Here is a 53,717-nt window from a genome sequence, read left to right on the forward strand (position 1 = left end):
CCGCCCCGGCCGCCCCCTACCTGTCGGGGCTGCGCGGCGCCGTCCGCGCGGTCGCCTTCAGCCCCGACGGCCGCAAACTCGCCACCGGCAGCGACGGCGACGGCCTGGTCTGGTGGGACGCCGACCGCCACACCCGCCTGTCCGACGCCACGGGCCCCGGCCAGATCACCGCCCTCGCCTTCAGCCCCGACGGCTCCCGCCTCGCGGTGAGCGGCACCGACAAGACCGTCTGGCTGTTCGACACCGCCTCAGGCCAGAAGACCGCGACCCTCGCCAAGCACTCCGGCGCCGTCCGCTCGGTGGCCTTCAACCGCGACGGCACCCTCCTGGCCAGCGGCGGCTCCGACGACACCATCTGGCTCTGGGACCCCGCCACCGGCAAGGAGATCGCCCCCCTGAAGGGCCACACCGACGACGTCGCCGCCCTAGCCTTCCACCCCGACGGCAAGACCCTGGCCAGCGGCTCCTCCGACCGTTCCGTCCGCCTGTGGGACACCGCCGCCCGCAAGGAGACCTACGCGTTCCGCGAGCACCGCGCCGCCGTCCTGGCCGTCGCGGTCAGCATCGACGGCAAGACCCTGGCCAGCGGGGGAGAGGACCAGACCGTCCGCTTCTGGGACCACGACGCCCGCAAGATCCTCTCCAGCCATGACGACCACTCCGACCTGGTCACGGCCCTGGCCTTCAGCCCTGACGGCGCCACCCTGGCCTCCGCCGGCTACGACGACGTCACCCGTCTGTGGGACTACAAGGCGGGCAAGGTCACCTCCGCGCTCCGCGACCAGAACGACTACGTCCTGTCCCTCGCCTACGCCAAAACGGGCACTCTCGCCACCGGCAGCGCCGACCGCACCGCCCCCGTCCGCTTCTACTAAGCCTTGTCGAGCAGCCCCGTGACGAGTTCGCCGGACGAGGTGTGGGTGCTGTAGCGGAGGGCGGAGCCGCGCAGGGCGATCCGGCCGGAGGAGGGGGTGCAGTCCTTGCCGGCTTTGGCCTTCTCGGTCACCTGGACGGAGTTGCGGTCGACGGACTCCAGTTTCAGTTCGAACACGCAGCCGCTGCCGGGCACGGAGGATTCGCCTACGACCTCGCCGACCGCTCCGTCCTGCAGGGTCAGGGCGACGGGCAGCCGCCCGGCGGGTCCGACGGCGTTTCCCGACCAGCTTCCGACGAGCGCGGCCGGCACGCGGGTGCCCTGCGCGGTGGCGCTGGTGGCGGCGGACGGGGGGACGTCGACCGTGACGAGCTCCACGCCGGGCTTGGTCGCGTACCAGGAAAGGGTCGCCACAAATGCGCAGGTCAGCAGCACAATGGGCCACTTCAGGGCGGACATGTGCACTCCCAAACGCAGCCGAGAGGCCGCAAACGGACAGGAAAAGCTCCGACGAACGGTGCGATCATCCCATGAACGCTACTATTCGGGGGCAATGCTAGATATGTACGGGGAGTGACTGGATGCCACGCATCGCCACCGTCGTGCTCACCACCGGTTCCCTCATTCTCGGCATGGGGGTATTCGCCCCCGCGGTTCAGGCGCGGGTGCCGTCTGCTCCGATCGAGAAGCCGGTCGAGCGCGCCGCGAAGAAGCCGTCGAACAAGGCCAAGGGCGGTTTCACGACCGCCAACGGCAAGTCGAAGCTGTTCAAGGAGATCAAGGTCACCGGTAGTTACTCGGTGGGCCTGGACAAGATCACCGTCAAGTACAAGGTGACGGACTACAAGAAGGACGGCTGGACGCCCGGCGTCCAGTTCGCCACGATCGAAGCGTGGGACGTCGACGACTCCGGCGTCTACTTCGTGAACCGCAAGAAGAAGGTCAAGAAGAACGGCCGTGGAATTCCGCCCGGCAGTGGTTCCGCGGGGAGTATCGCGGGCCCGCCGATCGCGAGCGACGTCAACCACGACCAGGGCACCACGAAGAAGTGCTACACCTGCAAGACCAAGCGCAATCCGCGCAAGAAGGTGTACACCAATCCGCTGCTCGACGGAAAATACACTTACAAATTCTCGAAGGCGTTCACCTCGAAGTACACCGAGGGCCTGTTCGTCCGGGAAGTGCTCGTCAAGAAGAAGCGCAAGGGCAAGGGCTACGAGATCAAGAAGGGCCCGCTGACCTTCGTCTATTCGGCCCCGGTCGGCCCTGTGGTCGGCGCCGGGAACGACGCCCGCGCCCAGGCCGTCAAGGTGCCGGTCACCAAGGCCGAGCGCGCCGCGATCGTCCGTCAGCTCCGCAAGGAGCCGCCGACGAAGTTCTACCCGTACTCCTCGGCGACCTTCGCCGACCAGCCGGCGGGCGTCACCGACTGGGGCATCGTCGGCGGGGTCAGGCAGGGCGACTACATCGCGCCGACGACCCTCGTCCGGGTCCGCGACGACCGCAAGGACAGGCGGGTCGCCGCCGCGCGGATCTTCTACGTCCAGAACCCGGACGACCCCGAGAACACCCCGATCGACGGGTGGGTGTTCTACTTGAAGAAGGACAACAGCGGCCGATGGGGCAGCTGGGTCTCTACTTCCAAGATCAATAACCATATGTTCTTCCAGAGCTGCGTCGGCACGGTGAGCGGTGGCAAGTTCACCGGCACCCTGTGCGGAAAGCTCCTGATCGGTTACTGATGGGCTTCTGACATCACGCTTAGCCTGGTGGGCATAGAGTGACCTGATCGCCGAGCGGCCGCCGTCAACCTTCGGTGGGCGGCGGCCGTCTCACAGATCGGGACCGACGAGCGGGGAGTGACGCTCGTCTCAGGCTAAGGACGGGCACCAGATGCGGGAGTACCTGCTCGTGATCCTCACGGGGATCGCGACCACGTATCTGCTCGTGTCCCCGGTGAAGAGTTTCGCGATCAGCATCGGCGCCCAGTCGAAGGTCCGCGACCGCGACGTCCACACCATCCCCACCCCGCGGGTCGGGGGGCTGGCGATGTACGGCGGGCTGATCGGCGCCCTGATCATGGCGAACGCCATGCCCCATCTGCACGGTGTCATCGCCGAGACCCGCACCGCCAGGGCCATGCTGCTGGCGGGCTGCCTGATCGTGCTGATCGGCATCGCGGACGATCTCTGGGAGATCGATCCGCTCACCAAGTTCGCGGGCCAGGTGGCCGCAGCCGGTCTGCTGATCATGAACGGTGTGCAGCTCTACTCGCTGCCGACCCCGTTCGGCGGCTCCTACTCCCTCGGCCAGTCCTACGGGATCCCGATCACGGTGCTGCTGGTCGTCGCGACGATCAACGCCGTCAACTTCATCGACGGGCTGGACGGCCTGGCCGCCGGCGTGGTCGGCATCGCGGCCTGCGCCCTGTTCATCCTCGGCTACCACATCGCCGACGCCCTGGAGTACCGCACCCTGGTGGGCCCGTCGCTGATCGCCGCGGTGCTGGTCGCGATGTGCGCGGGGTTCCTGCTGCACAACTTCCATCCCGCCCGGATCTTCATGGGCGACACCGGATCCATGCTGATCGGCCTGCTCATCGCGGCCTCCACGATCCAGATGACGTCGCTCCTGCCGCCGGAGCTGGGCAAGAAGTACGACCTGTTCCCGCTCTGGCTGCCGCTGATCCTGCTGCCGATGGTGGTCATCGTCCCCTATGTGGACATGCTGCTGGCCGTCTGGCGCCGCACCAACCAGGGACTGTCGCCTTTCTCACCCGACAAGCAGCATCTGCACCACCGGCTGCTGCGGCTGGGCCACTCCCACCGCCAGTCCGTGCTCATCATGTACGGCTGGGTCAGCCTCGTGGGCGCCTGCATGGTCGCCATCTCGTTCGTGCCGCCGGGGTCGCCGCGCTGGCAGGCCGGTGTCGTGACCATCACCATCCTGGCCGGACTGGCCGGAGCTGCCTTCATGGTCGTCTACCCTCGACTGCGCGCACGCCGTGCTCTCGCCGCAGATCTGAAGTCGGCTGCGGAGAGCGACGATTCCCTGAACCGGCAGCCGGTTTAACCAGGTCTTCGCTCCGCCGTTACCCAGTAGGTAATTGCGGGGGCCATCGGCGCTTGTGATAGCTTTCACGAAGTACCAAAGAACACGTAACGTCACCACTCGGAGCCCCTCATGGACTCGTCAGGCACACGGATCATCAGCGGTGCCGCCCTCCCCGCAACCCTTGTCGGAGTAGGCGCGACCGCGGTCAGCGCGGTTCTCGCCGGCACCAAGGGTGCGCTCGGCGCGGTGTTCGCGACCGTCGTGGTCGTCGCGTTCTTCACGGCGACCGCCTATGTCATGACGTGGGCTTCGAAGATCTCCCCCCAGACGATGATGCTCGCGGGCATCACCTCCTACATCGTCAAGATCGTCGCTCTGATGGTGATCATCTCGGTCGCCAAGAATGTCACGATCTGGAATCAGATCGCCTTCGGCTGGACCGTCGTCGCACTGGCTCTGACTTGGATCTTTGCCGAGTTCAGAATCGGTATGCAGGTGCGAAAGCCTTATATTGACGAACCTGCCGCGCCCCCGGCGCAGACAGGACCAAGCCGATATGACCGGCAGTAGGGCGGCCTGCTATGGTCCGGAGTGCGATGAGCGAGCACGTGCCACCCACTGAACGGCCAGGCCCGGGCTTTGCGGACGCCATGTGGTCGGTTCCCAGCTACCTCCTTTCAGGAATGGCGATCTGGGGCGGTGCGGGCTGGTTGATGAGCCAGTGGACCGGATGGCTTCTGTTCAAGCCGGTCGGCCTCATCATCGGGGCAGGGCTCTCCATCTACCTGGTCTTCGTCAAATTCGGCCGCTGACCATCCCGGTCAACGGAGCCGAACGAACAGTTCTTGATCCAACCCATAGTTTGAAGGGAACGCCACAGTGCGCGAGTGCAGCGAGCGGACCACCATGCCCACTGAGGTGAAGCAGTGATGGCATCGGCTGTCCTCGCTTCCGGCTCCGGCGAGGAGTTCACCCCCCCGGGCGTCGGACTGTTCAACTTCCCGCCGTTGTTCGCCGGTGGACCCGAATGGCTGACGAAGCCGGTGCTCGTCGCGCTGCTCGGTGTCCTGGTGACCATCGCGGTTTCGTGGGCGGCCTTCGCCAAGCCGAAGCTCGTGCCCAAGGGCGCCCAGAACGTCGGAGAGCTCGGTTACCTCTTCGTGCGTGACCAGGTGGCCCGGCCCTTCCTGGGCAAGGACGCCGAAACCTGGATGCCGCTGCTCTTCTCGATGTTCACCCTGATCTGGGTCTGGAACATCTCGGGCGTCATCCCGTTCGTGCAGTTCCCGGTGGCCTCGCACATCGCCTTCCCGGCGGTCCTGGCCCTCAGCGTGTACTTCCTCAAGATCTACCTGGGGATGAAGCACCAGGGACCGGTCAAGTACTTCACCAACCTGATCCCGAGCGGCCTGCCCAAGCCGATCTACGTGCTGCTGGTGCCGATCGAGTTTCTCTCGACGTTCATCCTGGCACCTTTCACGCACGCGGTCCGGCTCTTCGCGAACATGTTCGCCGGCCACCTGATCCTCGCGTTCTTCAGCCTCGTCGGCTACTGGTTCCTCATCGAGCACGCGACGCCGCTGGGCGCTCCGCTCGGTGTCCTGGGTGTCGTCATGACGATCGCGATGACCGCGTTCGAAATGTTCATCCAGTTCCTGCAGGCCTTCCTCTTCACCATGCTCGCCGCGATGTACATCGGCAGCGGGCTCCACGCGGACCACTAAGTTCCGCCCCGATAAATCACGACCTACCGGTGGAAAGTCCACCGGGCTACTAAAGGAGTAGAGCACATGAGCGTTCTCGCTCAGTCCCTCGCCGAGGTCCAGGGCAACGTCGGCGCCATCGGTTACGGCCTCGCGGCCATCGGCCCGGGTGTGGGCGTCGGCCTGATCTTCGGTCAGGGCGTGCAGGCCATGGCCCGCCAGCCCGAGATGACCGGTGTCATCCGCCAGAACATGATGCTGGGCTTCGTTCTCACCGAGGCGCTCGCCCTGATCGGTCTGGTCGCACCCTTCATCTACCCCTCCTAAACGTCCCAGACACCCTGACGGAGGGCTGCAAACATCATGATTACCGCAGCTTCATTGCTCGCCTCGGGGGAGCAGTCGAACCCGCTTATCCCGGACACCGCTGAGCTCGTCGTCGGATCGTTCGCTTTCTTTGTCGTCGTCTTCGTCGTCGGACGCCTTCTGGTGCCCCGGATTCAGAAGACCCTGGCGGAGCGCACCGAGCAGATCGAAGGCGGACTCAAGCGCGCCGAGGATGCTCAGGCCGAAGCCAAGGACGTGCTCGTCTCCTACAAGGCGCAGCTCGCCGAGGCTCGCCAGGAGGCCGCCCGTCTGCGGGAGGAAGCTCGTGAGCAGGGCGCTCAGATCATCGCTGAGATGAAGGAGCAGGCCCAGGTCGAGGCGCGTGGCATCGTCGAGAACGCGCGCACCCAGATCGAGGCGGAGCGGGCTCAGGCCATGGCTTCGCTGCGTAACGAGGTCGGCGCGCTGAGTGTCGATCTGGCCGGCAAGGTCGTCGGCGAGTCCCTGGAGGACGAGGCCCGCCAGCGTCGCGTGGTGGACCGCTTCCTTGAGGAGCTCGAAGCCGCCAACGCGAGCAAGGCCCTCTGATGGCCGGTGCTGTCAGCAGGGCCTCGCTGGCCGACGTCACGGAGAACCTCGCGGGTCTCGCGGGCTCTTCCGACGCGACCGTGCTGGGCGCCGAGCTGCTGGAGATCCTGCACCTGCTGGACCGCGAGCACGGCCTGCGCCGTGCCCTGTCCGACCCGGCCAAGCCCGCCGAAGAGAAGGCCGCCATCGCAGGCGCCCTGCTCGAAGGCAAGGTGAGCGCTCCGGCGCTGGCCGTTCTGCAGGACGTGGTCCGGCACCGTTGGAGCCGTCCGTCCGAGCTGACCGACGCGTTCGAGCAGCTCGCGGTGGCGTCCTACGTCACCGGAGCCGAGCGCGCAGGCCAGATCGACGAGCTGGAAGACGACATCTTCCGGTTCGCACGGGTGCTCGAAGGTGAGCCGGAACTGCGCAACGCGCTGGCCGGTCAGCACCTTCCCGCGGGCAAGAAGGCCGAGCTCGTCTCGTCCCTTCTCGCCGACAAGGTCTCGGGACCCAGCCTCGCGCTGATCACCGAGGTCGTGACGAACCCGCGGGGACGTAGCCTGGAGAAGGGTCTCGCCGAGCTCGGCAAGATCGTCGCTGCCCGGCGTAACCGCCTGGTCGCGACGGTTCGCACGGCTGTCTCGCTCACCCCGGAACAGCAGTCCCGGCTGGCGGCCGCGCTCGGCGCGTCCTACGGCCGCGACGTACATCTCAACATCGAGATCGACCCCACCATCATCGGCGGTATCGCCGTGCAGCTGGGGGACGACGCAATTGACGGCACGATCGCTGGACGCCTTGACGGCGTACGCCGGCGTATCGCGAGCTGAAGGCAAGAGAGGAATCATGGCGGAGCTGACGATCCGTCCGGATGAGATCCGGAACGCGCTGGAGCGTTTCGTCCAGTCGTACGAGCCCGACGCGGCCGCGCGCGAGGAGGTCGGCACTGTCACCGAGTCCGGCGACGGTATCGCTCGCGTCTCGGGACTCCCCTCGGCGATGGCGAACGAACTCCTTGAGTTCGAAGACGGCACCCGTGGCCTGGCGCTGAACCTTGACGTCCGTGAGATCGGCGCTGTGGTCCTTGGTGACTTCAGCAAGATCGAAGAGGGCCAGCCGGTGCGTCGCACCGGTGAAGTCCTCTCCGTGCCGGTGGGCGACAACTTCCTGGGCCGCGTCGTTGACGCCCTGGGCAACCCGATCGACGGCAAGGGCCCCGTGGAGTCCTCCGAGCGCCGTGCGCTGGAGCTCCAGGCCCCCACCGTCGTCCAGCGGCAGTCCGTCAAGGAGCCGCTGCAGACGGGTATCAAGGCCATCGACGCGATGACCCCGATCGGCCGTGGACAGCGCCAGCTGATCATCGGTGACCGCCAGACCGGTAAGACCACGGTCTGTGTGGACACGATCATCAACCAGCGCGAGAACTGGCTGTCCGGCGACCCCGACAAGCAGGTGCGCTGCATCTACGTCGCGGTCGGCCAGAAGGGCTCCACCATCGCTGCCGTCCGCGGCACGCTGGAGGAGGCCGGCGCCCTGGAGTACACCACGATCGTGGCTGCTCCGGCGTCCGACCCCGCGGGCTACAAGTACATCGCCCCCTACACCGGTTCGGCCATCGGCCAGCACTGGATGTACGAGGGCAAGCACGTCCTCATCGTCTTCGACGACCTGTCGAAGCAGGCCGAGGCCTACCGCGCCGTCTCCCTGCTGCTGCGCCGCCCGCCGGGCCGCGAGGCTTACCCGGGTGACGTCTTCTACCTGCACTCGCGTCTGCTCGAGCGCTGCGCGAAGCTGTCGGACGAGATGGGCAAGGGCTCGATGACCGGTCTTCCGATCATCGAGACCAAGGGCAACGACGTGTCGGCGTTCATCCCGACCAACGTCATCTCGATCACCGACGGTCAGTGCTTCCTTGAGACCGACCTGTTCAACCAGGGTGTGCGGCCGGCCATCAACGTCGGTGTCTCCGTCTCCCGAGTCGGTGGCTCCGCGCAGATCAAGGCCATGCGCAAGGTCGCCGGTACCCTCCGTCTGGCGCTGTCCCAGTACCGTGACCTGGAGGCCTTCGCGGCCTTCGCCTCGGACCTGGACGCGGCGTCGAAGGCTCAGCTGGAGCGCGGTGCGCGGCTGGTCGAGCTGCTCAAGCAGCCCCAGTACTCGCCGTTCCCGGTCGAGAAGCAGGTCGTCTCGGTGTGGGCCGGTACCTCCGGTGAGCTGGACGACGTGCCGGTCGAGGACATCAAGCGCTTCGAGGCCGACTTCCTGGACTACGTCGAGCACAACGCCAAGGGCGTTCTGCCGGGTATCCGGGAGACCAAGGACCTGTCTGACGACGCCCTGACCACGCTGAAGAGCGCGATCACGGAGTTCAAGCAGGGCTTCACCACCTCCGCGGGCACCCTGCTGGGCGCCGACGAGGAGGTCGAGCCGCTGAACGCCGAGGACGTCGAGCAGGAGACCATTCCGCGCGTCAAGAAGGCTTGATCCGATGGGTGCGCAGCTTCGTATGCTCCGGCGCAAGATCAAGTCGGTCAAGTCGACCGCCAAGATCACGCGCGCTCAGGAGCTGATCGCCACCTCGCGGATCGCCAAGGCGCAGGAACGCGTCGCGGCGTCCAAGCCCTATGCCGAGCAGATCACCGTCGCACTGTCGGCGCTGATCAGCCACCGGCCCGGGGTCGACCACCCGCTGCTCAACGAGCAGCCGGAGGACAAGCGCTCGGCCGTTCTGATCGTCACCTCCGACCGCGGCTTCTGCGGCGGCTACAACGCCAACGTGATCCGTGAGGCCGAGGCCCTGGCCGCGCGCCTGCGCGAGCAGGGACGCGAGCCGATCGCCTACGTCGTGGGCAACAAGGGCATCACCTGGCACAAGTTCCGCGACCGGGTCGTGGGCGGGGAGTGGCACGGTTTCAGTGACCGCCCCTCGTTCGTCGACGCCGAGCGGATCGGCCGCAAACTGGTCGAGGACTTCCTGAAGACCGACGCGGAGGGCGGTGTCGGTGAGATCCACGTGGTCTACACCGAGTTCGTCTCGATGCTGACCCAGGAGACCCACGTCAAACGGCTGCTCCCGCTGGTTGTCGAGGAGACGCGGGAGGACAAGGGCCACGCCCTTCCCTCCTACGACTTCGAGCCGACCGCGCAGGACACGCTGGACCTGCTGCTGCCGAACTACATCGAGAGCCGCATCTTCCACATGCTGCTCCAGGGTGCCGCTTCGGAGCACGCCGCCCGGCGCCGCGCCATGAAGTCCGCGACGGACAACGCCAACGACCTGATCTCCGTGTACTCGCGCCAGGCCAACCAGGCGCGCCAGGCCGAGATCACCCAGGAAATCAGCGAGATCGTCGGCGGCGCGAACGCGCTGGCCGACGCTAGCGCGGGGAGTGAATAGGAACATGTCTGCAACTGCGGTAGCGATCGGCACCGGCCGTGTCGTCCGGGTCATCGGCCCGGTCGTCGACGTCGAATTCCCCGCCGACGCGATGCCTGTGATCAACAACTCCTGCCATGTCGAGGTCACCCTCGGCGAGGAGAAGAAGACGCTGACCCTCGAGGTCGCCCAGCACCTGGGTGACAACGTGGTCCGCGCCATCTCCATGCAGCCCACCGACGGCCTCACCCGCGGCGCCTCGGTCACCGACTCCGGCGAGCCCATCTCGGTGCCCGTCGGCGACGTGACCAAGGGCCACGTGTGGAACGCCCTGGGCCAGTGCCTGGACGCCCCCGGCCTCGTGGTCAACGAGCGCTGGGGCATCCACCGCTCGGCTCCGCCGTTCGACCAGCTCGAGTCGAAGACCGAGATGCTCGAGACCGGCATCAAGGTCATCGACCTGCTGACCCCGTACGTCAAGGGCGGCAAGATCGGTCTGTTCGGTGGCGCCGGTGTCGGCAAGACCGTTCTGATCCAGGAAATGATCACCCGTGTCGCCCGTAACTTCGGTGGCACCTCGGTGTTCGCCGGCGTCGGCGAGCGCACCCGTGAGGGCAACGACCTCTGGGTGGAAATGGAAGAGGCGAACGTCCTCAAGGACACCGCCCTCGTGTTCGGCCAGATGGACGAGCCCCCGGGCACCCGTCTGCGGGTGGCGCTTTCCGCTCTGACGATGGCGGAGTACTTCCGCGACGTCCAGAAGCAGGACGTGCTGCTGTTCATCGACAACATCTTCCGCTTCACCCAGGCCGGTTCCGAGGTCTCGACCCTGCTGGGCCGGATGCCGTCCGCGGTGGGTTACCAGCCCACCCTGGCCGACGAGATGGGCCAGCTCCAGGAGCGGATCACCTCGACCCGTGGACACTCGATCACCTCGATGCAGGCGATCTACGTCCCCGCGGACGACATCACCGACCCGGCGCCCCACACCACCTTCGCCCACCTCGACGCGACCACGGTTCTGTCCCGTGCGATCACGGAGAAGGGCATCTACCCGGCCGTCGACCCGCTGGACTCGTCCTCGCGGATCATGGACCCTGCCATCATCGGCAAGGACCACTACGACGTCGCGCAGGAAGTCATCCGGATCCTCCAGAAGTACAAGGAGCTCCAGGACATCATCGCGATCCTCGGTATCGACGAACTGTCGGAAGAGGACAAGGTCACCGTTCAGCGCGCCCGTCGCATCGAGCGGTTCCTGTCCCACCCGATGTACGTCGCGGAGGCGTTCACCGGCCAGCCCGGTGTCACCGTCTCCCGCGAGGAGACCGTCGCCTCCTTCAAGGCGCTGTGCGAGGGTAAGTACGACCACATCCCCGAGCAGGCGTTCTTCATGTGCGGTGGCATCGAAGACGTCGAAAAGAAAGCCAAGGAACTGGCGCGCTAAGAACCGACGCTGTGGCAGCGGACCCCGGTCCGCTGCCACGCTGCGGGACTTTTCTTAGGAGGAGCACGTGGCGATCAAGGTCGCGCTTGTCTCTCCCGAACGCGAAGTGTGGTCGGGAGAAGCAGAAATGGTGGTCGCGCAGACCATCGAGGGTGAGATCGGTATCCGTACCGGTCACGCTCCCGTCCTCGGCGTGCTCGTCGACGGCAGCCTGGTGAAGATTCACCCGGCCTCCGGCGACGTGATCGTCGCGGCGGTCGGCAGCGGGTTCTTCTCGGTGGCCGACAACGAGATCTCCGTCCTCGCCGAGCAGGCGGAACTGGGCTCCGAGGTCAACGTCTCCGCCGCCAGGGACGCGCTCGCCGCGGCCCAGGCCGGCAGCGGCGACGACCTTGAGCCGCAGCCCGTCGCCGAGCGGCGCGCCCGTGCGCGTCTGCGCGCGGCCGGGGTAGAGGCGTAACAAGACAGTGGGCGAGCACCTGGCTACGGACATCGGCTGGGTGCTCGCCGCCGTCGTCGTGGCGGCGATCCTCCTTTTCGGCCTGATGTCCCTGCGCCGCTGGCTCCTGGAGCTGGGCGGCGGCACCGTCGAGTGCTCGCTCCGCGAACTCGACTCCACCGGTGTCTGGCGTCTGGGCATCGGCCGCTATGTCGGCGACGAACTCCAGTGGCACCGCATCTTCGGTTACGGCCGCGCCCCGCGCGCCGTCGTCCACCGCCGCGGCCTGATCGTCACCAACCGCCGCACCCCCGCCGGCGAAGAGACCGCCGCCCTCACCCCCGACGCCCAGATCATCGAAGTCAAAGACGGCGACCACTCGGTAGAACTAGCCATGTCCACAGCCGCCCTAACCGGCTTCCTGGCCTGGCTGGAATCCTCCCCCCCAGGCTGGCCCATAGACCTCCAATCCAGCCTCTGACGAGAGGCGTCAGTGGGCCGACGGGGCCGTCGGCGGCGCGTCGGCGCCGTGGTTTGCCGGATGGGATTTGCGGCTGCTTTCTGCCGACAGGGGCGGTGGTGGGTCGTAGCCTTGGACGGTGATGGTGGAGAAGGTGCTGGGGGCGCTGACGGTCGAGCAGTTGGCGCGGGTGATCGATGAGCGGTCGCTGGCGGTGGTGGGGCGGGTGCCCGGTTCGCTGGCGGAGCTGGCTCGGTTGCTGGAGCAGCCGCGGCATCAGGTGGCGGCGCTGACTTCGGTGAACAGCGCTGAGCTGCGGGTGCTGGAGAAGATCGTTGAGCTGGGCGGTGGGCGGCTGAACCGGGCGTGGGGCGGGCTGCCCGACCAGGAGGCCGCCCAGGATGCCGTGGTCGAGGCGTTCGGTGCGGCGCACCGCGATGAGGTCGGTGCGGTGCTCGCCGAGCTGGTGAACCGGGTGATCGTGCTTCCGGTCGGGCGTGGACAGGTACGGCTGCCCGGCGCGGTCGCTGGGGCGTTGAGCACGCGGGAGTACCAGCCCGCACCCGCGGTGCACCTGCTGGACGACGCCTTCAACAAGCCTGAGCTGCTGCGGATCGCCGGGGCGCTCGGGCTGCCGGTGACGGGGCAGCGGGCACAGCTACTGGAACGGTTGCACGAGTTCTTCTCCGACGCCGACCGCGTCCATGCGCTGGTCGTGAGCGCCCCGCCGGGCGCGGCCGAGATCCTCGCGAGCATCGTCGCGCGGCAGGGCCTCCTGGCCACTCATCGGTTCGTCGGATGGTCGAAGTACACCTTCGCACCTCTGGGGTCGGGGGATCCGGGCACCGACTGGCTGGCGGATCGTGCGCTGGTGATCCCGGTCGCGCCGGAGCTCGCCGAAGCCCCGCTCGAGGTGCACGAGGCGCTGCGCGAGCGGCACGGCGGAGGGTTCGTGCCCGCCCCCAAGCCGCTTCTCACCGTGGAAGCCCCCGCCGAACGCACGATCGGTGAGGGACGCGCGGCCGTGACCACCGCCGTGTCCCGGCTCGAAGGGCTCTGCCGGTCGTTGTCGTCCGCACCGGCGAACGTCCGCAAGGTCGGCGGGCTGGCCGTCCGCGACACCCGCCGTCTCGCCAAGGAGATCGGCGCTCCGGACGAGGAGACCCGGCTGTGGATCGATCTGTCGGTCGCCGCCGGGATCCTCGACGTCGAAACCGAAACCCCGCCGGCCCGAGGCCGGCGCCGGCCGGAGCCGTCACCTCCACGCAGACTGATGCCCTCCCGCGGCCACGACGACTGGCTGGCGGGTTCGCCTGCCGAACGTCTCGCGCCCGTCGTCGCGGCCTGGGCGCACCACGGCAACATCGTCACCTGGTGGCCTGAGGAATCCGACGAAACCCCCGTCGCGCTCGTCAGTCCGGACGACGGCACCGCCCCGCAGGTTCGTCTGGCGGTGCTCAGCGCGCTCGCGGCGCTTCCCGAAGGGCAGGGGGCGGACGACCGTTCGGCGCAGGGCCTCAACACGTTCGTCGAGGCCGTCACCTGGCACCGTCCGCTGGCCGTGGGCGACGAGCACGAAGCGCGGATCCTCGCCACCCTGACCGAGGCCCGGCTGCTGGGCGTCGTCGCCCACGGAGCCCTCACCCCGCTGGGACACGCCGTCCGCACCGTCCTCAATCGGCGGCTCCACCACGACGGACCGCCCACCGCGGACACCGTCGCCGTCATCACCGCCGCGCTCGAGGACCTGCTCCCGGCACCGGTCGCCTACGCCCGGTTCCAAGCCGATCTGACGGCCGTCGTCCCCGGCCTTCCCGCGCCCGGTGTCGCCACGCTGCTCAACGACGCCGCCGACCGCGAATCCGAAGGCCATGCCGTCGTCTGGCGGTTCAGCCCGGCCTCCGTCCGGCGCGCTCTCGACGGCGGCCTCGACCCCGACGACCTCCTCGCACGCCTCACGGACCTGGCGCTCGACCCGCTGCCGCAACCCCTCGAATACCTGATCAAGGACGTGGCGCGCCGCCACGGCCAGATCAAGGTCGTCCACTCGGCCTGCTGTCTGCGCTCCGACGACGAGGCGCTGGTTCACGAACTCGCCAACCACCGGGCACTGCGCAAGATCGGCCTCCGCCGGATCGCCCCCACCGTCCTGGTCAGCGCCCAACCGCCCGCCGAGACCCTCCAGGCTCTGCGCGCCGCCGGCTACACCCCCACCCTCGAAGCACAGACCGGCACCGCCATCGTCGAACGCACCCCCACCAGCCGCACCACCAGAACCCGAACCCCCCGCACCAAGTCCCTCACCAGCACCGAACTGGCCGAAAAACTCCTCGCCACCCGCTGACCTCCGACGTGAAGCGCGGTGGCCATGCTCGCCTTCGTCCTGGTGGGGTGGGGCGGTGGGGTTTCGTGGAACTTCATCTCGCTTCGGTGACTTTCGGTACGCCTCGGGGTGGTGGGGTTACGCTCGGCGATAGAGCTGGCTGTTCGTTGCTCGTCCGTTTCGAGCCTCATGACGCCCCGGAGGCAGTGATGTCGCGTGTGTCGTCCCGACCCGATCCTGATTCGCTCATGACCCATCTCGGCACCGAACTTCTTCGGCTGCGGGCGCGGGCGGGGCTGTCGCAGATGCAGCTCGCCGAAGCACTCGGATGCACGAACCAGTGGATCGGGCAGTTGGAGGGAGCCGTCAAGTCGATCTCCCTCGCGACCGCTCAGGACCTGGACGTCTACTTCAAGACCGAAGGCTGGGACAGTGGCGACGGCGGCCATTTCACGCGCCTCCACCGCGCCATCAAGAAGGCGAACCTCTCCCGCGTCCTCCTTCCCGGCTTCGAGGCATACCTGGAACGTGAGTCGTCGGCCATCACGATCTGCTGTTATGCCACGCACGGTATGCCCGGTCTCCTTCAGACGGAGGAGTACGCCCGCGGCACGATGAGCGACGACGAACTCCCCGAGACGCTGGACGCGCGAGTCGCCGGACGGATGGAACGTCGAGAAATCCTGAATCGCGGTAGGCCGCCGCACTCCTTCTTCGTCATTGACGAGGCGGTCTTCCACCGGCCGGTCGGGGGCCCGACGGTCATGGCCGGTCAGCTTGATCATCTGATCGGTTTCGCCGATTCGCCGCGCGTGCAGATCCATGTCCTGCCTTACGCGCCGGTGGTGCCCACGGCGCTGGAGGGCGGCTACATGCTGCTGAGCTTCGAGGACGAGAACGACCTGGCATATGTGGAGACAGCGAGCGTCGGCCAGCTGATCGAGAAGCGCGATGTGGTCGCGAACCGGCGGGTAAGCTTCAGCACGCTGATGGGTGGTGCTCTCTCGCGAGCCGAGTCCGTCACCTGGATGAAGCGCCTGCGGAAGGAGCATCCGTGACTCAGGAAATCGTCGCCCCTGTGTGGCGTAAGAGCAGCTACAGCGCGGGTAACGGCGGCGAGTGCGTGGAACTGGCCGCTCATCGGGGCCGTCTTCTGATCCGCGATTCCAAGCACCCCGCTGAGCCTTCGCTGAACCTGCCGGGTGTCAGCGCTCGCACGCTTTTCGCCGCTCTGCGGAGGGCTCGGGGCTGAGCTTGGCATGGGCAGGGCTGGTGGGCCCTGCCCATTTCGGGAGAGGTGGCGGTCAGTAGGTGTAGCCGCCGTCGCCGTAGTCGTCGTTCTGGTCGCCGGCGGAGTCGTCGGTGCTGGGCTGGGTCTGGGTGGCTTGGGCCTTTTTGCCTTCGGGGGTGGTGGCCCACCAGACTCCGCCGACGCCGTGGCCGTTGGTGTCGCCGGGCTGGGTGTCCTTGGCGTAGCGGTACAGGGGCCAGCCGTTCAAGGTGACCTGGCAGATGCCGTCGGCGCGCATGATGTTGCCGATCAGGTTCTTCGAGACGCCCGTCAGCTTCAGCTTGCCCTGGAACTTCACCGGCGGCCACGCCTTCGCGCAGTCACCGTTGCAGTTCGACTTCTTGGAGTTCTGGACGTCCTTGTCGAACCGGTACAGGGTCCAGCCCTTGCCGTCGACGACGATCCAGTTGAGCTTCGCGTCCTTGACGGCCTTCAGGACCGTCCAGCCCTTCCAGTTGTTCTGGCCGCCGCCGTTGTTCTGCTGCGGGGGAGTGGTGGTGCTGGGCTTCGGCGGCGCCGGCTCCTGCGGGGCGGGCGGGGTGTCGGCCGCGGCCTTGGCCTTCTTGCCGGCCGGGTTCGACGCGAACCAGGCGCCGCCGACGCCCTGGCCGTTGGTGTCGCCGGGCTGGGTGTCCTTGGCGTAGCGGTACAGCGGCCAGCCGCCGAGCGTCACCTGCTCGGAGCCGTCCGCGCGGGTCGTGGTGCCGACCAGGCTCTTGCTGACGCCCTTGAGCTGGACGTCGTCGGACGACTTCACCGGCGGCCACGCCTTCGCGCAGTCGTCCTCGCAGTTCGACACCGACGGCTCGGCGGTGTCCTTGTCGAACCGGTACAAGGTCCAGCCCTTGCCGTCCACGACGATCTTGCCGAGCGACGGGTCGTTCTGCACGCTGAGCGCGACCGGTTTGGCCGCGCCCTGCGGCTCCGGCGCCTCGCCGTCGCCGCCCTCGTCGCCGGTGTCCTGGTTCGTCAGCTCGAACGCCGACGGCTTGTTCTCGTCCTTGGTGCTTCCGGTGACCGCGTTGGCGGTGAAGAGGATCCCCGTGGTGGCGACGGCGGCCAGGGGGAACGCCCAGATCGGTCGAATCCGCATGGTGGTACCTCTCGAACGGAAGGGTTGTCGAGAGGCTTTACGCGACGGAAGGCGACCAGGGTTCAGGTGCGGACGGGGAAGGTGAGCAGGACCGTGCCGTTGTCCGACCTGACCTCGAGCCGGTCGAGCTCGCCGAGCTGGTCGGCCACCCCGCCCTCGACGCGCAGATGCTCCGGATCGGCGGGGACGGCCCAGCCGCTCGCGACCCGCTCGTCGCCGTTCTTGGCGATGACGACGAGTTCGCAGTCGAACGGCCCGCCCCGCACCCCGTCCATGTCGAGCGCGATCCAGGTGCCCCAGCTCCGGCGGTCCAGGACGGCCGTGCCCCGCACCCCGGTCGCGGTGTCGGCGGCCGTGAACTGGACGCCCTTGGACATGTCGATGCCGGGGACCCGGTCGTTTGCCGACAGCGCGACCCCGCCCGTCACCCCGCCGAGGATCAGCACGAAACCGGCGGCCACGGAGGTCAGCCAGTTGCGGGCGACGCCCTTGCGGCGGCTCTGCCGCGCCGGGATCGAGGCGATGGTGCTGGCGGGCGGCGGTTCGACTCCGGTGAGGAGCCGCCCCATCCCGCCGAGGTCGGCCAGTTCCATCGTGCAGAACCGGCAGCCCGACAGATGCGCCTCGAAAACGCGGCGGTCCTGCTCGTTCAGCACGCCGAGAGCGTAGGCGGCGACGTCGGTGTGCTCGATCTCGTAGCTCACGTGTCCACCCCCATCTCCTCCAGCGCGACCCGCAGGGCCTTCAACCCGTAGTAGACCCGTGACTTCACGGTACCGACCGGAATCCCGAGCACCACCGCGGCTTCGTTAACGGTTCGGCCACGCAGGACCGTCTCGGTGAGCGCTTCGCGGTGGGCGGCGGAGAGCGTCATCAACGCCTCGGAGACCACGACCGTACGCAGCAGGTCCTCCATCCCGTCGGGAACGGGCACGTTCTCCAGCGGGCCGTCCCCCGTCTCACGGGGACGTGAGTCGCGGCGCCGCCGGTCGTCGATCACGATACGGCGCGCGACGGTCGCGAGCCAAGGCATCAGCGACTCGACGTCGGGGTCGAGCCGGTTGACGTTGCGCCAGGCGCGGATCATCGTCTCCTGGACGACGTCTTCGGCCCAGTACCGGTCGCCGCCGGTCAGTCCCATGACGAACGCGTGCAGCGGTCGCTGGTAGCCGGCGAACAGTTCGGCGAAGACCTGTTCCCGGTCGCCTGACCGCACCCCGCGCAGCCAGGCGAACCGGCGTGGGCTCGGGAACATCGAGGCTCCAGGGTCGAGTCCGGGGACGCTTTGGACTGTCGGGACTCTAGGCCCCGAATCAGCCGGAGCGTGGGTGTTCTGAACCATCGGCAGGAATCCTCCATCCCGGGTGATCCGAACGCCGGGATCCAGCCGTACGTACGGGGTGACGGGACGGTTCATCGGGTGCTTCAAGTCCGTTTTGTGGCGCCCGAGCTAGAAGGAAAGCCGCGATTCAATGGATACCGGAGAGTCACTTTGTTACGAACGAGCCCATGGGACGTAGAAGGCTCGTCAATCCGCGCACGGTGGCGATCGCCGCGGACCGTGTGTCGGCGGCGGGCGTCGCCGTCGCTCTGGCCGTCACGGTCGTCATGGCGGCGATCGTGGAACGCCGTGTGCTCGACGGCCCGGACGGTCCGCCGCCGCCTCAGCCGCTGCGGCCGGTGGCGACCGAACCGAGCGGCTCGGCCTCGCGGCCGCAGCGGCTGGAGAACCGCGTGGCCGACCTCATGGTCGCCGAGCGGGGAAGGGTGGCCCGCATGGTGTACGACGCGCAGGGCGGCAGCCCGGTCGTCGCGGTCTCGCGCCAGACCGACGACAGGATCTGGTCGTTCGGCGTGGTCGCGTTGCCCGTCCCCACCTCCAGCCCGGCGATGCCGCAGGTCGCGCTGTTCCTGGCGCGCTGGGAAGGTCGCCGCTGGCGGGCGGGCCTGTCGGGGACCGAGGCGTTCCGCGCGCTGCTGCGCGTGGTCCCGACCCGGCTGCTGCCCGCGACGGAGATCCGCACGCTGGCGCGGTTCAGCGTCGGCCCCGTCACCCAGCCGCAGCTCATGCTCCCCTGGCAGGTCGGCGAGAGCCGCCGGGTCGCCGCCCTGCCGGGGAACCTCGCCTTCGACGGCGCCGGCCAGGTGCTGGCCGCCACCGACGGCATCCTCTACCGCTTCTGCGCGGACTCCGCCGGAAACGGGCTGGTCATGATCGTCAACGATACGGGGCTCGCCACCCGCTACTACCGGCTGTCCGACGTCACGGGCGTCGCGGACGGCACGGTGGTGCGGCAGGGCGACTACCTCGGCCGGCCGGGCGGCCCCGGAGGGTGCGGCGGCGCTTCGGTGCCGACCGTGCTGTTCGGGCTCGGCCAGGGCGACGGCGATCTGCCGCTGTCCGGCCGGACCCTCGGCGGCTGGAAGTTCCGTGAGGGCTGGGCCCGGCGCGGCGACCAGCAGATCATGCCCGGCCAGGAGCTAGCCAACTTCGGACCCTGACAGGAGTCACTATGGCCGAAACCCCCCGATGGACACTGCCTGCACTGTTCGTCGTCGCACCTTTGACGCTCGGCCTGGCCGCCACCCGGCCGGGCGCCGCTTTCGCCGCGCGCGCCCAGGACTTCCTGCTCACCTATGCGGGTGTCTTCGCGCTGGTGGCGTTCAGCCTGACCGTGATGATCGGGCTGATGGCGACCGACCGGAGCCTGTTGTCGATCCGGTACCGGGTGCTCGCGCAGGCCGGGCACCGCACCACCTCGACGGTCGGGATGACCTTCCTGGTGGCCCATTTGATGGTGAAGATCCTCGCCGGGCGGGCTTCGGCGGCCGACGCCGTCGTGTTCGGCGTCGGGCCGATCGGGCTCGGCGCGCTCGCCTTCGACCTGTTCATGATCGTCCTGCTGAGCGGGGTGACCAGGTTCTGGTTCGCCGCGGGCACCAGGCCGGGGCTCTGGCGGGGGCTGCACGCCCTGTCGTACGTGGCCTGGCCGGTAGCGATCATGCACGGGCTGACCGCGGGACGCGCCGCCGCGGGCTGGGTGGTCTGGTCGTACGTGCTCTGCCTGGTCTTCGTCGGGCTCGCGCTGCTCAACCGGGTGGTGCTGGTCGTCCGGCCGGTCGATCCGGTCCGTGAGGGTGAGCCGGAACCGGCGCCCGCCCCGGCCAGGGCACGGAGCAGGGAACAGGCCCGCGAGGGCGAGCAGACCCGGAGCAAGGCGAAGGCGGAGCAGCGATGAGCCTGACGTTCACGGCGATCGACGCCCCCAGGATCGGCGCCGGTTTCGACCGGTTCGACCGGCTGAATCTGGCGCAGCACCGGGCGATGCACGGGCGCATCCCCGAACTGGGCCTCGGTTCACTGATCGAGCTGGTCGAACGGGTCGATCTGCGCGGCAGGGGCGGGGCGGCGTTTCCGTTCGGCCGCAAGCTCGCCGCCGTCAGCAAGGCGGGGCCCGGCGGGATCGTGCTGGTCAACGCCGCCGAAGGCGAGCCGGGCAGCAGCAAGGACGCCCTGCTGCTGACCCGCGCCCCCCACCTCGTCCTGGACGGGGCGGAGCTCGCCGCCGAAGCGCTGCGCGCCGAGGAGATCGTCATCGGGGTCGAGGGCAGCGCGGGGGAGAAGTCGCTGCGCGAGGCCGTCGACGAGCGGCGGTTCCGCTGCCCGGTCCGGATCGTGCCGCTGCTGGAGCGGTTCATCTCCGGTGAGGGCGGGGCGCTGGTGCGCGCCGCCAACGGCGAGAACCCGATCCCGCCGGGACGCAAGGTGCGCGCCGCCGTCTCGGGCGTCGACGGGCAGCCGACCCTGCTGTCCAACGCCGAGACCTACGCGCAGCTCGCCGTCCTGGCCTCGCTGGGCGCCGAACTGTACGCCTCGACCGGAACCGAGGACGAACCCGGGACGGTCCTGCTGACCATCGCGGGCGAGCACATCGTCGAAGTGCCGACGGGCACCTCGCTGCGGACCGTCTTCTCCCAGGTGGGGGTCGGTTTCGGGCAGGGCGTGCTGACTGGCGGCTACCACGGCGCCTGGCTGAGCCCCGACGCCGCCGCGGCCGCGAAGGTGTCGCGGGCCGGGATGCGGGCCGTCGGCGGTTCGCTCGGCGCTGGCATCATGCTGCCGCTGGCGGCGGGGGTCTGCCCGCTGGAGGAGGCGCTGCGGGTGGCGTCGTATCTGGCCGCCCAGTCGGCCGGGCAGTGCGGTCCGTGCCGGCTCGGGCTGCCGGAGATCGTCCGGACCCTGTCGGAGCTGAAGGACGGCTACGGCAACCCCCTGTCGGTGCGGCGCGCCGTCGGGATCGGCCGGGGGCGCGGCGCGTGCAAGCATCCCGACGGGACGGCCACGTTCGTCCTGTCGGCGATGACGGCGTTCGCCGAGGACATCGCGGTGCACGCCGAGGCGGGGACCTGCGGTCGTCCCGTGCGGGGGCTGCTGCACGTGCCGGGCGACGACGGCGGCCGGCTGGAGGTCGACTGGTCGCGCTGCGAGGGCCACGGCGTCTGCGCCTACGTGGTGCCCGAGGTGATCAGGCTGGACCGCAACGGGTTCCCCGTCATCTCCGACGGGCCGCTGCCGGCGTGGCTGGAGCGTGACGTCCGCAAGGCCGTCGCGATGTGTCCCGCGCTCGCGCTCCGCCGCCAAGAAAAGAACTGACAAGAGAAGAGCCGACGGCCGAAATCAATCCGTTATCGGGTGAACCACCCGCGACCGGATCGCGTACCGCCTCCCATCGGGACACCTACCGGAAGGAGGCGGAATGAGTACCGTGCGGAGGTTCGCGTCGAGGCGGGGGGTCCGTTCCGTCATACGCCGCCGCTTCAGCGACGAACAGATCCGCATGGCGGCGGTCCTGGTCTCCTGCCTCCTTCTGGCCGGGACCGCGCTCTACATCCTGGTCAGGCCGCCGGCGAGCCAGGCGCTGGGTTCGTCGGCGGCCGTGATGCAGACCAACTGGGGGCCGCTGTCGGACGCCGACATGCAGCTACTGGCCAAAGTGAAGCAGGCCGGGCTCTGGGAGATGCCCACCGGAGAGCAGGCGCAGAGCAAGGCTTCGCGGACGAGCGTCAAAGAGGCGGGACGCAAGATCAACGCTGAGCACGGCGTGCTCGACCAGGACGTCGAGGCCGTGGCGGGCCGGCTCGGCGTGACGCTCCCGACCAGTCCCAGTTCCCAGCAGCAGGGCTGGATGAACGAGCTCGCCGGGCTGTCCGGCGACACCTACGACCGGGCTTTCGTCAACCGGCTGCGGGCCGCGCACGGCAAGGTCTTCTCCTTCGTCGCGACCGTCCGCGCCGACACCGGCAACAGCCTCATCAGGGAGTTCGCCGCCCGGACGATGGTCTTCGTCCAGCGGCACATGGGCTACCTGGAGAGCACCGGCCTGGTCGATTACACGCAGCGTGCCTGACGGCCCTGCCCAGAGCTTCGAGAGAGGTCCACATGCGACGAGCAATCGTCTACGCGGCGCTGTTCGGGCTGCCCGCGCTGACGCTCACCCCGGTCCAGGCGCAGGCCTGGCCCAAGCCGAGACCCTCGGCCACCCAGAACTGGAACGGCGGGAACCAGGGTTGGGTTCCCAACCAGGATCAGATCTGGGCTCCGCCGACCACGGCGCCGCCCGCCGATCCGAACGCGACGGCCGCCCCGACCCAGCCCGCCGACCCCAACGCGCCAGTGGATCCGAACGCACCGATCGACCCGAGCGCACCGGTGGACCCCAACGCGACCGCGGATCCCAATGCGCCGGTCGACCCCAACGCGCCGGTCGATCCGAACGCGACGGCGGCGCCGCCCGTCGATCCCAACGCCACCGCAGCTCCTGGCGCGCCCGCGCCGCCCGCGGCCGTCGCGCCCATCCCCGATTCGGCGTTCGTCGACATCAGGGCGGTGCGCCCCAACCGGGTGGAGCCGAGGACGCGCAGGGGTGGTTCGTCCGGGTCGTTCGTGTCGCGGTGCGGCACCAACCGCAACGGCCACCACAACCCCGACAACTTCATCGTCGCGCCGGGCGTCCGCAACGGCGCCCACCACACCCACGACTATGTGGGGAACCTGTCGACCGATGGCTTCTCCACCGACCAGAGTCTGGCCGCGGCCGGCACGACCTGCCGTGAGGACGACCGCTCCACCTACTTCTGGCCGGTGCTGCGGGTGCGCAACGGCGTCAACGACGTCGGTGAGGACGGCAACGTCGGGACGATCCTGCGCCCGACCTCCGCGACGCTCCGTTTTCGCGGCAACCCGCAGGCCAAGGTGACGGCCATGCCGCGTTTCCTGCGCGTCATCACGGGCAACGCGAAGGCCGTCAGCCAGGCCGGCGCGAACGCCGCCGCCCAGTGGACCTGCAGCGGCTTCCAGAACCGGATCACCCAGAAGTACCCGATCTGTCCGCGCGGCAGCCAGGTGATGCGGATCCTCGACTTCCCGAGCTGCTGGGACGGCCAGAACGTCGACAGCGCCAACCACCGCACCCATGTGCTGTTCCCCGACAAGGCCAGCGGCGCCTGCCCGCAGGGCACCCGGCCGATCCCGCAGCTCCACATGGTGCTGACCTACAACGTGCCGCGCGCCATGGCCAAGGCGATCGCGCTGGACTCCTTCCCCGAGGAGCAGCATGATCCGGTCACGGACCACGCGGACTTCGAGCAGGTCATGCCGGAGCGGCTCACGCAGCGGATCGTCGGCTGCGTGAACAGCGGCCGGAACTGCTAGGCGCCCCAGATGACCGCGACGGCCGACTGGATGTGCTGTAGCGATCTCACGCTGACCGCCGCACTCGACGCCCCGTACTGGGCGCGGCGCAGCACCGAGAACATGCTGGGCGCCTGGCGGATCAGCGACAGGGACGGCGCGATCCTGCTGATGGTGTCGGAGCTGGTGACGAACGCCGTCGCGGCGAGCGGTCCGGCCGATCCGGTCCGGTTGCGGCTGACCCGGCTGACCGATCGGCTCCGCATCACCGTCTGGGACCGCAGTTCGCTCCCTCCGCTGGTCGAGCACGCCGACCCGGAGTCCGACGGCGGCCGCGGCCTGTGGCTGGTGGAGCATCTCAGCATCGCCTGGGGCTGGATGCTGGAGTCGACGGGCGGCAAGTTCGTCTGGTGCGAATACCCGGACGAGTGCACCAACGGCCTGGCCCAGACCGGGTGAACCGCCGCCGGGGACCCCTTCTCGCGGAGGCGTCCCCGGCGGCCCGCCGTCCGCCGAGCCAGCTCAGGGCGACAACGTCCGCGCCCAGGCCGTCGTCCTGGTCTCCTTCACCCTGACATCGATCTCATGAAACCCGTCCCGGTCGGGCAGATGCCGGGCGACGGTCTCGTGCAGTTCGGTCGAGACCACCACCCCGACGCAGACCCCTTCGATCATCTCGGCCTTGAACTCGGGCGCGTCGAGAAGGCGCGCGGTGAGGTTGATCTGTTCTCCGACGACTCCCCAGGGGTCTTCGATCACCGGCCCGATCCCCACCGCGAGCCGCACGGCCAGCCGCCTGCCGGGCGAGGCCCCGGCGTTGTGCGAGGCGAGCGCCTCGGCGAGCTCCTCGGGAAGCCGTTCCAGGAGCGCGCCGGGGATGGTGTCCGCGGTGGCGATGAGCAGGGCCCCATCTCCGCGATCTTCGACATGGCACTCCCCCCAGGGGACGCCGGCGGCGATCAGCACATGCTTCAGTTCGGAATAGAGCACCTGCCTGATGGCGATCCGGTCGAGGTTGGTGCGTTCAGGGTCGTTGAATGAGGAGATGTCGGCCATGAGGATGGGCCGGTACTGCCCCCGGAGCGGGTAGGTCTCCGCGGGACGCTGCTCGGTCATCCGCCGGTACAGGCCGCCCTCGATCTTCTTGACGACCTGAGGGAACAGCTCCAGGAACGCCGTGAACGCGCCCGTCTCGATGACCAGCGCCGTCACCGGCCCGACGGCCACCATCGTCGCCGATCGCGCCGCGGGCTCGAACGCCGCCCGTTCGCCGACCAGGTGCCCGGTCGCGCGCCTGGCGATCGTGCGGATGCCGTCACCGTCGTCGTGGCGGATCTCGATGACTCCACCCCGGTTCACGTACACCCGGTCACCATGGTCGCCCTGGCGGCAGATCATGACCCCGTCGTCGAAGCGCTCGGTCGTGCCCGACCTGGTCAGCGCGTCCTGCTCCGCCGCCGTCAGCCGAGCTCAGAACGGCTCACTCTCCGCGAACTGTTCTTCCGTCCGAGGGCGCTGCTCGAGGACGGGAAGGGTGCTGGCCGTTTCCGGCCATGCCTGCGGCTGGCTTCCCCCGCGAAGAAGGGAAAGCGGCTTGAGATAGGCGTCCGCGACCACGGCGATCAGCCGCAGGGAATCGTCCGCCCTGGTGAGCGTGGGACGAATGTGCTCGATGAGAAGGGGGAGCTCGCTGGTGAGACCGATGACGGGCACCGCGACGATCCCGAAGAGGCCACCGACGAAGAGACCGATGACCCCGCCGAACCATCCACCGGTTCCCCCACTGCCCAGGAACACGATGACCAGAACAGCGGTCCGGCGCGCGGGCCGGTGACCCTTTCCGGCCTCCGCGGACTGCGTCGGAACGGCTGTAACAGGGTTGAAACGGCTTGGCTCTGTTCCACTATGTTGGGCCGCGCCTACAATGGAACCAGCTGAAGAGGGTGTTTGCCCAGCTCGGGGCTCTGGCTCTGAGTGCATGAAAACACCTGCTTTGGTGCTGTGTGGGTGAATCGCCCCTCTTGCTTTGGTCTCAGTTTGCCGACGGAATCCAAAGCCCAAGGTGGGGCGATTTGCTTTTTATCGACATTTCCCGGGAGTGGTCGGTTCCCCTCCCTCGGTGCGTTCTCGCCTGCTCGGTGAGTCCACTTTCGCGATCTCCTGCCACTGCGCGGAGTCACCTCTGCTGGGGTGTAGAGTTGGCCCACTACACTCCGTCACATTCTGCCAGCCAACTGCTTGCCAGGTAGCAAATAGGAACCAGGATGCACGCGGCAGCCTCGAAGCCATGAGGCGTAGGACCACCCAACCGACGCGAACCCCGCACGGCTCGCGTTTACCCCCCCACAAGCCGCGCTGGTTTTCATGTTCCGGTCAAGGTACCGTCCAGTATGCTCTGATACATGGCAAACTGCCGGGTAGCAACATATAGCCCGGCAGACACCGCCAGTCGACGACGGAGGATGGAAAGCGTCCAGTGGGCAAGGTCCCATCGTGGAGAGCGCGCTACTCAGGGAAGAGCTGGTACGCGCGCGTAAGGACGCGGGATTCACTCAGGAGCAGGTGGCGGACGCTCTTGATTGGAGCGCCTCGAAACTGCTGAGGGTGGAAGGCGGAAAGAGTGGAATCACTCGTACCGACCTCACCGCGCTGCTGAACCACTACGGAGTGGTATCGGAGTCGCGCCACGAGCGGCTCCAAGAGCTGGCCCGGTCAGCCCGGGAACGCCCCTGGTGGGCCGACTACCGGGAGTTCGTGAGGGACGCCTATCTGACGTTCGTCGGCTATGAAGCGGGCGCATCCATCCTGCGTCACTACCACGGCGGCGTTTTTCCCGGTCTCCTCCAGCTCCGCGAGTACGCCGAGGTGCTGTCCTGGCCGACGTCGGACAATGCTCGTCCCAGCGGCAACCTTCCGAGCGTCGACCTGCGCATGGAGCGGCAGCGGAGGCTCGCCGGCCGCGAGGACGCGCCTCGGATGCAGTATCTGCTCGATGAGTCGGTGCTCAGGAGGCAGATCGGTGTTCGGCGGGACCCCGGCGTCCAGCAGCGGCAGATTCGCCACGCGGCCGAACTGGCCGCGAACAATCCGCGGATCGATATCCAGGTCGTTCCGTTCGACGCGGGCTTCCACAGTGGGCTCTTCGTCGCGGGCTTCACGCTGCTGGAGTTCGACGGGCCGCTCGACGACGTCCTCTATATCGAGGCCGGGCGTGGTGCCAGCCAGCTCATCACCGGTCCCGATGATCTCGTCACCGACTACCGGTCCTACTACCAGGAGGTGATGGACGAGGCGATGACGCCCGACAAGTCGCTGGAGTTCATGCTGAAGATCGCCGCGGAGCTAGACCAGCTCTGACGGAGGATTTCTCCCGAGCTCGTGATTCCATGGGTGATTCTGGTCAAACGGCTCATAGTCCGGGACAATCGCCTCATGGGATGAGTTGTCGTGTGCCCTGACTCATTTCACAACTGAACAAGCTGCCGTTTGGCTTGACGACAGGGCCCATCGCGAGAAATGGGAGAAGAGCTGGATGGCTGCTCAGCCGAATCGGCACGATGAACTTCCTTGGCTCAGGAGCACCTACTCCACAGAGGATGATGCTTGCGTGGAGGTTGTCAGGGATGGGGCGTTCGTACTGGTCCGGGACTCCAAGGATTCCAACGGCGGGATCCTGGAACTGTCGCCCGGGACCTGGGGGCATCTACTGGTCGGTGCTGGTCGGCGGGCGCACTGATCGGGTCTCGTTCGGGGTCGCACTGGCGCGGCCCCGCTTCCTCCGTCCATGGTCGGACGGGGCGGCTAACGGCCGTAGCGTTCGGGGTCGCAGAGTTTCCAGGCGCCGTTCTGCCTGAGTAGGAAGACCGTGGCGGGCGCCTGTTCGGGACGGCTGACCGTCACCTCGGCGACCTCGCCGGTGATCTTGATCTCGCCGATGGTGAGGGGATGGATCGGGGCCTGCGGGTCGCCGGTGCTGTCGGGGGAGTCGATGTCGTCCTCGACGTTCACCGCCTCCGCCGGGCAGAGCAGGGACAGGAGGGTCACGTTGTCGTTGCGGTCGACGGCCGCGGAGAAGGCGGTGACGGCGCGGCGGATATCGCCCTGGTCACCGCCCCCGTCTCCGCCGTTTCCCCCGCCCCCGCCGGGCTCGGCCCCCGGCCGTCCCGCCAGGAAGAGGGCGGCTGCGACGAGCAGAAGGAGCACCGGGGTGCCGAACGCGACGGCGAGATTGCGGGCCGGGACGTGATGGCGCGGCGGCCTGGGCGGCTGCTGCTGGGGCCAGGGTTGCATCGTCTCAGCCCTTCTGGGTCTTGAGGAGGGCGTTGATGAGCTGCTGGACCTCGCGTTCGGACTTCAGCCTGAGCTGGGCCTGGGCCTGCAGCCATTGGGGGTCGGCGCCCGCGATGAACGCGGAGCTGCCCGACAGCTTCGAGCTGTTGGCCGTCTTGGACAGCCACTGGGAGTTGGCCGGCGAGTTGGCGACCAGCCACATGTTCTCCGGCGTCAGCTTCAGGAAGCCCCGCATCGTGACGAGGCGGCGCAGCGGGATGATGTGGTCGAACGCCACCCCCGTGACGAGACGTCCGTCGGCGTAGGCGGGGTCGGGCCTGCCCACGGTCGGGGGGAGCTGCCCCTGGAGCCGGTTGGTCAGCGGCATCGTGGGCCGGTTCCTGTCGAGCGCGTGGTACATGTCCTTGGCCGCGGACCCGTTCGGCAGTTTCGGCGGGATCCGGTCGACGCGCGTGGTCATCCCGCGTTTGCCGGAACCGTAGAGCAGGTAGTCGTAGGTCTTGGAGTTCGAGCGGCTGATCGCGTCGCGGTCGGCGTCGGTCATCCGGGTGGCCGCGGTCCTGATGTTCGCGACCTGGGTGGCGCTCGGTTTCACGAACGTCGAGCCGGGTTGTTCCGCAGGACCTCGGCGAAGGCGTTGACGCACTGCCGGGCGCGGGAGACGTTCTGGGTCTGCTCGGCCATCAGGCCGCGGGCCCGGGCGTTGTAGGCCGAGACGGCGGCGGCGTTCCTGCGGTCGGGCGGGCTCGCGTTATGCGATCTGATCTTGGATCTGGTCTGTTCCAGCGCGGCGAGGGGCCCCGCGCACATGTCGTCGAAGGGCCCGGCCGCGGTCGCGATCCCCGGGGACCAGGCGATCACGGCGAAGCAGAGCAGGGACGCGAGCAGTGCGCGTCCCCGGGGTGTCCGTGCCATTGCCGCTCCCTCAGCCGATCAACATCACGTAGATGTTCCCGGCTATCTGAGGGTTTCCCGTGCGGGGCGGCCGGAGTCGGCCAGGTGGTGCTGATCACAAGATCAGTGGCCGTGGCCGCCCTGCGCGGGGGCGGGGCCGTGGTCCTCGCCGGCGACGATCGTCCCGCCGACCTTGCCGCGGAACTCCAGGAGCTGCTCGTCCGTGCCGACGATCACCCAGCGCGGGCCCTGGAGGTAGCGGCCGCCCCACGGCTTGGCCTCCGTCAGCCACGACGACTGCGCCTCCTCGGTGGAGAAGGTCAGCAGCACGTACTTGCCCTGGCCGGTGCTGCACTGGCCCTGCTTGAGCTCGCTCGCGCCGAGCTGGGGTTGGAGCTTGCACCCGGTTCCGGCGGCGAGCTGCTCGAGCGTCATCGGCTTCGCCTGCGGGCCCGGCTCGTCGCGGTGGAACGAGCACGACGCGACGGTCAGCAGGACGGCCCCGGCACAGAGATAACGGATCATGCGCTGCTCCTTGGTGGACTGCCCCGCGGTACGCGGCCGGCGGCCCACCCGGTTCAGCGGTGGGTCTCGTGGAGGGCGATCGCCGTCAGCAGCTCGACGAGGTCGGCGATGTGCCGGGGGTTGTGGCCGGTCCGCTCCTGGATCCGCTGGAGCCGGTACTGGGCGGTGTTGTGGTGGACGTTGAGCTCGGCGGCCGCGTGCCGCAGATTGAGGTCGGCGTCGGCGAACGCCCGGATCGTCGCGGTGAGGGTGCCGCCGCGCTGCCGGTCGCTGTGGAGCAGTTCCCGGACGGCCGGATCGACGAGATGCCAGGCCGTCGGGTCGGCGCGCAGCGCCAGATACCGGAACGGGGACAGCAGCGGCAGCGCCGTCACCCCGCCTTCGGGGCCCGATAGTTCGAGCGCGAGCCTGGCCTCGGCGTAGGCGCGCGGCAGTTCCGAAGTGCCCTCGGTGATCGTGCTCATCCCGATCGCCAGCCGGACGCCCTGCCCGGCCAGCTCCGCCTGGACGGAGGTCAGCGCGTCGCTGAGCCGCCGCGGATCGGATCCGGCGCGGACGGCCGCGAACACCACGATCTCCTCGTGCCGGGCCGCGACCAGCGGCCGCTGGTCGGTGACGCCGACCCCGCCGAGCGCCGCTGACGTCAGATAGAGGTCCTCACCCGCGGGCGCGGGAGCACCCGCCCCCACCGCGACGATCACCGCGACGGACGCGCCGGGCCCGATCCCGTGGGCGCGCGCCAGCTCGGTCAGGGGACGTCCGGTGACAGGCCGTCCGGCCAGCAGGGTCTCCACGAGGTCGCGCCGGTGCCGGTCGTCCTCGGTGATCGCGGACCGCTGGTATTCGAGGTAGCCCTGCGCGGCGGCGTCGCTGAGCATGTGGGTGAACCGGACGAGCTGCGACGTCAGCTGGATCACGGCCCGGTCGCCGGCCGGGGACGGCTCGGCGTACTCGGCGATGGCGTTCCAGTAGACGCGCTGGGTGATCCGGAATCCGTGCTGGTAGGCCTCCAGCGAGATCCCGCGCTGCGCGATCTTCGCGGCGAAGGTGCGGGGGGAGAACACGACGTCGTGCCGGGTGAGCCTGCGGTCCTCGATGCTGGCGGTGGACGCTCTGGTCGCGCCCATCGTGAGGGTGTCGCGGACCTCCTTGAGGAAGTCCTCGGGGACGCCCGCGAACGCCGGGATCTCCCGGCACATCGCGTCGGCGATCTGCTCGCTCAGCGCGACGGCGTTCTCATAGATCCGCTGCGCGATGCGGAGGTACTCCGCCCGGACCGCGGCGTCGTTGTCGCGAGACGCACCCTCCATGGTCTGGATCGTCGTCCGCAATGGGAACTTTCGTCAATCAAAGGGACAGAAGTGAAGAGGATTGTGTGCGGAGCACAATCCTTGGATGCCGGGTTTGGGTGGTGTGCCTGATGTCACATCGTCCGTCCCTTCATAACCTGGCGCGAGGAGGTGACGTGGTGTCAGCGAAACACGCCGCTTCGGGGTGGAGCGGGGCGCAGAGACCGGATCTGACGGCCCGCCGCACGCTTTACCGTTATCCGGCCACGGCACAGCGGTACAGCTACCTGTCGATCGCGGTGGCCGCGACGATCGTCCTCTACTACGAGCTGTACGTCTTCGGAGGGGTCGCGCCGCTCGTCCTCGCCCACTACGAGATGTCGTTCCTCTTCTACGTCAACATCCTGGTCGTCGCGAACCTCATCGGGGCGTTCGGTTCGCTGGCCGCCGGTCTCGTCGACCGGTGGGGGCGGATCAACATCGTGGTCTACGGGCTGGCGGTGACGGCCCTGCTGTCGCTGCTGACCCCGCTGGCCGAGACCAAGACCGCTTTCGCGCTGATGATGGTGCTGGTCAGCCTGGTCGAGGGCGCCGTGCTGGTGGCGACCCCGGCGCTGGTCCGCGATTTCTCCCCGCAGCTCGGACGGGCGTCGGCGATGGGGTTCTGGGCGGTCGGCCCGGTCGTGGGCAGCCTCATCGTCAGCTTCGTCGCCAACCGCACCCTCCGGCTGTTCGACGACTCGTGGGCCAGCCAGTACTACCTGGTCGGCGCGGTCGGGCTGGTGATGTGCGCGGTCGCGTACTTCGGGCTCCGCGAGCTGTCGCCCGCGCTCCGCGACCAGGTGCTGGTCTCCAAGGAGGATCGGCGGGTGCTGGAGGTGCACGTCCAGACGGGCAGTCATCGGATGCGCAGCGCGGTGCCCAGGTCATTCGTACTACGTCCCGACATCCTGCTGCCCGCCGCGGGCATCTCGGTGTTCCTGCTCGTCTACTACGTGGCGATCGGGTTCTCCACCCTCTACCTGACGACGCTGTTCGGGTTCTCCACACACGAGGTGAACGGGCTCAACAGCTGGTTCTGGTTGGTCAACGCCGTCACGCTCGTGGCCGTCGGTGCGCTGTCCGACCGGCTGCGGGTGCGCAAGCCCTTCATGGTCGCGGGAACGTTCCTGACGATCCTCAGCACCTGGCTGCTGCTCCAGCAGGCGGCCGACCGCTCCGCCGGCTGGGGCACGATCGTGCTGATCCTCAGCCTTCTCGGCCTCGGCCTCGGCACCGCCTACGTGCCGTGGATGGCGGCCTTCACCGAGACCATCGAACGCTGCAACCCCGCGCTCATCGCGCCCGGCCTGGCCATCTGGGGCTGGATGGTGCGGATCAGCGCCTGTGTCTCGTTCTTCCTGCTGCCGATGATCGTGCCCAGTATGGACGTCCTGGTCGACCCGACCGCTGCGCGTGCCGACAAGGCCCGCGCCCTGCTCCAGGCACCCGCCCAATGGCAGCACTGGTGGTGGGTCTGCATCATCGCGCAGGCCGCGTTCCTGCTGCTGATGCTGCCGCTCGCCGGGCGGTGGAGCAGCCGCGCCGCCCGTGCCGACCTCGAGGCCCACCGCCGCAGGATGCGCCGCATCCTCCAGCCTTCCCCGCTCGCGACCAACCCGAGTACCTGGAGCGACCGATGATCGTCAACCCGGCCCCGCCTCCCCTCGACGACACCACGGGCCCCGCCGAGGTCGCCCTCGGCCCCGCCCACGACGACGAAGCCGACTTCGGCGCCCTGCGGGCCGCCGAGATCAACGCCGCCGAACGCAACTGGCACGTCATGTACGGCCGCGGCTCCCGCTCGTTCTGGGCGTTCCCCCTGTGGGACCCGGGCGCCCGCCTCATCCTCGAGGACGTCGACCCGCACCGGCTCCGCCGCCTCATGCACGAGGCGGAGGCCCGGCACGCCCCCGGCCTCTGATCCCTACGGGGTCGCGGCGCGCCTTGCCGTCGACGCACGGACGGTGAGGCGCGTCGGCAGGTCGGGATGGACGGTGCCGGGCGCGCCGTCGAGGGTCTCGGCGAGGGCGGCGACGGCACGGGCGATCGAGTCGGCCGGGCGCAGGGACAGCGTGGTGACCGGGGGAGTGGTCCACGCGTAGGACGGGTCCTCGCTGCACGTCGCGACCAGGAGATCGGCGGGGACGGACAGGCCGCGTTCCCCGGCGGCGGCGAGCACGGACCGGCCGCAGCCGTCGAACAGGCCGTAGACGGCGTCGGCTCCCGCGTCGAGGAGTTCACGGGCGGCGGCTTCGCCCGCGGTGTCCTCTTCGGTGATGTGGCCGAGGAGCGGTTCGGCGACCGTGTCGAGGTAGGCGTCGATGGAGCTCTGGGTGTAGTGGTCGGTGCCGTGGCCCGCGATCAGCCCTATCCGGCGGGCGCCCTGGCCGCGCAGATGCGCCACGACCTCCCGGACGGTCGCGGCGTGGTCGTTGTCGACCCAGGAGTCGCGCGGGCCGAGCTCCGCCGGGCGGCCGTCGAACGCGATCGGGATGCCGCGCCGCCGCAGCGCCGCGACGGCCGGATCGTCGCGCGGGCTGTCCAGGATGACCACGCCGTCGGCGGCGACGGTGTGCCACTCCTCGTCGGCGAGCGCGGCCGGCAGGACGGTCAGGGCGTAGCCGTGCCGGTGGGCGGCGGCCGTCGCGGCGGCGATCATCTCGGCATAGTAGGCGACCTCGCTGAAGGTCCAGGAGAACTCGCCGTAGGTGGTGACGGCCAGGCCGAGCACCCGGGTGCGGCCGGTGCGCAGAGCCCGTCCGGCGGCGTTGGGCCGGTAGCCGAGCCGGTCGGCGGCCTCCCTGACCCGGCGGCGGGTGGCGTCGGAGACCCGGCCGGTGCCGTTGAGTGCGTTGGAGACGGTCGCGGTGGAGACCTCCGCCGCCCTGGCCACCTCCCCGATCGTCACCCGCATGGTCTCATTCTACGGAATCAGTGGAAACGGTCAGGTTTCACGGTTGTTTCCGTAGGTTGATGGCGATTGTGGTTAATGGATTAATCGTCCACGCTCGCTTCCATGCGAATCAGGACCCTCGTCACAGGCGGCGCCATGCTGGCGTTCGGCCTGGCCGTACCCGCCACCGCAGCTTCCGCCGCCACCGGCGCCGACCTGGTCATGCGCCACGGATCGGTGGAAGTGGGCAAGGACGGGAAGCGCGCGCAGGCCGTCGCCGTCCGCAACGGAAAGATCGTCTACGTCGGCGCCGACACCGGCGCCAAGCGGTACATCGGCAAGAAGACCAAGGTCGTGAACCTGCGCGGCAGGACCCTGATGCCCGGCATCCAGGACGGCCATCTCCATCTGACGCCGAAACTGCCCGTCTGCGACCTGAACTACCAGTTCCTGAGCGTCCCGGACACGCAGAAGTTCCTGCAGAAGTGCCTGGACGACGAGAAGGCCAAGGGCAAGACCGACAACGACTGGTTCAACGTCGTCAACTGGGACCTGCCGGGCATGAAGCCGGCCGGAACCGTCCCGACCAAGGCCATGCTGGACGTCCTCAAGACCAAGCGGCCGATCTTCATCTTCTCCGACGACGGCCACAACGCCTGGGTGAACAGCCGGGCGCTGGAGCTCGCCGGGATCACCAAGGACACCAAGGACCCCAAGGGCGGCGTGATCGTCCGGGACGCCAACGGCGAGCCCACCGGGTACCTCAAAGAGGACACGGCGATGCACCTGGTCCGCTCCAAGATCCCGCCGGCGCCGCTCGCCGAGAGGGTCGAGGGCCTGCGCACCACGCTCGCCTACGTCACGGCCAGCGGGCTGACCGCCTACCAGCCGCAGCTCCTCACCGAGAACGACCTGCAGGCGTGGAAGTACCTCGCCGACCGGCGCGAACTGCCCGGACGGGTCGTCGGCGCGCTCAACCTCGACGCCAACGACGCCTACGCCGACCTGCCCGGCACCCTGAAGAAGATCAAGGCGCTGAAGAAGAAGTACGAGGGCCCCAACTTCCAGATCAAGGCCGTGGGCGAGATCTTCGCCGACGGGGTGATCGAGTACCCGAACCAGACGGCGCTGCTGCTCAAGCCGTACCTGGTGAAGAACTCCAAGGGCAAGTGGGTGCCCGGCAAGACCCGCGGGCCCGTCCGGGTGAAGCAGGCGCACCTCAACAAGGTCGTCGCGGCGCTCGACAAGGCCCACTGGCAGGTCCACATCCACACCATCGGCGACGGCGCGGCCCGTGAGGCGCTCAACTCCTTCGCCTACGCGCGGAAGAAGAACAAGAACAAGGCGCAGCGGCACATCCTGGCGCACGCCCAGCTCGTCCACCCGGCCGACTACAAGCGGTTCAAGCAGCTCAACGTGATCCCCTCGGTCGCCACCCAGTGGGCCGAGAAGGACCCGTACACGATGGACGCGCTCAAGCCGTTCATCGGCACCGAGCGCTGGAACCGGCTGTACCCGTGGCGGTCGCTGCTGAAGGCGGGCGCGCGGCTCGCGAACGGCTCGGACTTCCCCGTCGACGCCCTCAACCCGATGGGCCAGCTCCAGCTCGCCGTCACCCGGACCAACCCGGCGCCGGAGGCGGCGAAGTACAGGGGCCCACTGAACGCGGGGGAGCGGATCACGCTGTCGCAGGCGATCCAGATCCACACGCTCAACACCGCGTACCTGCTCGGGCTGGAGAAGACGTCCGGCTCGCTGGAGGTCGGCAAGCGGTTCGACGCGATCGTCCTGTCCAAGAACCTGCGGAAGATCAAGATCTCCAAGGTCGGCGGCGTGACGGTGACGGCCACCCTGGTCGGCGGCGAGCTCAAGGCCGGCAAGCTCTAATCTGAGCGCATGAGTCGTGACGAGAACCCGGTGGTCCTGTCGAAGATCTACACCCGGACGGGTGACGACGGGACCACCGGTCTCGGTGACATGAGCCGGACGCCGAAGACCGACCCCCGGCTGGCCGCCTACGCCGACGTCGAGGAGGCCAACGCCGCGCTCGGCGTCGTGGTGACCCTCGGCGGCCTGCCCGACGCGACCACCGCGGTGCTCCGCCGGATCCAGAACGACCTGTTCGACGTGGGCGCGGACCTGTCTACCCCGGTCGTCCCCGATCTGGGGTACGAGCCGCTCCGCGTCACCCAGCCCTACATCGACCGGCTGGAGGCGTGGTGCGACGAGTACAACGCCGACCTGCCGGTCCTGCGCAGCTTCATCCTGCCGGGTGGCACCCCCGCCGCCGCCTACCTGCATGTCGCGCGGACCACCGCCCGTCGCGCCGAACGCACCACCTGGTCGGCGATCGAGGCGCACGGCGACTCCGTCAACGGCCTGACCGCCCGGTATCTGAACCGGCTGTCCGACCTGCTCTTCATCCTCTGCCGGGTCGCCAACGGCGGCGACGACGTCCTGTGGAAGCCGGGCGGCTGACGCCTCAGTGGTGCTGCACGATGTTGAAGACGTTGCCGTCGGGGGCGCGGACGAAGAACCGCCGGACGCCCCACGGCTCCGTGGTCAACGGGTGCACGATCTCGTACCCGCGCCGCCCGGCCTCCTCGTAGGCGGCTTCGACGTCCTCGACCTTGATCGAGACGACGGGGTTCTCGGGCGCGCTGGCATCGCGGGTGACGAGCTGCAGATGCGCGCCGGTCTCCGGTGAGGTGAAGCGGGCCACCCACCCCAGATTGAACTCCTCGGTGCTCAACCCCAGGTAGTCCGCGTAGAAGCCGCCGGCGGCCGCGATGTCGGCCACTTCAAGGTCGGCGATGACGCTGATGACGCGCATCCTCGTGCTCCTCAGTCTCAGAAGGCTCAGACCGAGCGGGCCATCAGGATGTCGTCGACATAGCGGCCGTCGATCAGGAACTCGGCCCGCAGGATCCCCTCGGTGGTGAAGCCGACCTGCTCGTAAAGGCGCCGGGCGGCCGTGTTCACCGACAGTACCCGCAGCGTCAGCCGTGACGCCCCCTGCCGGCGGGTCTCCTCGCAGGCCGCTTCGAGAAGGCTCCGCCCGATGCCGCGCCCGCGCACCGTCTCGTCGACCGCGAACCCCTGGATCTGCCGGACGTGCGCGCCGCTCGGCAGCAGCACCGGCTGGACCAGCCGCAGATACCCGACGAGCCGCCCGTCCCCCTCGGCGACCAGGAAGTGCTCCGGCAGATGGAACCGGTCAAAGAAATGCGGCCCCTTCACCGGCTGCGGCGCCACCGAGTTGTCGGGCGCCCAGGTCCGCCAGTCCAGATCGGCCAGCGCGTGCTCGTCCCCGGGCAGAGCCTTGCGAATCCTCACGTCAGCCACCCGCCCAGTCTGCCGCATCGCCCACCACCCCGCCGCCCGTTTTGCCCCCCGCTCACACGGGCAGCGGCGACGGCGCCTTGATCTCCTGAAGATGGAGGAGCGTGGTGATCCGCTGGGCGCCGTGCAGCGAGAGCTTGAGCAGGACCCGCTGCAGATCCGGGACGTCCCGTGCGGCGATCAGCAGGATCATGTCGATCTCCCCGGCGACCCCGTCGGCCGACAGCACCTCCGGCATCGCCCGCAGGGTCTCGGCGAACGCCCGCTCGACCTTGGGCGTGTGGTGCGTCAGCGTGATCGTCACATAGACCTTCAGCGGGAACCCGGCGAGCGGCGGATCGAGCTCGGCCGTGATCCTCCTGATCACTCCGGTCTCCTTCAGCCGCCGCACCCGGTGCAGGGTCGCGGCGGGCGACAGCCCCACCAGCCGGGCCAGCTCGACGTTGGTCCTGCTCGCGTCCTGCTGGAGCTCGGTCAGCAGCCGGCGGTCAATTTCATCAAGTGAAGCGGTCACTTCACCGAATATAGTTGCGTGTTCATGCTCTGACCCCGTGTTTTCGACGGAGCGTTCCGCATCCTTGAGGCATGAAGACGAACCGTTCGGCGACGCTGCTCGCCCTCACCGCCTCGGGTGCCCTGTGGGGGGTGACCGTCCCCCTTACCAAGATCGCCGTCACCGGCTGGGGTCCGGTCTGGCTGACCGTCGTCCGTTTCGCCCTCGCCGCCGTCCCGCTCCTCCTGCTGGTGAACCGTGCCGCCCTGCGCCGCGCCCTGTCCCCGGGCGTGGTGTTCTGGGGGGCCGCCGGCTACGGCGCGGTGATCGTCCTGCAGGGTCTGGGCATCCAGCGGACGAGCGTCGCCCATGCCTCCCTGATCATTGGTTTGACCCCCGTGCTGGCGGCCGTCGCGGCCGTCGCGCTGGGCCGTGCCGTCGTGGGCCGCACCGCCTGGACGGGCTTCGCCCTGGCGTTCGTGGGCATCGCCCTGGTCGCCGTGGGCGGCGGGGGCTCCTCCTCGGTCGCCGGCGATCTTCTGGTGCTGCTGAGCGTGCTCCTCAGCGCGGCGTTCGTCGTGGCACAGGACCGTCTCCTCGAAGGCCGCGAACCCCTCGCCGTGACGGCCGTCCAGTTCTCCGCTGCCGCCCTCCTGGCCGCCCCGATCGCGTTCCTCTCCGAGGGCCTTCCGACGATCCCCTCCGCTCCCGCGCCGCTGCTGGCGGCGGTCGCGCTGACCGTCGTCGGCACTCTGCTGCCCTACGCGCTCTTCGCCTACGCCCAGACCAGGGTCTCCCCGGCCCTGGCGGGGGCCTTCCTCAACATCGAACCGCTCGTGGGTTTCGCGGTCGGGGTGGTCGCGTTCGGCGATCCCTTCACCGCGCTCCACCTCACCGCCGCGCTCTCCGTCCTCGTCGGCCTGGCCCTGACGGCTCTGCCGACCCGCCCGGCCCGTCCGCGCCCCGTCCCCGTCGTCGCCCTTCGCCATGACGACCCGGCCGAACTCTGCCGGGCTGCCTGACCGCTCTCCTCTCGGGGCTGTCGGGCGGTAGTGGGGGCGAGCGGTCCGTTCGTTTGGGAGACTGGGGCTCATGCGTCTGGTGATTGCACGGTGCAGCGTTGACTATGTGGGGCGGCTGACGGCCCATCTTCCGCTGGCCACGAGGCTGGTGTTGATGAAGGCCGACGGGTCGGTGTCGATTCATGCGGATGATCGGGCGTTCAAGCCGTTGAACTGGATGAACCCGCCGTGCAGCGTGAAAGAAGAGGCGTACACGGAGCACGACGCCATCGCCAGGTGGACGGTGACGCACGGCAAGTCGGGCGAACAGCTCATCCTGACGATCTTCGAGATCCTGCACGACCACAAGCACGAACTGGGCGCCGATCCCGGCCTCCAGAAGGACGGCGTCGAAGCGCACCTGCAGGAACTGCTCGCCGAGCACATCACGACCCTCGGCGACGGCTACCGCCTGATCCGCCGCGAGTACCCGACGGCCATCGGCCCCGTCGACATCCTCTGCAAGGACGCCACCGGCGGCACCGTCGCCGTCGAGATCAAACGACGCGGCGAGATCGACGGGGTGGAGCAGCTCACCCGGTACCTGGAACTGCTCAACCGGGATCCGCTGCTCGCGCCCGTCAAAGGCGTGTTCGCGGCGCAGGAGATCAAACCGCAGGCCCGCGTTCTCGCCAACGACCGCGGCATCGACACCGTCGTCCTCGACTACAACGCCCTGCGCGGCATCGAACTCGACGGCACCCTGTTCTGAAGCTCGGCGCGCATACCGCCGGAGGTCAGAGGCGGGTGGGCGGGGTGTAGGGGGTGTTCACGCGGGTGTGGGCTTCGATGATGGGGCGCCAGGTGACGCCGTAGCGGAGGGTGCGGGTGAGGGCGTGGCCTGCGGCTCTGGCCGCCAGGGGGGCGATCGGGGTGCGGGGGGAGAGGCCGAGGAGGGTTTTCGCCCATGGCGGGAGCAGTTCCGTGGCGGCTCGGCTGAGGAGCTGGCTGCCGAGCTGGGTGGCCTTGTCGGAGCCGTAGGCGCCGCGCAGGAAGCGGACCGCGTGGAGGGTCTCCTCCGAGACGGTCAGACGCGGGCGCATCATCGCGAAATAGTCGGCGATGTCGGACCGTGAGCTCGGGACGTCCGTGGCGCCCAGCTTCTCGGAGATCACCGCGTAGTCGGCGAAGTAGCGATCCAGGTCGGCGCCCTTCAGCGGCTTCGGGTGGTAGCGGACATGGGCGCGGGCCGCCGAGTACGCCTGGGTGACGCCCGTCCAGATGATGTCCGCCGAACTGGTCGCGCTGTAGGGGCGGCCGTCCGGCATCGTCCCGTGGACGCGTTTGTGCATCGCCCGGATCGTCCCGGTCAGCTTCTCGGCGACGGGGGTCGAGCCGTACGTCACGCCCATCACGAAGCTGGCCGTGAAGCCGAGCCGTCTGATCGGGTCCTGCAGATAGTCGGAGTGCTGGTTGGTGCCGTGCGTGACGGGCTCGTTGAGGGTGCCGAGCAGCAGGCCGGAGACGCCGCCGAGCACCCCGGACACGTCGCCGTGGACGTACCAGATCGCCGAGCCGGGGCCGAAGAGGCCGGGATCGCCGATGGGTTCGGTGTACTGCTCGCCGGGGAGATGGGCGGCGGCCAGCATCGCCCAGTACGCGTCGTCGATCGCCGATCTCGGGTTCATAAGCGAATACTTACACGAAGATGAGACATCTGCCAAGATTCGTCTCATGCCCTAGGGTTGGCCTGTGTCAAGCCATGATCGGATCGTCGATGCCGCGCAGGAGTGCTTCACCCGCTTCGGGGTGGCCAAGACGACCGTCGAGGACATCGCCCATCAGGCCGGAATGTCCCGCGCCACCCTCTACCGGAACTTCGCCGGCGGCCGCGACGAGCTGATCCTCGCGGTGTTCCTCCGCGACGTCGAACGCTTCCTCACCGCGCTGGCCGCGCGGCTGAGCGAGATCCGCGATCCGGCCGCCGCCGATCTGGGTGAGGCCGTCATCGACGGGATCATGGAGGGCGTCGCGTTCGTCCGCAGCGAACCGCGCATCGCCACGCTGCTGGTCCCCGAAGCGGTCGCGCACACCCATGTCGCCGTCAACCGGGCGTTCGAGCGGGTCCTGGACCTGTGCGCCGCGAAGATCCGGCCGCCGTTCGAACTGGCACGCGCCGCCGGGCTGATCCGTCCCGAACTGGACGTTGAGGGCGTCGTCGAGCTGCTGTTCCGCATGATCGCGTCGCTGAGCCTGTCCCCGCTCGACCGGCCGGACGCCGAGACGCGACGGTTCCTCCGGCTCCATGTCGTCCCCGCCTTGATCCTCACTTGATGTTCAGGCGGTAGGTTCGAACCGTGGGAGCAGTCGAAAGCCGAGCGAACCAGCGCATCAGTCCGATTTTCCTTGTGATCGTCGGGCTCACCGCCGTCTTCGGCCTGATGGCCTGGCGTTATCTGGACGTCCCGTCGAACACGGCGCGGATGTCGGTGTTCGCGTTCGTGGTCTGCGGTTGGATCGTCTCGCTCTGCCTGCACGAGTGGGGGCACGCCTACCTCGCGCACCGGTTCGGCGACCACTCGATCGCCTCGCGCGGCTATCTGACGCTGGATCCGCGCAAGTACGCCGACATGACGCTCAGCCTGGTGCTGCCGGTGCTGTTCCTGCTGATCGGCGGGATCGGCCTGCCCGGCGGCGCGGTCTGGATCGACCAGGGCGCGATCAAGGGCAAGTGGCGGCACAGCCTGGTCTCGGCGGCCGGCCCCCTGATGAACCTGCTGTTCGCCGGGGTCATCGGCCTCGCGCTCACGGTCGCGGGGCCCGGAATGTCGGTCGAGGCGTTCCTCGCCGACGATCACAAGGTCTTCTGGTCGGGTCTGGCCTTCCTCGGCTTCCTGCAGGTGACGGCGGCCGTGCTGAACCTGCTGCCCGTCCCCGGCCTCGACGGGTTCGGCATCTGGGAGCCGTATCTGCCGCGCAAGTTCGTCCGGAAGGTCGCGCCGCTCAGCGGCTACCTGTTCCTCGGGCTGATGGCACTGCTGTGGGTTCCGGCGGTCAACGCATGGTTCTTCGGCTTCATCTACGAGTTCCTGGGCTGGTTCGGCATCAGCGATCTGGTGTCGGCGATGGGCGGCAACGCCTTCACCTTCTGGGAGCGGCTCTCGCAGCTCTGGTCGTACCGTCTCGGCTAGCGGACCCCGTCTAGCGATCGGTGCGTAAGCGGTGATTTACTGACGAAATGACGTTCACATCGCTCAACCCCGCCACCGGTGAGGTCGTCGCCACGCATCCCGTGCACGACGAGAAAGCCGTCTTCGAGGCCGTCGAGCGGGCCCAGGTGGCCGCGGCCTGGTGGGCGGGGCTCGGGTTCAAGGAACGCAAGACCAGACTGCTGAACTTCAAGGCGGCGCTGGCCCGGAATCTGAACCGGATGGCGCAGGTCATCCACGAGGAGACCGGCAAACCGGTCGGCGACGCGGTGTTCGAGGCCGTCGGCGCGATCAACCTGCTCGACTGGGCCGCGAAGAACGCCGCCAAGGTGCTCGGGCCGCGCACCCTCTTCCCCGGGCTGCTGGCGATCAACCAGAAGGCGATCCTGGAGTACCACCCGCTCGGTGTGGTCGGGGTGATCGGGCCGTGGAACTACCCGATCTACACCCCGATGGGTTCGCTCGCGTTCGCGCTGGCCGCGGGCAACGCCGTGGTGTTCAAGCCGTCGGAGTACACGCCGGGCGTCGGGGAGCTGCTGGGCGAGCTGTTCGCCGAGGCGGTGCCGGAGCAGCCGGTGTTCCAGGTCGTCACCGGGTTCGGCGACACCGGCGGCGCGCTGACCAGGTCCGGGGTCAACAAGATCGCGTTCACCGGGTCCGCGGCGACGGCCAAGAAGGTCATGGCCGCCTGCGCCGAGACCCTGACGCCGATCGTCGCCGAGTGCGGCGGCAAGGACGCCTTCATCGTCGCCGCCGACGCCGACCTGGACTTCGCCGCCAAGTCGGCGCTCTGGGGCGCGATGTCGAACGCCGGGCAGACCTGTGTGGGCGTCGAACGGATCTATGTCGTCGAGAGCGTCTACGACCGGTTCGTCGAGAAGCTGAGCGCGCGCGCCGAGGAGCTGAAGGCCGGCTACGAGAGCGAGGGCGCGTCCTACGGGCCGATCACGATGCCGGGCCAGCTCGACATCATCGAACGGCACATCTCCGACGCGCTCGCCTCCGGTGGACGGGCCGTGGTGGGCGGCGCCGAGTCGGTGCGACGTCCGTTCGTCGACCCGGTCGTGCTGGTCGACGTCCCCGACACCTCCTCGGCGATCTGCGAGGAGACCTTCGGCCCGACCGTCACGGTCACCAAGGTGAAGGACCTCGACGAGGCCGTCGCCAAGGCCAACGCCACCGAGTACGGGCTGGCCGGGACGGTGTTCTCCGGCTCCGGCAAGGCCGCCCTGGACGTCGCGCGCCGGCTGCGCAGCGGGATGACCTCGATCAACTCGGCGATCGCGTTCGCGCTGATCCCGGGGCTGCCGTTCGGTGGCGTCGGCGAGTCGGGGTTCGGCCGGATCCACGGCGCCGACGGTCTGCGCGAGTTCTCCCGTCCGAAAGCCATCACCAAGCTGCGTTTCAAGTCGCCGCTGGACACGACGGTCTTCGGCAGGTCCCAGAAGGAAGTCGACCAGATCGTCAAACTGATGCAGTTGCTGCACGGGCGCACCAAAAAGTAAGCGGACTGTCGCTGACAGGTAAGACAACCTGAGAGTTCCGTCGGACGTCCCTCTGGACGTCGCCCGAAAAGGTGATTAGCGTCACCAGTGGTCGATCCGGCGGAAGGAAGCAGCACGCATGTCTCTTGACGTGTCCCCCGAGCTCCTTGAACAGGCCCAGCATGGCGAGATCGACGATCAGGCGTTCGTCGAGTGCATCCGCACGTCCCTCCCGTACGCCTGGGACATGATCAGCGGCCTGGTCGCTGATCTGGAGGTCTCGGGCGGGGAGTTCGCCGACAACCACACCCCGCCCCCGGACGAGCAGGCCCGCGGCCAGCTCCTGCGGGTGCTGGCCAGCGACGCGATGCGGGGCAGCATCGAGCGCTACTTCGGGGTGAAACTGGCGTTCCAGAACTGCCATCGGGTGGCGGTGTTCCCGGCGAAGCTCGCCGACGGACCCGAGCACCGCAGGTTCGTGACGGCGCGCGAGCAGATCCTCAACCAGTCGCCGCACCTCCGCGACTGCTGAACCACCACGAAAAGGCCCCTCGCACGGGGGGCCTTTTCGTGTTCAGCGAGTGGCAAGGCGGGTGTCCGTCGCCCGCCTTTTCCGCCTATTCTCCGGTAGCGCGCAGCTTCGGTAGCACTTCCGCGCCCAGCCGCCGGATGTTCTCCACGGTCCGCTCGACCGTTCCGTCGCCCTCCACGAGGAGCAGGCGCCGTGAGATGCGCGTCAGCTCCCACTCCTCGCGTAGCTTCGCGACCACCTCTTCCGTGCTTCCCACGGCGTGGCGCTCGGCCAGCCATCGGGCGTAGCCGCGGGCGTCCTTCGCCGTCCGGTCTCCCGTCAGTGGTACATATCCCGCCAAACCCTGCTCCAGCCAGGGGACGAGCCCCCGCACCAGCTCCGCCCGAGCCGCCTTTCCCGTCTCGCCGATCCAGGCGACTCCCGCCCCGATATGGCCGCCCCACCCGTGTTCGTGGCGCGGCTCGTCCGGGCGGGCTGAGGCGTAGCGGGCCAGGGCGGCGGCCTGGGCCGGGGCGTCGATGTGGAGGCCGAGGAGCATGGGCAGGTTACGGGCGGCGGCCAGACGCTCGGTGGCGGGGGAGGTGCAGGCCAGATGGATCGGGAGGCGGGGATGGGGCGGGGGCGTCAGGGCGACGTCGCGGAAGGTGAAGGCCGGGCCCGAACCGGCGACGGACGGGGAGCGCAGCGCGGTGAGCAGGACGTCGAGGGATTCGGGGAAATGGGTCTCATAGCGCGGCAGGCCCGTGCCGAAGACCTCGAGATCCTGCCAAGGACCGCCACGGCCCACCCCCAGACAGAACCGGCCGTTCGAGATCGCCGACAGGAGAGCGGCCTCCTCCGCGAGGGCCACGGGATGACGCGTGGACAGCACCGAGACGGCCGTTCCGACCAGGATCCGGCTGGTCGCCCCCAGCAAGTGGGCGGCGAGCGTCGTCGCCGACGGGCAGACCCCGTACGTCATGAAATGGTGCTCGGCCAGCCACACGCCGTCGAAACCGGCCTCCTCGGCGGCCGCCGCGCACACGATCGTACGGTCCAGGGCCGCGGCGGGGGACTGGCCCGGCCACTGGCCGGAAGGCAGGAAAAGTCCAAAGCGCATGGCTCCTCACTGCCCGATCAGGGCGTCTGCGAGACTTCAACCGAACCAACTACGGGCCAAACTGCGGGAGAAGGACAATGGGTTTCCAGAAGGTGGGCGTCGTCGGCCTCGGCACCATGGGTGCGGGCATCGTCGAAGTGCTGGCGCGCGGCGGGATCGCCACGGTCGGCATCGAGATCAACGACGCGGCGCTGGAGCGGGGCCGCGGCAACGTCCTGTCCTCGACCGGGCGGGCCGTGCAGCGCGGCAAACTCACCGAGGAAGGCCAGACCGAGATCCTCGACCGGATCACCTTCTCCACCGACTTCGCCGACCTCGCCGACTGCGGCCTGGTCATCGAGGCCGTCCCCGAGCGGCTCGACCTCAAGGGCAAGGTCTTCGCCGAACTCGACAAGGTCTGCGGGCCCGACGCGGTCCTCGCCACCAACACCTCCTCCCTTTCCGTCGCGGAGATCGCGGCGACGACGTCCCGGCCCGGCTCGATCGTCGGCGTCCACTTCTTCAACCCGGCGCCCGTCATGAAACTCGTCGAAGTGATCTTCACTGACGAGTCCCGCAAGGAGTTCACGGACGCCGTCACCGAACTGGTCCGCGACCTCGGCAAAACCCCCGTCACCATCGGCGACCGCCCCGGCTTCGTCGCCAACCGGCTACTGTTCGGCTACCTCGGCCCCGCCGCCCACCTCCTGGACGCCGGCGAATCCGCCGAGGACATCGACGCCTCCGCCACCGCCCTCGGCCTCCCCATGGGCCCCCTCACCCTCATGGACCTGATCGGCCTCGACACCTGCCTCGAGATCATGGAAGTGATCCACGCCGACTCCGCCGACCCCCGCCACGCCCCCTCCGCCGCCCTCCGCGCCCTCGTCGCCGAAGGCGCCCTCGGTCGCAAAACCGGCCGCGGCTTCTACACCTACGAAAAAGTCGGCTCCGGCAAGGTCGTCACCCCCCGAGAAGGCACCCCCACCCCGGCCATCTCCGACGCCATCTACCTCCCCTACCTCAACGACGCCAAGGAAATGGTCGCCTCCGGCTACTGCACCCCCACCGACGCCGACGCCGCCATGACCCTGGGCTGCGGCTTCCCCTCCGGGCCGTTCTCTGTGCTCGGCGCACAAGCCACCGGGGACTCCAGGTGACCACGCGTCTTGCTGCCGGATGCAGGAGCGTAGGCGACGTGCGCCGTTGAAATCCGCTCGGCGCCCCGGCTGTTGAGCGGGGGCGCCGAGCGGATGTCCGTGGGGCTAGCCGACGGGCTTTGCTGCGGGGGCGGGAGTGCGCCCCGTTTGGAAGCGCCGCTTCGCCGCTTTCGGTGGGTGCGGGCTGGTGTTGTCCTGGTGGAATGTGCTCCGTTGTTCGGTCTTGCCGGGGGTGCGGGTGGCGGCGGGGTTGGGGGGAAGCGGGGGGCTTTAGGCTGGTGGGGTGTGTGCGCGGAAGAACAGGCGGGACGGCGGGGGTGGCCGTGGCGTCGGGGGTGCGTGGTCGTACGGGGTGCAGGAAACCGAGCGGGCGGCCGACGGGGAATGGCATGTGCGGACGATTCTGGCGTCCGCGGCCGTGAAGAGCTACCGGTGCCCCGGGTGCGATCAGACGATCGCGCCGGGGACGGCCCATCTGGTGGCGTGGGCCGCTGACCGGGGTGGGGAAGAGGATCGGCGGCACTGGCATCGGCCCTGCTGGGCGGCGCGACTGCGGCGGGGGCCGCGGCGCTAAACCTTCCGTCCGATCGCGGCCAGGGGACGGGGGTTCCGGTGGTGAAGGGGTAGAGAAGTCTCCATTGACCGCTTTTACGGGGGCCGGAGGGGGTTGCTCTGATGCAGTTGTACGCCCGTGACGTCGGGGACGGAACGCCACTGGTGCTGCTGCACGCCTTTCCGCTGTCATCGGCGATGTGGCTTGCCCAGCGCGAGCAGTTGTCGAACAGATTCCGGGTGATCACTCCGGATCTGCGGGGATTCGGGGGGTCGGTTCTCGGGAGCGAAGAACCGTCGGTGGAGGCGATGGCCGACGACGTCGCCAACCTGCTCCGGCAGAAAGGCATCGCCAAAGCGGTGATCGGCGGACTGTCGCTCGGCGGCTACGTGGCGATGGCGCTCTGCCGCCGCCACCCCGAGCGGGTGCGCGGACTGGTCCTCGCCGACACCAAGGCCACCGCCGACACCGACGAAGCCCGCGCCAACCGGCTGCGGATCGCCGACCGGATCACGGCCGACAACTCCGTCGCCGTCCTCGCCGAGGAACTGCTTCCCCGACTCGTCGGCCCGACGACGCTCCGCCAGCGCGCCCTCGTCTACGGCCGTGTCCGCGGTCTCGTCCAATCGACCCCGGCACCCGCGGCGGCCTGGGCGCAGCGCGCCATGGCCGCCCGCCCCGACTCCCTCCCCACACTCCGCGAGACCAAAGTCCCCGCGCTGGTCATCGTCGGCGCCGAGGACACCCTCGCCACCGAGGACGACGCTCGCGCCATGACCGAAGCCCTCCCCAACGCCGAACTCCTCGTCATCCCGCGATCCGGCCACCTCACCGCCGTAGAGCAGCCCGACCTCTTCAACCAGGCCGTAGCCGAGTTCGTCACCGCCCTGGCCCGCACCACCTAGCACCCGGCCGTCATAGGCCGTCCTGGCGGGGGTGGACGACCTCGCGGACGATGAGGGAGATGGCGGCGGCGACGGGGATCGCGAGGAGGGCGCCGACCACGCCCATGAGGGCGGCGCCGATGAGGGCCGCGATGACGGTCACGGCGGGCTGGACGTCGACGGAGCGCTTCATCACCCTGGGGGCGATCAGATAGTTCTCGATCTGCTGGTAGATCGTGAAGAAGATCACGCAGGCGATGCCTTCGGGGATGCCCGTCAGGAAACCGATGATCGAGACGATGACGGCGCCGATCGTCGCGCCGATGAGGGGGATCAGGTCGGTCACGGCGACGATCAGGGCGAGCGCCGCCGCGTACGGCACCCCGGCGATCGTCAGGAAGATGTAGGTGGTGACACCGGCGATCACCGAGATGATGAAGTTGCCGCCGACGTAGCCGCCGATCCGGTCGAGGATCTCGTCGCCGAGCAGCGCGACCCGCGCCCGGCGGGAGCGGGGCGTGAGCCGGTAGAAGAAGGTCTTCATCTGCGGCAGCGACGACAGGAAGTACAGCGTCAGGATCAGCACCGTCAACGTGTTGAAGATCGCGGACAGGGTGCCCTTGGCGACGTCCGTCGCCCAGTTCGCCACGTTGGTCTGGAACTTGGAGTCGGCGAGGTACTGCTGCGCCTTGTTGAGGAGCTGGTACTTGCGGTCCCACTCACGGATCTGCTCGTTGTTCTGCAGCTGGGTGATGTAGTTCGGGACGTTGTCGGCGAACTTCGAGATCTCACTCACCAGCGGCGGGACGAGCACCCAGCCGACCCCGGCGAAGAACAGCACGACCAGCAGGAACACCACGCCGACGGCTTTCCCGCGGCTCATCCCGACCCGCACCAGCCGTTCGACGGCCGGATTGAGCCCGACCGCCAGGAACAGCGCGATCGTGATCAGGATCAGCACGCTCTTGACCCCGAGGACCGCCTGCACCAGCAGCCAAGCGACGATCACCCCGAGCGCCCCGGTGAACCCGATGGAGAACGGGTGGAACCGCCCGAGCGGCTGCCCGGGAATCCCGAACGGCAGCAGATCCGTCACCCCGGCCTCACTCCTGCGCACCGCGATATCGTCCGCAGGATCCATCACCCCCGGTACCCGCACCTCACCGCGCGACTTCGCCACCCCTGCCTCCACCTCCCCAGCAGCCTCCGGCACCTCCACCGGCCCCGCCCCATCCCCGGGCTCCGGTACCTCGACCTGCGCCGCACCTGACTCAGAGAAGGCCGCCTCACCCCTGGGAGCCGGAACTTCGACAGGCGTCGTGGTGGTCGCCTCAGCCTCCGGTACCTCGACCTGCGCCGCACCGGATTCAGTGAAGGCCGCTTCGTCCCTGGGGGCTGGAACCTCGGCGGGTGTTGTGGTGGCTGCCTCAGCCTTGGGATTCGGCGGGTCGGCCTGTGCGTCGTCGCTGGGGGTGGGAGCTTCGGCCGGTGTCTTGCTGCCGGGGGGCGTGGTGGGAAGGGGGACGGCCGGACGCTGGCCTGCGGGCGCGCCGTCGGCGGGCCCGGGGGGCGGGGGGTCGCCGGCCGACTCGGCGTCGACCGCCGGTCTCTGCTCGTTCAAGGTCGTTCTCCTCGACAGCCGGGGGGTTCGTCACTCCTTAGATGAGAAAGAGCCTAAGGCCGGTTCACGGCCTCAGGCTCTTCTCTGATCGATCTGTGGACAACCGGCGGGCGGCCATCCGGTGCGGGGTGCTTACTCCTGCCACCAGTCGTCGTCGGCGTCGGACGACGGCTTGCCGCCGTGCTTCTGGGAAGCCTTGGCACCCGCCTGAGCGGGGACGGGCTTCTCAGCGGCCGGAGCGGGCTCCGGCGCGGCCACGGCCGCGGGGGCCGGGGCGCTCATCACGGGAGCCACGCCGCCCAGGAGCTGCTGCAGCTGGTTGAGGTGGCTGGTGATGGAGTCGCGCTGACGGGTGAGCTCGTCCACCTGGCGCTGCGCGGCGGTCCGAATCCGCTCGGCCTCGGCCTTGGTCTCACCGAGCAGCTGCTCGGCCTGCGACTTGGCTTCGGCGATCACGTTGTCGGAGTTCTTGCGCGCGTTCGCCATGAGCTGCTTGGCGTGGCTGTCGGCCTCACGGCGGGTCTGCTCCGCCTGCTGCGTGGCCTTGGCGGCCCGCTGCTCGGCGGAGGCGGCCCGCTGCTCGGCTTCGGCGACCAGCTTCTGCGTGGCGGCCTGGGCGGCTGCGTGACGCTCGGCGTCCTGCCTGTCGGCCTCCTCGCGGCGGGCCGCGAGCTGGATCTCGAACTCGGCTTCGGCCTGGGCGCGCTGCGCCTCGGACTCCTCGAGGATGCGCTGGGCCTGGGCCCGCATCTCGTCGGCCTGACGCTTGGCGGTGGTGAGGATCTCATCCCGCTCGCGCTTGGTGGACGCCCGGAGCTGGGCGACCTCGCGCTCGGTCGTGGTGCGGAGCTTGGCGATCTCACGCTCGGCACCGGCGCGCTTCTCGGCGACCTCGTGGTCGGCGGTGGCGCGGAGCTTGGCGACCTCACGCTCCGTGGTGGAGGTGAGCTCGTCGGCCTCACGGCGGGCGCTGGTGCGCACCTCCTCGGCCTCGCGCTCGGCCGTGTTCCGCATGTCGTCGCCTTCGCGCTGCGCGGTGGCGCGCAGTTCGGAGGCGTCGTTCTCGGCGGTCGCGCGGAGCTCCGCGGCGTCCACCTTGGCGGCGGCCTTGATCTCGTTGGCCTCGGAACGGGCGGCGCCTACGAGCTCGGTCGCCTGCTCCTCGGCGAGGCGCAGGAGCTGCTCGATGCGGGCGCCGAGCCCCGAGTAGGTCGGGCGCTCCTGTTCCTGGAGCTGGCGGTGCGCGTCCGAGAGTTCGCGCTGCATGGCGCCAACCTGCTCCCGGGACTGCCGCACGTCGTTGTCGAGCGACTTGATGTGCTCGTCGACCTGGTGGCGGTCGTAACCGCGAAGCACCACGTCGAACTCTTTGGGGGCATTGTCTTCGAAGAAGTTGCTGAGCTGGGCGTCGATGTCGGACTGCATTGAGGCTCAATCCTGGGGTGTGACGAGTGCGGCCGGGGTTCTGGGTGTTCCATCCGGTTGATCGCCAGGCCGCTGGCCCAGACCTCTTCCGGCGACAGCAGAGTACTCCCGCAGCTGCCTTGTTGGGGGCTCAACCGTTGGCACTGCGGCGAAATGTCCCTTTTGTAAGGGTCAAAACCCCCTTCAGGTGATCACGACTCGGCAACGGGAGCTTTCTGTACCAGCTCCGTCAACACTCCGTGACAGTCTTTCGGGTGCAGGAAAGTGATCCGCGAACCCATCGATCCATGCCGCGGTTCGGGATAAAGCACCCGAACTCCCTTGCCCGCGATCGCGTCCGCCGCCTCCTGGACGTCACCGCCGTCCGTGCCGAACGCGATGTGGTGGACGCCCTCGCCATTCTTCTCCAGCCACTTGGCCACAGTGGAGTCCTCCCGGGTGGGCGTGATGAGCTGGATGTAGCTCGCGCCGCCGTCGCCGGTGGTGTTGATCTTGAGCATGGCCTCGCGGACGCCCTGCTCCTCGTTGACCTCGAAGTGCACGTCCGTAAAGCCGTACGTGGCCTTGTAGAACTCGACTGTGGCGTCGAGGTCATGACAGGCGATGCCGATGTGATCGATCCGGCTCAACATGTGGGGAAACCCTCCATATCTCGCGTTAGGGGCCGCTGAGTATCGTGGCAGGTGTAAGAAGCCGCGCCTTGGGAGGCCCCCTCTATGTCTTCTGTGATCGTCTCCGGAGCCCGGACGCCCATCGGGCGCCTGCTGGGTTCCCTGAAGGACTTTACCGCCGCCGACCTCGGCGGCATCGCGATCAAGGAGGCACTCTCCCGAGCCGGCCTCTCCGGCGACCAGGTCGACTATGTGATCCTCGGCCAGGTGCTCCAGGCGGGCGCGGGCCAGATCCCGTCGCGCCAGGCGGCCGTCAAGGGCGGCATCCCGATGGGCGTCCCGTCGCTGACGATCAACAAGGTCTGCCTGTCGGGCCTCGACTCGATCGCCCTCGCCGACCAGCTCATCCGCGCCGGCGAGGTCGAGATCGTGGTCGCGGGCGGCATGGAGTCGATGACCCAGGCCCCGCACCTGCTGCCGAAGTCCCGCTCCGGCTACAAGTACGGCTCGATCGAGGTCCTCGACCACATGGCCCATGACGGCCTGACCGACGCGTTCGAGTCCTGCTCGATGGGTGAGGCGACCGAGCGTCACGTGGGCAAGCAGGGCATCACCCGCGAGGCGCAGGACGCCTTCTCGGCCCGCTCCCACCAGCGGGCCGCCGCCGCGATCTCCGCCGGGCTGCTGGCCGAGGAGATCGTCCCCGTGGAGATCCCGTCCCGCAAGGGCGCCCCGGTGGTCTTCGCCGAGGACGAGGGCGTGCGCGCCGACACCACGGCCGAGTCGCTGGCCCGGCTCCGTCCGGCGTTCGACCGCGACGGCACCATCACCGCGGGTTCGGCGTCGCAGATCTCCGACGGCGCGTGCGCCGTGGTCGTCATGTCGCAGGAGAAGGCCGCCGAACTGGGCCTGCCCGTCCTGGCGAGGATCGTCTCCCACGGCAACGTGGCGGGCCCGGACAACTCGCTGCTGTCGCAGCCGTCCAACGCGATCGCCCACGCCCTGAAGAAGGCCGGCAAGGACGTCGCCGACCTCAAGCTCGTCGAGATCAACGAGGCGTTCGCGGCCGTCGGCCTCCAGTCGATCGACGACCTGGGCCTCGACCCCGAGATCGTCAACGTGAACGGCGGCGGCATCGCCCTCGGCCACCCCATCGGCATGTCCGGCGCCCGCATCGTCCTGACCCTCGCCTACGAGCTCAAGCGCCGCGGCGGCGGCCTCGGCGCAGCCGCCCTCTGCGGCGGCGGTGGCCAAGGCGACGCCCTCCTCATCGAGGTTTGACGACGCCCTTCCGCGCGAGATTCAAGGGCGTCGGAACAGGGTTCCCCTGAGTGAGCACTACCTTGGCCAACACCCCCGGACCTTCCAGCTGTAGTGGTGACCACAGCCCCACTCGGGGGGTCCGGGGGTTGGCCCCCGGTAGTCGGACAGGGAACCCCGTGCACGGGGTTCCCCTGACGATCATTGCGGCGCTGTCACTGTCTCGACGGTGATGGTGGTGAAGCCGAGGCTCTTCAGGAGGCTCGTCAGCATGAGTTTGGTGTTGGAGTCGGCACGCTGTTTGAGGCCGCTGTCCTGTGCCGCCGCCTGGATCTTGTCGGAGGCCAGGACGTAGAGTTTCTGCTGGTCGCCGGGGTTGCCGGAGAAGAAGTCGCCGAACCGGTCGATGATGCCGCGCTGGGTGGCGAACACGTACGACTTGTTGGGGTCGAGGTTGGTGGGTTCGAGCTCGGCGGGCGGGAGTTTGATCGTCGCGGTGGTGCGGTCGGCGTTGACCGTGATGTCCTTGTCGGCGATCTTGCCGAAGTCGACGTAGGCGTCGACGGTGCCGTTGCCGACGAACAGGGTGCGGTTGCCGCGGACGGCGCTGGGCAGGAACTTGGCGTCCTTCTCCAGGTCGACGACGACCTGGAACTGGCCGGTGGCGGCCTCATATCGCGAGAGATCGCGGATCGACTTGAGCACGACGGGTCCCGACCGGTCCTTGGTGCGCTCGCCGAACGGGTTGGTCCAGTCCGGTAGCCAGTTGTAGCCCGTGGCGATCGCGTAGAGCGCGACCACGACGACGGCCACAACGGCGGTTCGTACGATCCGCCCTGTATTCGAGGGGTTCATGCCCACGGCATTCCCTCGCGCATCCGTTTGATTCGCGACCCCGGGTCACAGCATTGTGATCAAGCCCTTACCTTGGGGGCCGTGGATACCGTTCGTGCCTTCAAGCTCGTCTCGCTCGCCGAGGCGACCTCCTTCCTCCTGCTCATCGCCGCCTCGATCGTGAAGCGGATCCCTGACGGCTCTGATCTGGGCGTCAAGATCCTCGGTCCGATCCACGGGGTGCTCTTCATCGCCTATGTCGGGCTGGTCTTCCTCAACCGGGAGAAACTGGCCTGGAACCCGTTCCGCACCGTGCTCGCGCTGGTCGCGTCGGTGCTGCCGGTCGCCCCGTACTTCGTGGAGCGCTACTGGATCAAGGAAGCGAAGGTTCAGCCCGCGTAGGCCGCGGGGCCCAGCGCACAGGCCCGGTAGGCCGGGTAGTGGGCGGCGAACCAGGCGCGGCGGCGCTGCTCGTCCCAGTGGACGAACGGGGTCGCCGGGTAGGCGGGCACGGGTTCGTCCCGCAGCCACGCGCCGACCTGGGCCTGGTAGCCGCCCGCGGTGGGTCCGGCCGCGGCGGTGCAGTGCCGCAGCGAGCCCTCGATCTCGGCGACGGCCCCCCGCTCGTACCCGTCGGACAGGGTCTCCA

General features: G+C 68.8%; 60 protein-coding genes and 1 pseudogene. 39 read left to right on the plus strand and 22 right to left on the minus strand.

The window, feature by feature from the left end:
• Window positions 1-875 (plus strand): WD40 repeat domain-containing protein (locus tag ACYVE7_RS00775; RefSeq protein WP_460362258.1); only part of this gene is annotated, 875 nt, incomplete at its 5' end.
• Here the strand turns inward: ACYVE7_RS00775 and ACYVE7_RS00780 are convergent.
• A complete protein-coding gene (locus ACYVE7_RS00780) occupies window positions 872-1,333 on the minus strand; it encodes a hypothetical protein (RefSeq protein ID WP_460362259.1) in 462 nt (153 codons plus the stop codon). The two genes, ACYVE7_RS00775 and ACYVE7_RS00780, sit on opposite strands and share 4 nt — an antisense overlap.
• Before the next feature lie 122 nt (window positions 1,334-1,455).
• Between ACYVE7_RS00780 and ACYVE7_RS00785 the strand changes: the two genes are divergently transcribed.
• From ACYVE7_RS00785 to ACYVE7_RS00860, 16 genes are all read left to right on the plus strand, one after another.
• Window positions 1,456-2,616 carry a hypothetical protein gene (locus ACYVE7_RS00785; RefSeq protein ID WP_460362261.1) on the plus strand — a complete coding sequence of 387 codons (1,161 nt, stop codon included), beginning with the start codon at window positions 1,456-1,458 and terminating at the stop codon, window positions 2,614-2,616.
• Between the two features lie 151 nt (window positions 2,617-2,767).
• Window positions 2,768-3,946 (plus strand): MraY family glycosyltransferase, encoded by a 1,179-nt coding sequence (locus tag ACYVE7_RS00790; protein ID WP_460362264.1) that lies wholly within the window; start codon window positions 2,768-2,770, stop codon window positions 3,944-3,946.
• Window positions 3,947-4,057: 111 nt separating this feature from the next.
• Window positions 4,058-4,498 carry a hypothetical protein gene (locus tag ACYVE7_RS00795; protein WP_460362266.1) on the plus strand — a complete coding sequence of 147 codons (441 nt, stop codon included), beginning with the start codon at window positions 4,058-4,060 and terminating at the stop codon, window positions 4,496-4,498.
• A 26-nt stretch (window positions 4,499-4,524) separates the two neighbouring features.
• Window positions 4,525-4,740 (plus strand): hypothetical protein, encoded by a 216-nt coding sequence (locus tag ACYVE7_RS00800; RefSeq protein ID WP_460362268.1) that lies wholly within the window; start codon window positions 4,525-4,527, stop codon window positions 4,738-4,740.
• Window positions 4,741-4,857: 117 nt separating this feature from the next.
• Entirely contained in the window at window positions 4,858-5,652 is a 795-nt protein-coding gene (gene atpB, locus ACYVE7_RS00805; RefSeq protein ID WP_460362270.1) for a F0F1 ATP synthase subunit A, read from the plus strand.
• A gap of 66 nt (window positions 5,653-5,718) precedes the next feature.
• A complete protein-coding gene (gene atpE, locus ACYVE7_RS00810; RefSeq protein ID WP_460362272.1) occupies window positions 5,719-5,958 on the plus strand; it encodes an ATP synthase F0 subunit C in 240 nt (79 codons plus the stop codon).
• Window positions 5,959-5,994: 36 nt separating this feature from the next.
• Window positions 5,995-6,546 (plus strand): F0F1 ATP synthase subunit B, encoded by a 552-nt coding sequence (locus tag ACYVE7_RS00815; RefSeq protein ID WP_460362274.1) that lies wholly within the window; start codon window positions 5,995-5,997, stop codon window positions 6,544-6,546.
• Window positions 6,546-7,358 (plus strand): F0F1 ATP synthase subunit delta, encoded by an 813-nt coding sequence (locus ACYVE7_RS00820; RefSeq protein WP_460362275.1) that lies wholly within the window; start codon window positions 6,546-6,548, stop codon window positions 7,356-7,358. The genes ACYVE7_RS00815 and ACYVE7_RS00820 overlap by 1 nt, the downstream gene beginning before the upstream one ends.
• A gap of 16 nt (window positions 7,359-7,374) precedes the next feature.
• Window positions 7,375-9,012, plus strand: coding sequence for a F0F1 ATP synthase subunit alpha (gene atpA / locus ACYVE7_RS00825; protein ID WP_460362276.1), 1,638 nt, complete (start codon window positions 7,375-7,377; stop codon window positions 9,010-9,012).
• Window positions 9,013-9,016: 4 nt separating this feature from the next.
• The gene (locus tag ACYVE7_RS00830; protein ID WP_460362277.1) at window positions 9,017-9,925 is read left to right on the plus strand and encodes a F0F1 ATP synthase subunit gamma; all 909 of its coding nucleotides are present in this window, start codon (window positions 9,017-9,019) and stop codon (window positions 9,923-9,925) included.
• Between the two features lie 4 nt (window positions 9,926-9,929).
• Window positions 9,930-11,351, plus strand: coding sequence for a F0F1 ATP synthase subunit beta (atpD, locus tag ACYVE7_RS00835; RefSeq protein WP_460362278.1), 1,422 nt, complete (start codon window positions 9,930-9,932; stop codon window positions 11,349-11,351).
• A gap of 67 nt (window positions 11,352-11,418) precedes the next feature.
• Window positions 11,419-11,811 carry a F0F1 ATP synthase subunit epsilon gene (locus ACYVE7_RS00840; protein ID WP_460362279.1) on the plus strand — a complete coding sequence of 131 codons (393 nt, stop codon included), beginning with the start codon at window positions 11,419-11,421 and terminating at the stop codon, window positions 11,809-11,811.
• A 7-nt stretch (window positions 11,812-11,818) separates the two neighbouring features.
• Window positions 11,819-12,271, plus strand: coding sequence for a DUF2550 domain-containing protein (locus ACYVE7_RS00845; protein ID WP_460362280.1), 453 nt, complete (start codon window positions 11,819-11,821; stop codon window positions 12,269-12,271).
• 121 nt (window positions 12,272-12,392) lie between these two features.
• Window positions 12,393-14,594 carry a helicase-associated domain-containing protein gene (locus tag ACYVE7_RS00850; RefSeq protein WP_460362352.1) on the plus strand — a complete coding sequence of 734 codons (2,202 nt, stop codon included), beginning with the start codon at window positions 12,393-12,395 and terminating at the stop codon, window positions 14,592-14,594.
• Window positions 14,595-14,821: 227 nt separating this feature from the next.
• Complete coding sequence (locus ACYVE7_RS00855; protein WP_460362282.1) at window positions 14,822-15,631, plus strand: helix-turn-helix domain-containing protein; 810 nt, start codon at window positions 14,822-14,824, stop codon at window positions 15,629-15,631.
• Between the two features lie 20 nt (window positions 15,632-15,651).
• Window positions 15,652-15,825: a DUF397 domain-containing protein gene (locus ACYVE7_RS00860; protein WP_460362353.1), complete on the plus strand. Its 174-nt coding sequence runs from the start codon at window positions 15,652-15,654 to the stop codon at window positions 15,823-15,825.
• 52 nt (window positions 15,826-15,877) lie between these two features.
• Here the strand turns inward: ACYVE7_RS00860 and ACYVE7_RS00865 are convergent, their stop codons facing one another.
• The 3 genes from ACYVE7_RS00865 to ACYVE7_RS00875 all read right to left on the minus strand — a co-directional run bounded on the left by ACYVE7_RS00865 (window position 15,878) and on the right by ACYVE7_RS00875 (window position 18,212).
• Entirely contained in the window at window positions 15,878-16,957 is a 1,080-nt protein-coding gene (locus ACYVE7_RS00865) for a hypothetical protein (RefSeq protein ID WP_460362284.1), read from the minus strand.
• Window positions 16,958-17,019: 62 nt separating this feature from the next.
• On the minus strand, window positions 17,020-17,661 hold the full coding sequence (locus ACYVE7_RS00870) for a hypothetical protein (protein WP_460362286.1): 642 nt from the start codon (window positions 17,659-17,661) through the stop codon (window positions 17,020-17,022).
• Window positions 17,658-18,212 carry a sigma-70 family RNA polymerase sigma factor gene (locus ACYVE7_RS00875; protein WP_460362287.1) on the minus strand — a complete coding sequence of 185 codons (555 nt, stop codon included), beginning with the start codon at window positions 18,210-18,212 and terminating at the stop codon, window positions 17,658-17,660. Before ACYVE7_RS00875 ends, ACYVE7_RS00870 begins: the two co-directional genes overlap by 4 nt.
• A 254-nt stretch (window positions 18,213-18,466) precedes the next feature.
• Between ACYVE7_RS00875 and ACYVE7_RS00880 the strand changes: the two genes are divergently transcribed.
• The 6 genes from ACYVE7_RS00880 to ACYVE7_RS00905 all read left to right on the plus strand — a co-directional run bounded on the left by ACYVE7_RS00880 (window position 18,467) and on the right by ACYVE7_RS00905 (window position 24,107).
• On the plus strand, window positions 18,467-19,459 hold the full coding sequence (locus ACYVE7_RS00880) for a M23 family metallopeptidase (RefSeq protein ID WP_460362288.1): 993 nt from the start codon (window positions 18,467-18,469) through the stop codon (window positions 19,457-19,459).
• Between the two features lie 11 nt (window positions 19,460-19,470).
• Complete coding sequence (locus tag ACYVE7_RS00885) at window positions 19,471-20,196, plus strand: hypothetical protein (RefSeq protein ID WP_460362290.1); 726 nt, start codon at window positions 19,471-19,473, stop codon at window positions 20,194-20,196.
• The gene (locus ACYVE7_RS00890) at window positions 20,193-21,611 is read left to right on the plus strand and encodes a ferredoxin (RefSeq protein ID WP_460362292.1); all 1,419 of its coding nucleotides are present in this window, start codon (window positions 20,193-20,195) and stop codon (window positions 21,609-21,611) included. The genes ACYVE7_RS00885 and ACYVE7_RS00890 overlap by 4 nt, the downstream gene beginning before the upstream one ends.
• Window positions 21,612-21,714: 103 nt before the next feature.
• Window positions 21,715-22,365 carry a DUF4142 domain-containing protein gene (locus ACYVE7_RS00895; protein WP_460362294.1) on the plus strand — a complete coding sequence of 217 codons (651 nt, stop codon included), beginning with the start codon at window positions 21,715-21,717 and terminating at the stop codon, window positions 22,363-22,365.
• A gap of 32 nt (window positions 22,366-22,397) precedes the next feature.
• Entirely contained in the window at window positions 22,398-23,669 is a 1,272-nt protein-coding gene (locus tag ACYVE7_RS00900; protein ID WP_460362296.1) for a DUF1996 domain-containing protein, read from the plus strand.
• Window positions 23,670-23,678: 9 nt separating this feature from the next.
• Window positions 23,679-24,107 carry an ATP-binding protein gene (locus tag ACYVE7_RS00905; protein WP_460362298.1) on the plus strand — a complete coding sequence of 143 codons (429 nt, stop codon included), beginning with the start codon at window positions 23,679-23,681 and terminating at the stop codon, window positions 24,105-24,107.
• 63 nt (window positions 24,108-24,170) lie between these two features.
• On the opposite strand, the gene ACYVE7_RS00910 is transcribed toward ACYVE7_RS00905, so the two are convergent.
• Both ACYVE7_RS00910 and ACYVE7_RS00915 read right to left on the minus strand, forming a co-directional pair.
• Window positions 24,171-25,112 (minus strand): cyclic nucleotide-binding domain-containing protein, encoded by a 942-nt coding sequence (locus tag ACYVE7_RS00910; protein ID WP_460362354.1) that lies wholly within the window; start codon window positions 25,110-25,112, stop codon window positions 24,171-24,173.
• Window positions 25,113-25,118: 6 nt separating this feature from the next.
• The gene (locus ACYVE7_RS00915) at window positions 25,119-25,445 is read right to left on the minus strand and encodes a hypothetical protein (RefSeq protein ID WP_460362300.1); all 327 of its coding nucleotides are present in this window, start codon (window positions 25,443-25,445) and stop codon (window positions 25,119-25,121) included.
• Between the two features lie 696 nt (window positions 25,446-26,141).
• On the opposite strand from ACYVE7_RS00915, the gene ACYVE7_RS00920 reads away from it, so the two are divergent.
• Both ACYVE7_RS00920 and ACYVE7_RS00925 read left to right on the plus strand, forming a co-directional pair.
• Window positions 26,142-27,005: a helix-turn-helix domain-containing protein gene (locus tag ACYVE7_RS00920; protein ID WP_460362302.1), complete on the plus strand. Its 864-nt coding sequence runs from the start codon at window positions 26,142-26,144 to the stop codon at window positions 27,003-27,005.
• A 175-nt stretch (window positions 27,006-27,180) separates the two neighbouring features.
• Window positions 27,181-27,384 carry a DUF397 domain-containing protein gene (locus ACYVE7_RS00925; RefSeq protein ID WP_460362304.1) on the plus strand — a complete coding sequence of 68 codons (204 nt, stop codon included), beginning with the start codon at window positions 27,181-27,183 and terminating at the stop codon, window positions 27,382-27,384.
• A 65-nt stretch (window positions 27,385-27,449) separates the two neighbouring features.
• Here the strand turns inward: ACYVE7_RS00925 and ACYVE7_RS00930 are convergent, their stop codons facing one another.
• From ACYVE7_RS00930 to ACYVE7_RS00950, 5 genes are all read right to left on the minus strand, one after another.
• Window positions 27,450-27,938, minus strand: a complete 489-nt coding sequence (locus tag ACYVE7_RS00930) for a hypothetical protein (protein WP_460362306.1) — start codon at window positions 27,936-27,938, stop codon at window positions 27,450-27,452.
• 4 nt (window positions 27,939-27,942) lie between these two features.
• Entirely contained in the window at window positions 27,943-28,533 is a 591-nt protein-coding gene (locus ACYVE7_RS00935; RefSeq protein WP_460362308.1) for a hypothetical protein, read from the minus strand.
• Entirely contained in the window at window positions 28,530-28,853 is a 324-nt protein-coding gene (locus ACYVE7_RS00940) for a hypothetical protein (RefSeq protein WP_460362310.1), read from the minus strand. Before ACYVE7_RS00940 ends, ACYVE7_RS00935 begins: the two co-directional genes overlap by 4 nt.
• A gap of 102 nt (window positions 28,854-28,955) precedes the next feature.
• The gene (locus ACYVE7_RS00945) at window positions 28,956-29,357 is read right to left on the minus strand and encodes a hypothetical protein (protein WP_460362312.1); all 402 of its coding nucleotides are present in this window, start codon (window positions 29,355-29,357) and stop codon (window positions 28,956-28,958) included.
• A gap of 53 nt (window positions 29,358-29,410) precedes the next feature.
• Entirely contained in the window at window positions 29,411-30,667 is a 1,257-nt protein-coding gene (locus ACYVE7_RS00950) for a PucR family transcriptional regulator (RefSeq protein WP_460362314.1), read from the minus strand.
• 155 nt (window positions 30,668-30,822) lie between these two features.
• On the opposite strand from ACYVE7_RS00950, the gene ACYVE7_RS00955 reads away from it, so the two are divergent.
• Both ACYVE7_RS00955 and ACYVE7_RS00960 read left to right on the plus strand, forming a co-directional pair.
• Window positions 30,823-32,328, plus strand: coding sequence for an MFS transporter (locus ACYVE7_RS00955; RefSeq protein WP_460362316.1), 1,506 nt, complete (start codon window positions 30,823-30,825; stop codon window positions 32,326-32,328).
• The gene (locus ACYVE7_RS00960) at window positions 32,325-32,609 is read left to right on the plus strand and encodes a hypothetical protein (protein ID WP_460362318.1); all 285 of its coding nucleotides are present in this window, start codon (window positions 32,325-32,327) and stop codon (window positions 32,607-32,609) included. Before ACYVE7_RS00955 ends, ACYVE7_RS00960 begins: the two co-directional genes overlap by 4 nt.
• Before the next feature lie 3 nt (window positions 32,610-32,612).
• Here ACYVE7_RS00960 and ACYVE7_RS00965 read toward each other — a convergent pair whose 3' ends face one another.
• Window positions 32,613-33,602: a LacI family DNA-binding transcriptional regulator gene (locus ACYVE7_RS00965; protein WP_460362320.1), complete on the minus strand. Its 990-nt coding sequence runs from the start codon at window positions 33,600-33,602 to the stop codon at window positions 32,613-32,615.
• A 102-nt stretch (window positions 33,603-33,704) separates the two neighbouring features.
• On the opposite strand from ACYVE7_RS00965, the gene ACYVE7_RS00970 reads away from it, so the two are divergent.
• Together ACYVE7_RS00970 and ACYVE7_RS00975 are read left to right on the plus strand one after the other, a co-directional pair.
• On the plus strand, window positions 33,705-35,468 hold the full coding sequence (locus ACYVE7_RS00970; protein ID WP_460362322.1) for an amidohydrolase: 1,764 nt from the start codon (window positions 33,705-33,707) through the stop codon (window positions 35,466-35,468).
• A gap of 9 nt (window positions 35,469-35,477) precedes the next feature.
• Entirely contained in the window at window positions 35,478-36,059 is a 582-nt protein-coding gene (locus ACYVE7_RS00975; RefSeq protein WP_460362324.1) for a cob(I)yrinic acid a,c-diamide adenosyltransferase, read from the plus strand.
• Between the two features lie 4 nt (window positions 36,060-36,063).
• Here ACYVE7_RS00975 and ACYVE7_RS00980 read toward each other — a convergent pair whose 3' ends face one another.
• From ACYVE7_RS00980 to ACYVE7_RS00990, 3 genes are all read right to left on the minus strand, one after another.
• Window positions 36,064-36,414 carry a VOC family protein gene (locus tag ACYVE7_RS00980; RefSeq protein WP_460362326.1) on the minus strand — a complete coding sequence of 117 codons (351 nt, stop codon included), beginning with the start codon at window positions 36,412-36,414 and terminating at the stop codon, window positions 36,064-36,066.
• Between the two features lie 26 nt (window positions 36,415-36,440).
• The gene (locus ACYVE7_RS00985; RefSeq protein WP_460362328.1) at window positions 36,441-36,917 is read right to left on the minus strand and encodes a GNAT family N-acetyltransferase; all 477 of its coding nucleotides are present in this window, start codon (window positions 36,915-36,917) and stop codon (window positions 36,441-36,443) included.
• Window positions 36,918-36,978: 61 nt separating this feature from the next.
• Complete coding sequence (locus ACYVE7_RS00990; protein ID WP_460362330.1) at window positions 36,979-37,437, minus strand: Lrp/AsnC family transcriptional regulator; 459 nt, start codon at window positions 37,435-37,437, stop codon at window positions 36,979-36,981.
• A 71-nt stretch (window positions 37,438-37,508) separates the two neighbouring features.
• Here ACYVE7_RS00990 and ACYVE7_RS00995 point away from each other — a divergent pair, with 71 nt between their 5' ends.
• Together ACYVE7_RS00995 and nucS are read left to right on the plus strand one after the other, a co-directional pair.
• A complete protein-coding gene (locus ACYVE7_RS00995) occupies window positions 37,509-38,438 on the plus strand; it encodes a DMT family transporter (RefSeq protein WP_460362331.1) in 930 nt (309 codons plus the stop codon).
• Between the two features lie 70 nt (window positions 38,439-38,508).
• Entirely contained in the window at window positions 38,509-39,189 is a 681-nt protein-coding gene (nucS, locus tag ACYVE7_RS01000; RefSeq protein ID WP_460362332.1) for an endonuclease NucS, read from the plus strand.
• A gap of 25 nt (window positions 39,190-39,214) precedes the next feature.
• On the opposite strand, the gene ACYVE7_RS01005 is transcribed toward nucS, so the two are convergent.
• A complete protein-coding gene (locus tag ACYVE7_RS01005) occupies window positions 39,215-40,105 on the minus strand; it encodes an oxygenase MpaB family protein (protein ID WP_460362333.1) in 891 nt (296 codons plus the stop codon).
• A gap of 64 nt (window positions 40,106-40,169) precedes the next feature.
• On the opposite strand from ACYVE7_RS01005, the gene ACYVE7_RS01010 reads away from it, so the two are divergent.
• The 4 genes from ACYVE7_RS01010 to ACYVE7_RS01025 all read left to right on the plus strand — a co-directional run bounded on the left by ACYVE7_RS01010 (window position 40,170) and on the right by ACYVE7_RS01025 (window position 43,642).
• Window positions 40,170-40,751 carry a TetR/AcrR family transcriptional regulator gene (locus ACYVE7_RS01010; protein WP_460362335.1) on the plus strand — a complete coding sequence of 194 codons (582 nt, stop codon included), beginning with the start codon at window positions 40,170-40,172 and terminating at the stop codon, window positions 40,749-40,751.
• Between the two features lie 74 nt (window positions 40,752-40,825).
• Entirely contained in the window at window positions 40,826-41,608 is a 783-nt protein-coding gene (locus tag ACYVE7_RS01015; RefSeq protein WP_460362336.1) for a site-2 protease family protein, read from the plus strand.
• Between the two features lie 47 nt (window positions 41,609-41,655).
• Window positions 41,656-43,131 carry an aldehyde dehydrogenase family protein gene (locus ACYVE7_RS01020; RefSeq protein ID WP_460362338.1) on the plus strand — a complete coding sequence of 492 codons (1,476 nt, stop codon included), beginning with the start codon at window positions 41,656-41,658 and terminating at the stop codon, window positions 43,129-43,131.
• Between the two features lie 118 nt (window positions 43,132-43,249).
• Window positions 43,250-43,642, plus strand: coding sequence for an SCO5389 family protein (locus tag ACYVE7_RS01025; protein WP_460362339.1), 393 nt, complete (start codon window positions 43,250-43,252; stop codon window positions 43,640-43,642).
• An 85-nt stretch (window positions 43,643-43,727) separates the two neighbouring features.
• On the opposite strand, the gene ACYVE7_RS01030 is transcribed toward ACYVE7_RS01025, so the two are convergent.
• Window positions 43,728-44,741, minus strand: coding sequence for an LLM class flavin-dependent oxidoreductase (locus tag ACYVE7_RS01030; protein WP_460362341.1), 1,014 nt, complete (start codon window positions 44,739-44,741; stop codon window positions 43,728-43,730).
• Window positions 44,742-44,818: 77 nt separating this feature from the next.
• Here ACYVE7_RS01030 and ACYVE7_RS01035 point away from each other — a divergent pair, with 77 nt between their 5' ends.
• Window positions 44,819-45,880 carry a 3-hydroxyacyl-CoA dehydrogenase gene (locus ACYVE7_RS01035; protein ID WP_460362342.1) on the plus strand — a complete coding sequence of 354 codons (1,062 nt, stop codon included), beginning with the start codon at window positions 44,819-44,821 and terminating at the stop codon, window positions 45,878-45,880.
• 675 nt (window positions 45,881-46,555) lie between these two features.
• Window positions 46,556-47,338: an alpha/beta fold hydrolase gene (locus ACYVE7_RS01040; protein WP_460362343.1), complete on the plus strand. Its 783-nt coding sequence runs from the start codon at window positions 46,556-46,558 to the stop codon at window positions 47,336-47,338.
• A 10-nt stretch (window positions 47,339-47,348) separates the two neighbouring features.
• Here ACYVE7_RS01040 and ACYVE7_RS01045 read toward each other — a convergent pair whose 3' ends face one another.
• The 3 genes from ACYVE7_RS01045 to mce form a co-directional block, all read right to left on the minus strand.
• Window positions 47,349-48,434: an AI-2E family transporter gene (locus ACYVE7_RS01045; protein ID WP_460362345.1), complete on the minus strand. Its 1,086-nt coding sequence runs from the start codon at window positions 48,432-48,434 to the stop codon at window positions 47,349-47,351.
• Between the two features lie 636 nt (window positions 48,435-49,070).
• Window positions 49,071-50,363 (minus strand): DivIVA domain-containing protein, encoded by a 1,293-nt coding sequence (locus ACYVE7_RS01050; RefSeq protein WP_460362346.1) that lies wholly within the window; start codon window positions 50,361-50,363, stop codon window positions 49,071-49,073.
• 191 nt (window positions 50,364-50,554) lie between these two features.
• Window positions 50,555-50,995, minus strand: coding sequence for a methylmalonyl-CoA epimerase (gene mce / locus ACYVE7_RS01055; protein ID WP_460362348.1), 441 nt, complete (start codon window positions 50,993-50,995; stop codon window positions 50,555-50,557).
• Between the two features lie 84 nt (window positions 50,996-51,079).
• Between mce and ACYVE7_RS01060 the strand changes: the two genes are divergently transcribed.
• Window positions 51,080-52,255 (plus strand): acetyl-CoA C-acetyltransferase, encoded by a 1,176-nt coding sequence (locus ACYVE7_RS01060; protein WP_460362349.1) that lies wholly within the window; start codon window positions 51,080-51,082, stop codon window positions 52,253-52,255.
• Window positions 52,256-52,435: 180 nt separating this feature from the next.
• On the opposite strand, the gene ACYVE7_RS01065 is transcribed toward ACYVE7_RS01060, so the two are convergent.
• Window positions 52,436-53,047: a DUF4230 domain-containing protein gene (locus ACYVE7_RS01065; protein WP_460362350.1), complete on the minus strand. Its 612-nt coding sequence runs from the start codon at window positions 53,045-53,047 to the stop codon at window positions 52,436-52,438.
• Between the two features lie 123 nt (window positions 53,048-53,170).
• Here ACYVE7_RS01065 and ACYVE7_RS01070 point away from each other — a divergent pair, with 123 nt between their 5' ends.
• Complete coding sequence (locus ACYVE7_RS01070; protein WP_460362351.1) at window positions 53,171-53,470, plus strand: DUF3817 domain-containing protein; 300 nt, start codon at window positions 53,171-53,173, stop codon at window positions 53,468-53,470.
• Here the strand turns inward: ACYVE7_RS01070 and ACYVE7_RS01075 are convergent.
• Window positions 53,458-53,717: pseudogene (locus ACYVE7_RS01075) on the minus strand (hypothetical protein); the annotation flags it as partial. The gene ACYVE7_RS01070 and the pseudogene ACYVE7_RS01075 sit on opposite strands and share 13 nt — an antisense overlap.

This window comes from Actinocorallia lasiicapitis, assembly GCF_054778695.1.

Excerpts from the sequence above, each read along its gene's own strand:
- ACYVE7_RS00780 (WP_460362259.1), bottom strand. The coding sequence starts at position 1,333 with ATGTCCGCCCTGAAGTGGCCCATTGTGCTGCTGACCTGCGCATTTGTG.
- ACYVE7_RS00785 (WP_460362261.1), top strand. The coding sequence starts at position 1,456 with ATGCCACGCATCGCCACCGTCGTGCTCACCACCGGTTCCCTCATTCTC.
- ACYVE7_RS00790 (WP_460362264.1), top strand. The coding sequence starts at position 2,768 with ATGCGGGAGTACCTGCTCGTGATCCTCACGGGGATCGCGACCACGTAT.
- ACYVE7_RS00795 (WP_460362266.1), top strand. The coding sequence starts at position 4,058 with ATGGACTCGTCAGGCACACGGATCATCAGCGGTGCCGCCCTCCCCGCA.
- ACYVE7_RS00800 (WP_460362268.1), top strand. The coding sequence starts at position 4,525 with ATGAGCGAGCACGTGCCACCCACTGAACGGCCAGGCCCGGGCTTTGCG.
- atpB (WP_460362270.1), top strand. The coding sequence starts at position 4,858 with ATGGCATCGGCTGTCCTCGCTTCCGGCTCCGGCGAGGAGTTCACCCCC.
- atpE (WP_460362272.1), top strand. The coding sequence starts at position 5,719 with ATGAGCGTTCTCGCTCAGTCCCTCGCCGAGGTCCAGGGCAACGTCGGC.
- ACYVE7_RS00815 (WP_460362274.1), top strand. The coding sequence starts at position 5,995 with ATGATTACCGCAGCTTCATTGCTCGCCTCGGGGGAGCAGTCGAACCCG.
- ACYVE7_RS00820 (WP_460362275.1), top strand. The coding sequence starts at position 6,546 with ATGGCCGGTGCTGTCAGCAGGGCCTCGCTGGCCGACGTCACGGAGAAC.
- atpA (WP_460362276.1), top strand. The coding sequence starts at position 7,375 with ATGGCGGAGCTGACGATCCGTCCGGATGAGATCCGGAACGCGCTGGAG.
- ACYVE7_RS00830 (WP_460362277.1), top strand. The coding sequence starts at position 9,017 with ATGGGTGCGCAGCTTCGTATGCTCCGGCGCAAGATCAAGTCGGTCAAG.
- atpD (WP_460362278.1), top strand. The coding sequence starts at position 9,930 with ATGTCTGCAACTGCGGTAGCGATCGGCACCGGCCGTGTCGTCCGGGTC.
- ACYVE7_RS00850 (WP_460362352.1), top strand. The coding sequence starts at position 12,393 with ATGGTGGAGAAGGTGCTGGGGGCGCTGACGGTCGAGCAGTTGGCGCGG.
- ACYVE7_RS00855 (WP_460362282.1), top strand. The coding sequence starts at position 14,822 with ATGACCCATCTCGGCACCGAACTTCTTCGGCTGCGGGCGCGGGCGGGG.
- ACYVE7_RS00865 (WP_460362284.1), bottom strand. The coding sequence starts at position 16,957 with ATGCGGATTCGACCGATCTGGGCGTTCCCCCTGGCCGCCGTCGCCACC.
- ACYVE7_RS00875 (WP_460362287.1), bottom strand. The coding sequence starts at position 18,212 with ATGTTCCCGAGCCCACGCCGGTTCGCCTGGCTGCGCGGGGTGCGGTCA.
- ACYVE7_RS00880 (WP_460362288.1), top strand. The coding sequence starts at position 18,467 with ATGGGACGTAGAAGGCTCGTCAATCCGCGCACGGTGGCGATCGCCGCG.
- ACYVE7_RS00885 (WP_460362290.1), top strand. The coding sequence starts at position 19,471 with ATGGCCGAAACCCCCCGATGGACACTGCCTGCACTGTTCGTCGTCGCA.
- ACYVE7_RS00890 (WP_460362292.1), top strand. The coding sequence starts at position 20,193 with ATGAGCCTGACGTTCACGGCGATCGACGCCCCCAGGATCGGCGCCGGT.
- ACYVE7_RS00895 (WP_460362294.1), top strand. The coding sequence starts at position 21,715 with ATGAGTACCGTGCGGAGGTTCGCGTCGAGGCGGGGGGTCCGTTCCGTC.
- ACYVE7_RS00900 (WP_460362296.1), top strand. The coding sequence starts at position 22,398 with ATGCGACGAGCAATCGTCTACGCGGCGCTGTTCGGGCTGCCCGCGCTG.
- ACYVE7_RS00905 (WP_460362298.1), top strand. The coding sequence starts at position 23,679 with ATGACCGCGACGGCCGACTGGATGTGCTGTAGCGATCTCACGCTGACC.
- ACYVE7_RS00925 (WP_460362304.1), top strand. The coding sequence starts at position 27,181 with ATGGCTGCTCAGCCGAATCGGCACGATGAACTTCCTTGGCTCAGGAGC.
- ACYVE7_RS00930 (WP_460362306.1), bottom strand. The coding sequence starts at position 27,938 with ATGCAACCCTGGCCCCAGCAGCAGCCGCCCAGGCCGCCGCGCCATCAC.
- ACYVE7_RS00940 (WP_460362310.1), bottom strand. The coding sequence starts at position 28,853 with ATGGCACGGACACCCCGGGGACGCGCACTGCTCGCGTCCCTGCTCTGC.
- ACYVE7_RS00945 (WP_460362312.1), bottom strand. The coding sequence starts at position 29,357 with ATGATCCGTTATCTCTGTGCCGGGGCCGTCCTGCTGACCGTCGCGTCG.
- ACYVE7_RS00950 (WP_460362314.1), bottom strand. The coding sequence starts at position 30,667 with ATGGAGGGTGCGTCTCGCGACAACGACGCCGCGGTCCGGGCGGAGTAC.
- ACYVE7_RS00960 (WP_460362318.1), top strand. The coding sequence starts at position 32,325 with ATGATCGTCAACCCGGCCCCGCCTCCCCTCGACGACACCACGGGCCCC.
- ACYVE7_RS00965 (WP_460362320.1), bottom strand. The coding sequence starts at position 33,602 with ATGCGGGTGACGATCGGGGAGGTGGCCAGGGCGGCGGAGGTCTCCACC.
- ACYVE7_RS00970 (WP_460362322.1), top strand. The coding sequence starts at position 33,705 with ATGCGAATCAGGACCCTCGTCACAGGCGGCGCCATGCTGGCGTTCGGC.
- ACYVE7_RS00975 (WP_460362324.1), top strand. The coding sequence starts at position 35,478 with ATGAGTCGTGACGAGAACCCGGTGGTCCTGTCGAAGATCTACACCCGG.
- ACYVE7_RS00980 (WP_460362326.1), bottom strand. The coding sequence starts at position 36,414 with ATGCGCGTCATCAGCGTCATCGCCGACCTTGAAGTGGCCGACATCGCG.
- ACYVE7_RS00995 (WP_460362331.1), top strand. The coding sequence starts at position 37,509 with ATGAAGACGAACCGTTCGGCGACGCTGCTCGCCCTCACCGCCTCGGGT.
- nucS (WP_460362332.1), top strand. The coding sequence starts at position 38,509 with ATGCGTCTGGTGATTGCACGGTGCAGCGTTGACTATGTGGGGCGGCTG.
- ACYVE7_RS01005 (WP_460362333.1), bottom strand. The coding sequence starts at position 40,105 with ATGAACCCGAGATCGGCGATCGACGACGCGTACTGGGCGATGCTGGCC.
- ACYVE7_RS01020 (WP_460362338.1), top strand. The coding sequence starts at position 41,656 with ATGACGTTCACATCGCTCAACCCCGCCACCGGTGAGGTCGTCGCCACG.
- ACYVE7_RS01025 (WP_460362339.1), top strand. The coding sequence starts at position 43,250 with ATGTCTCTTGACGTGTCCCCCGAGCTCCTTGAACAGGCCCAGCATGGC.
- ACYVE7_RS01030 (WP_460362341.1), bottom strand. The coding sequence starts at position 44,741 with ATGCGCTTTGGACTTTTCCTGCCTTCCGGCCAGTGGCCGGGCCAGTCC.
- ACYVE7_RS01035 (WP_460362342.1), top strand. The coding sequence starts at position 44,819 with ATGGGTTTCCAGAAGGTGGGCGTCGTCGGCCTCGGCACCATGGGTGCG.
- ACYVE7_RS01040 (WP_460362343.1), top strand. The coding sequence starts at position 46,556 with ATGCAGTTGTACGCCCGTGACGTCGGGGACGGAACGCCACTGGTGCTG.
- ACYVE7_RS01050 (WP_460362346.1), bottom strand. The coding sequence starts at position 50,363 with ATGCAGTCCGACATCGACGCCCAGCTCAGCAACTTCTTCGAAGACAAT.
- mce (WP_460362348.1), bottom strand. The coding sequence starts at position 50,995 with ATGTTGAGCCGGATCGATCACATCGGCATCGCCTGTCATGACCTCGAC.
- ACYVE7_RS01060 (WP_460362349.1), top strand. The coding sequence starts at position 51,080 with ATGTCTTCTGTGATCGTCTCCGGAGCCCGGACGCCCATCGGGCGCCTG.